The sequence below is a fragment of the Bacillus sp. AY3-1 genome (assembly GCF_008368785.1).
Classification (GTDB): domain Bacteria; phylum Bacillota; class Bacilli; order Bacillales; family Bacillaceae_G; genus Bacillus_A; species Bacillus_A wiedmannii.
Genome location: NZ_QORZ01000030.1, coordinates 115,343 through 157,301, shown reverse-complemented (window position 1 = coordinate 157,301; position 41,959 = coordinate 115,343). Strand labels below are relative to the sequence as shown.

The window sequence follows — 41,959 nt, the reverse complement described above, 5'->3', positions numbered from 1 at the left end:
GAGAGTACATCACAAGCCTATGGTGATGGAAAAATCCTCTATCTCTAAAGAGATAAACATATAGTCTGCGCTCATGTGAAAACATGAGAAGTTCATAAGAGAACTGGCTAAGGAATTGCGCCCTTAGTTGAACGAGATACATTTAATTAAATCTATCAAACTTCATTGAAAACATCGAACATACGTGCTATGTTAGATTCAATGAGGTGAGAATAATAATGAAATTTTCACGAGTTAGTTAAGTATCAGAATTAACAGGTTTGCATCCGAGTAGTCTAAGGAGAATGCTGGTGGAACACGCTACGATTCAGAAGAACAAATCTTTCATTAAAGGAGTTACATTCTGATGATATTGGCGAAGAAAGTCAGACTGATTCCAACCCCTGAACAAGAAAAAGTGCTTAGAAACCATGCCGGTGCTGCAAGATTTGCTTATAACTATTGTAAAAGAATGAGTGATAGATACTATAAGCTATTTGGAAAATCTGTTTCACAGTTAGCTTTACAGAAACGATTTACAAAGATCAAGAAGCGAAAGAAATATGAGTGGTTAAAAGACATCAATGCACAAGTTCCTAAACAGGCTTCAAAAGATTTTGATACGGCGAGAAAACATTCGTTCAAAAAGTACAAAAATGGTTATCACACTTCTTATAAATCCAAAAAAGATTTAATCCAAGGATTTTATGCCAATTATGAAAGACTGACTATAGGAAAGAAAGTAGTTCATATTCAGTCCATTGGAGAAGTGAAAACAAGCCAACAACTACCAAGAAACAAAAAACCATCCAATCCAAGAGTTACCTTTGATGGGCGTCACTGGTGGATGAGTGTAGGGTTTCAAGAAGATTTTGCATCCCAAGAACTAACCAATGAGTCGATTGGTGTGGATGTTGGTTTAAAAGAGCTTTTTGTAGCTTCTAATGGTATGAAAGAACGAAATATAAACAAAGATGCTAAGGTTAAAAAACTTTTGAACAGGAAAAAGTCAGCGCAAAGAGATATGTCTAGGAGATTTAAAAAAGGTGTAAAAATTCAATCTGCCGGATATGAAAAAGCTAAAACTGAGCACCTGCGGTTATCTAGGAAAATTACGAATATCCGAAATAACCATATCCATCAAGCAACAGCTAAATTGGTGAAAACCAAACCAATGAGAATTGTTGTGGAAGACTTATCTATCTCAAACCTGTTAAAAAACAAAAAACTATCGAAAGCGTTTTTATTTCAAAAATTAAACTTCTTCTTTCAATGTTTGTCATACAAGTGCGAGAAATATGGCATTGCGTATGTAAAAGCTGATAAATGGTTCGCCTCAAGCAAGATTTGCTCATGTTGCGGAGTGAAATACGACCATTCAGTTCAACCAGAAGGACAGTGGAGTTTAAAAATACGTGAGTGGTGTTGTGTTCCATGCAATAGCCATCACGATAGGGATGTAAATGCTTCGATAAATTTATCAAGATGGGTAAAATAAATGCTTGATAATAGGAGGTAACGATACTGCCTCGTGTGGAGTGTTATACCCCTCGTCCCTTCGGGGTGGCGAGAACACAATGAAGCACTAACTTGTGTAAATTTGATTGAATTGTATAGATTTAGTTAAGTTTATCGTATCGGTATACGTTTAATTGAAGCTGACCTATATGAATGTAATTTAGAAAAAGCAGATTTACGTGAAGCGGATTTAACCGGTGCACAATTAGGTAAGGCGAAACTTAGCGGTGCAAATTTAAAGGGAGCGATAGTTGATAGAATTGACTTTACAAGCTTTAATTTGAAAAATGTAAAATTAGATATAGCACAGGCAGTTGCGGTAGCTAGATGCTATGGGGCTAAGGTGAACTAAATTGTTTGTAAAACCGTTCAAATTGTTGAACGGTTTTACAAATCATAATAGATTTAAAAATTATTTTCTATATAAGAAGCTATTTCATTAGCAAGAGTCGATGTTAATAGTGTAGATACATTGCTTAAAATGATGATTGTAGCCTCTTTGTCAATTAATCGTAAATAGGAGGACGTAAAGCCGTTAATTCCTCCGTGATGAAATATAAGTTTATTATTTTTCTCAGTCATAGCAATATTCCAACCGTAACCATATCCGTAAGATTCTGCAGTAAGCATACGAGACGTCAACCTACTTGATAATAAGCGATTTTCTTTTAGCGCCTTATCAAATCTATATAAATCTTCGGCTGTAGAAACTAATCCACCAGCTGAATATGAATTAGACATATGAATAAATGATGCGTTCTGTAGGCCATGGTTTGGATGTAACTCATACCCAGTTGCTTTATGTTTTTGAATCATATGATTCAAATCAACGCTTGTGTTTATTATAGAGAGTGGATAGAAAATTCTCTTTTTAAGAAATTCCTCATAAGACATTCCGCTTATAACTTCAATAATTTTCCTAATATAATATAACCTGAATTCGAATAATTGAATTTTTCACCAGGGCTAGATTCAAAGGGACATGCGATAACCCATTGTATTAGTTCATCTGGTGTTCGAGGTTGACAAGCTTGCAATAAAAAGTCATGTTGAGCCGTAATATTACCGACTCCAGCAGTATGATTTAGTAAATGCTTGATCATAATTTGATTTCCTTTTGGGAAATCGGGAATGAATTGATCTAAAGTATCATGTAGCTGTAATTTTTCCTCTTCCACAAGCATTAAAATTGAAACTGCTGTGAAGATTTTAGTTATTGATCCAATACGAAACTTCGTAGTAGATGTATTAGGTACGTCCCAATTATAATTAGCTTTTCCAAATGACTGTTTATAAAGAGTCTCTTCTTTATGAGCTATTAAAATTGTCCCATTAAAGTTTTCTGTATTTTTATATAAAAATGAATTGATATATGAGTTTAACAAATTTCAGGCACTCCTTTAAATGTTGGAATATTCGTTACCTGAAATGGAATCCAACGGCATAGGCAATTCCCCCTAGATGAAATGTTTTTTAGAATACTTTTTTATTTTATAATGCAAGTAATGTAAGAAGCAAGTTGATTTAAAGTTTATAAAAATAAAGATTTTTTTAATGCTTGTGGCAATGCTTTAGTAGTTCATATTTTGATGGTGCAGAGAAACAATTATGCAAGTAAGAAAATTGATAGTAATTGAAGCTAGTGAATGAAGTGAACTTGCACTACATGTAAAAGCAACAGCTGCTCGTTCATAATAGTAGTATAATAGTAAATGAGGTGTTCATACTATGGAAGATAAAACGTTAGGTATACTACTAGATGTAGTTGGGGAATTATTTTCAGATGAAATATCAATTGCCGTTTCGAATACGAAAGAATATATTTACTATCGGCCAAGTAAACGAATTGATTTAAAGATTAGCGCCGGGGATCCTATTAAGGAAGGGACCATTGCTCATAAAGCAATGGTAACGAAGCAAAAAGCCTCTGAGTTTATTAACCGGGATGTTTTCGGTATTCCTTATCATGGAATGGCCGTACCGTTTTCAAATAATGAGAAGATTGAAGGGTGCGTGACGGCGATTTATCCCGCTTTAACGGATGGAAAGTCAGTCGTTACTTTAAAAACAACAGACGGATGGGTTCCGGTTCCTTTTTCAAAGGTCATGTATTTAGAAGCTAAAGATAAAAAGACGTATGTGAATTCAGAAGAGTTAACAGGAACACATAAGTACTCGCTACAAGAATTCGAATACTTGTTGCCGAAAGATTCCTTTATTAGATGCCACCGTTCCTTTATTGTAAATATTAATCATATTAAAGCGATTTACCCTGATACGCATTCTACTTTTGTACTTTCTATGGATAACGGAGAGAGGGTACCAGTGAGTCAGTCATACGCTAGCTATTTTCGTAAGCTTCTAGGATTCTAAATTTTTCTGCTTTAGAACTTAGATTTGCTGTTTTATCTGAATTTTCGGCATTGTGTACAAAAATCCCTATTTTGATAGTGTTAATGTGTAAAATAATTATGAATATTCATTGAGAGAGGGATTACATATGGAGAATAATTTAGATAGAATTAGGGATCAACGTTTCAAAGATCGAGTAGTTACACCTGAAGAGGCAGCTTCATGGATTGAAAGTGGAATGACTTTAGGTTTAAGTGGATTTACACGTGCTGGGGATGTAAAAGCAGTCCCATTTGCGCTGGTGAACCGAGTGAAGAATGATAAATCTTTTAAAGTAAATGTTTATACAGGGGCTTCTTTAGGTTCGGATGTAGATAAATTATTTGCTGAGGCAGGAATTTTAGGGAAAAGATTGCCTTTCCAAGCCGATGCGACTATGCGAAAAGGAATTAATAACGGAGACTTTTTATTTGTGGATCAGCACTTATCTCATACAGCAGAGCTACTCCGTGCTGACGTTATGGATATAGATGTCGCTATTTTGGAAGCGGTTGCGATTACTGAAGATGGTATGATTATTCCAACCACTTCAATTGGAAATTCCTTAGCATTTTCCTTAAATGCTAAGTCCATTATTATTGAAATGAATATGGCTCAATCTACGCAACTAGAGGGACTGCATGATTTATATGAACCAGGTAAACAAGGGGAAAGACTTCCAATTCCGCTCGTAAAAACGGATGATCGAATTGGAACAATTGGTATCCCAATTGTTGCTGAAAAAGTGAAGGGGATTGTGTTTACGAATCAACTGGATTCACCATCGACAATTGTTCCTCCAGATGAAGAAACTGTCATTATGGCACAACATTTAATAGAGTTCCTTCGAGAAGAAGTTAAAGTAGGCCGATTAACAAAGAGTTTAGCACCGTTACAATCGGGAATTGGTTCAGTCGCTAATGCAGTATTGCACGGCATGCTAGATTCGGAGTTTGAAGATTTAGAAGTGTATTCTGAAGTTTTACAAGATGCGGTCTTTGATCTTATGGATGCTGGGAAAGTCAATTTTGCTTCCTGCTGCTCCATCACGCTTTCTGAAGAGAAAATGCAACAAGTATTTTCTAACTTTGAAAAATATCGTGACAAATTAATGATGCGCCCGCAAGAGATTTCCAATCATCCTGAAATCATTCGCCGCCTCGGATTAATCTCGATTAATACTGCTTTAGAATTAGATATATATGGAAATGTGAACTCTACTCACGTTTTAGGTACAAAAATGATGAACGGTATTGGTGGTTCTGGTGACTTTGCAAGAAATGCACGTTTAGCTATCTTTGTTACTAAATCGATAGCAAAAGGTGGTAACATTTCAAGTATCGTTCCTTTCGTTTCTCATGTAGACCATACGGAACACGATGTAGATGTTATCGTCACTGAACAAGGGTATGCGGACTTAAGAGGACTAGCACCAAGAGAAAGAGTGGAACTAATTATTGAGAATTGCGCACATCCAATGTATCGTGACCAGCTACGAGCTTATTACGAGGAAGCAAAAACAAGAGGTGGACAAACTCCTCATATTTTAGAAAAAGCTTTTTCTTGGCATACGAACTATGCTAAAAATGGAACAATGCTTGAAGCGGTAGTAGAAACTGTTTAGAAGTGCAAAAATGATTCTTAATATAATATGCCATAAAGGTTAAAAGAAAAAGAACGCCAATTTTCAGGAATGGCGTTTTTTTCTTTTAAAAAATTGTTACCTATTATGAGGAATTATAAAAGTAATCTCTTATTTACGGAAATAAGAGGTTTTTTTAATTACTTTTCGAATCATTTTAATAGTTTATATATCAAAGGTGAGGAGAAAGAATCATGAAGATAAGAAATGCGTTATTAAGTGAAGCAAATGAATTAAGTGAACTTGCACTACATTCAAAAGCAACGTGGAACTATAGCGAAGCATTCATACTTGCTTGTAAGGAAGATTTAACAATTACCGAAGGGTACATAAGTAATAATTTTGTATATGTTTTAGAAAATGAAAATACGAAGATTGGATTTTTCTCATTTTTACGTAACGATAAAGCTCTCGATTTCTTATACATTCATCCTCGTTACAAAGGAAAGGGGTATGGGAAAATAATGTGGAAGTTTGTAATAGAGCAAGCAAATGAGCTAGGAATAAAAAGTTTTACAATTGATAGTGATCCGAATGCAAAAGGGTTTTACTTGAAGATGGGAGCAAAGTTAATAGGAGAGACACCATCAACGGTTTTTGAGGATCGTTTACTGCCTCTTTTGCAATATGATGTGTAAAACAATTAATAGTAGGAGAAGATTAGAGTGGATGATGTAAAGATAAAAAGGATATATGAAGCACTAGTAAAATCATGGTCGATTGAAACAAGTTCAAAGTGGACTATTGAGAATCCGGCAAAGGGACAGTGTGGTGTAACGGCTTTAGTCGTTCAAGATATATACGGAGGAAAAAGCAAAAAGACAAAAGTAGGGGAGGTGTGGCATTTTTATAACTGTATAGTTGGACAGAGGTTTGATTTTACAGAGACTCAGTTCAATGGAAGATTGAATTATTTGGATGTGGAATCAAATCGAGAAGAAGCATTTGCAGATACAAATGAAAAACAATATAGCATTTTGAAGGAAAAGATAATGAAAGAATTCAAATTATCTTTTGACTCTTAATCTTTAATAAGTTACTATAATGGTGGTAACTTATTAAAGGGAACTTCATAGAGTTGAAAGGGGAAATACTTTTGAAAACAACTTATGTAAACGCTACAATCGTAACGATGAATGAACAAAATGAAGTGATAGAAAAAGGATATATCATTGTAGAAAATGATCAAATTATAGATGTAAAGAGCGGAGAATTCGCTAATGATTTTGAAGTAGATGAAGTAATTGACATGAAAGGAAAATGGGTATTACCAGGGCTTGTAAATACACATACACACGTTGTAATGAGTCTCTTAAGAGGTATTGGCGATGATATGTTATTACAGCCGTGGCTTGAGACGAGAATTTGGCCACTTGAAAGTCAGTTTACTCCAGAGCTTGCGGTCGCTAGTACGGAATTAGGATTACTTGAAATGGTGAAAAGTGGTACAACATCATTCTCTGATATGTTTAATCCAATTGGAGTAGATCAAGATGCAATTATGGAAACGGTATCAAGAAGTGGGATGCGAGCTGCTGTTTCAAGAACTTTATTTAGCTTCGGAACGAAAGACGATGAAAAGAAAGCAATCGAAGAAGCTGAGAAATATGTAAAGCGTTATTATAACGAAAGTGGCATGTTAACTACGATGGTTGCACCGCATAGTCCATATACATGTTCTACAGAACTGTTAGAAGAATGCGCACGAATTGCAGTAGAAAATCAAACGATGGTTCATATTCATCTTTCGGAAACAGAGCGTGAAGTACGTGATATTGAAGCACAGTACGGAAAACGTCCAGTAGAATATGCAGCAAGTTGTGGGTTGTTTAAACGTCCAACAGTTATTGCACACGGTGTAGTATTAAATGAAAATGAGCGTGCATTTTTAGCAGAACATGATGTTCGAGTAGCTCATAACCCGAATAGTAATTTAAAACTAGGCTCAGGTATAGCAAATGTAAAAGCGATGCTAGAAGCAGGAATGAAAGTAGGAATTGCAACAGATAGTGTAGCATCTAACAACAATTTAGATATGTTTGAAGAAATGCGTATAGCGACATTATTACAAAAAGGTATTCATCAAGATGCAACAGCATTACCAGTTGAAACGGCTCTTACACTTGCGACTAAAGGAGCTGCTGAAGTAATCGGGATGAAACAAACAGGATCACTTGAGATTGGAAAGTGTGCCGATTTTATTACGATTGGTCCGTCTAATAAGCCGCATTTACAACCAGCAGATGAAGTGTTATCGCACCTGGTATATGCTGCTAGTGGAAAAGATGTAAGTGATGTAATCATTAACGGAAAACGTGTCGTTTGGAATGGCGAATGTAAAACGTTAGATGAAGAGCGTATTATATTTGAAGCAAGTCGTTATAAACGAGGTTTGCAAAGATAGGTAATTATATGTAGTTGAAAAAGCTATCCTTTTTTAAAAGGATAGCTTTTTTCTTGGACGAATAAATATTCAAAAAAATGTCGCATCTTTCTGTTAGTATTTCTGCTATAATATATTACGCTTTATAATATATTATACTTAAGGAGAACAACTCATGAAGCGAAAAAAGAGCCATTTAATGGTAATGGCACTTGTTACATCTTTATTATTAACAGCTTGTAATAATAAAGCGAATAAAAGTGACACAGAGGCAAAAGAACAAGTATTAAATGTAACAGTATCTGAAGAAATTCCTTCTCTTGATACTGCGAAAACGATGGATGGTACATCAGCACACGTTATGCAAAACATATTTGAGGGGTTGTATGTATTAGATGATCAAGATCAGCCTATTCCAGCAGTAGCAAAATCGTTTAAAAGAAGTGAAGATGGTAAAAAATATACATTTGATTTGCGTAAAGATGCAAAATGGTCAAATGGAGACAGTGTGACAGCAAATGATTTTATGTTTGCATGGAAACGTGCAATTAAACCTGAAACAGCGTCTCAATATGCGTACATGCTCTTTCATGTGAAAAATGCGAAAGAGATAAATAAGGGAATAATGCCTCTTGATGAACTTGGGGTTAAAGTTATAAATGATTATAAGTTAGAAGTGGAACTCGAACAGCCAATTCCGTATTTTTTACAGTTGTTAGCACTGCCGATTTACTTGCCACAGCATGAGTCATTTTTGAAAGAACAAGGAAAGAATTATGCATTGGAACCTAGTAATCTCATATATAACGGCCCATTTGTATTAGAGAAATGGAAGCATGAACAAGAGTTTCAATTAAAGAAGAATGCTACATATTGGGATGAAAAGAAAGTGAAATTAGACGAAATAAACTTTCAAATTGTAAAGGATACAATGACCGCTGTTAATTTATACGAAGCTGGTAATTTGGATCGAGTGCCTATTAATTCTCAATTTGTAGACAAGTATAAAGGGAATAAGGAATTACATATGTCGAGCGATCCTGGAATTGCTATGCTACGTTTTAATGAAAAAAACAATGCGTTAGCAAATAAGAAAGTGCGTCAGGCTATTTCATTCGCGTTAAATAAAGAAGATTTCGTTGCTCACTTTATAAATAACGGGTCAAAACCTGCAAGCGGACTTGTACCAGTTGGTCATATAAATGAAGAGACTGGCAAAGATTTTAGAAAAGAAAACGGAGATCTTTCTTCATATGATTTGCAAAATGCGAAAAAGATTTGGGAAGAAGCGAAAAAAGAACTAGGAGTAGAAGAAGTAAACCTCGAGTTTTTAACGTATGAACAAGATAATGCAAAACGTATGGCAGAATATATAAAAGGTGACTTAGAAAAGCATTTGCAAGGACTCACGATACAAATTAAACAACAGCCATTTAAGCAAAAATTACAGTTAGAACAAACAGGAGATTACGATATATCTATGGCAAATTGGGGACCGGATTATAAAGACCCAATTAGTTATTTAGAACTCTTTACGACGGATAATCAAAATAACAAAATGAATTATTCTAACCTTCACTACGATGAATTAATAAAGAAAGCGAAAAGCGATTTTGTACTAGATCAAAAGAAAAGATGGGAAGCATTGCAAGAGGCCGAGCGTATTCTGATAGAGGATGCTGCAGTTGCACCGCTTTATCAAATGGGATCAGCTTACGTACAAAAGGATTATGTAAAAGGAATTGAGAAGCATCAATTTGGTGGTGTTTATACGTATAAGAATGCTTATATCGCTAATGAATAAATACAAAAAACCTTACTCTTTAAAAACCTTACTTTTTAAAAAGTAAGGTTTTTTAAAGAGTACATGGAATAAGGGAATACAGTACAAATCAGCATACAAACAATCTTTTGTTGTAACTATGTTTGTTTTTAATTATATAAAAAATATTAGATTATATATTTTGTCATTGATATACTTAAAAGGTAATTGAGGTATTAAGATGAATCGATAGCGATGTTTGTGTATAATTATTTGAGTATTATAAAAATAAGGGAGCTTAAGTGTTTGATTTGAACGGGGCTTTTTCTATATGAATGAATTGGTATGTATAATACTTGGGGATATTAACTTGGGAATCTCAGGGGATCCTTTGAAGCTAGAAAAAGCAGAGTCAAATTCCATGTACCATTAGGTCCTGGTGTAGGTTTATGGGGATTTGGTTTAGAAATTAATGTTAAGGAATAAAGGGGATAATTAGTATGAATAAGAAAGTAAAAAGATTTAAATATTTTATGGTTGTATTAGCCTGTATTGCAATTTTTGGTACAATTTTACCTAATGCATTAGATCCAAATGAAACATTAGCAGGTAACATCTCAGTTGCAGTTTTTGGTACAATGGGTACTTGTTTATTATTTTCTATTACTTATTTTATTATAAAAACAGCTATTTTAAGAGGTGGGAAATAAGATGGTACAAAATTTAGAGTTAGAATTTTAATTCATATACATAAAAAAGGAGAATTTCTATGAAATTACTACGTTTATTTATGATTCTCACTCTTGTTGTATTGTTAAGCGCATGCAATACAGCAACACAAGTCACAAAGGTTCAAAAAAATGGCGAAACGACTTTAAAAATTGGTTCGTTGCAAGGGTATTACGATGTGCAAACGATTAAAGCTGAAAAAGGAAATGTGGAAATTCCTTATGAAGCAGCCGTTGAAGAAGGTACGATTTTATTGCAAGTTACAAAAGGTGATAAGGTTATTTATGAAGAAGAAGTCACTTCTCAAAAAGAAGGTCTGCTTTCGTTTGAAGCGCCAAAATCCGGATCATATGATTTAATTGTACGAGTGCAGGGTGAAAAAGAGAAAGCAAAAGAAATTCAAATACATACTAAGCTATGAAAAAATGGCAAGTGGAGTGCACCCGCTTGCCGTTTCTATTTTCGGTTGATTCTATCACAACATATGTTTATTAATGTAAGAAATGCTTCGCTGAGTCCTGCTGTTTATTCGGCCGAAATTCCTGATGAAGTTAAAATAAGAGATGAACAAAAGAATGTGTTACAAACTTGGCATGTTAGAAACGAAATTGATCACTCTCTTTTACATGATAAAAAGACTCGGTTTGATGCATTTGTATTTGAAAGAGATATAGATGGTAAAGGGGACATAAGGTGATAATCTTTTTAGAGAAGATGTCCCAGAACATACTACTGATATTGATTATATATGGGGGTAAATAAGTTGAAAAATATTGAGGTTCTAAATAAATACATTGAAGGGTTTTCTAATACTCTCCCTACGTGGTTAAAGTATCTGATCGAGGCAGAGGAAATACATCAAAACTATGAGAATGTACAAGTACTTGGTGAATTAAAAACAGATGCGGTGTTGTACTATGTACACCGTACGTTGCAAGTGTTAGATGGATTGTCTTTAGATGAAGAAGCGTATCGCATTATTGAAAAAGTACTAACGTATAGTGAGCTTGCAAAGGTAGGCTCTTTAAAACAGCGAGAGAAATGGAAGAAGAACGGAATCAATCTATTGGTACATAACGAGGGTTCTGCTGATATCTTTAGTGATATTCAGTTTATCGAACATATAGAGACAAACTTAAACTCTACTGAGTATTTGTTTGTTCGAGATATAATTAGAACACATGGATTAATCGGGCAGTATATCCGCGGAGAGGCTCGTTTGAACTCTCATATTGATTTAATTGACACATATAAAGAAGAATACGGAGACGTTAGGTTAAAGGAGATTCTATACTATCTTAATCAATGTATTATTGAAGGTGTATCAAAATCTTTGTGGAGCGAAGTAAAGAACGATGTGAAGATTACAATTGATGGGCTATTTGATGGTTATGTGGAGCCATTTACTTCTCGTGTACATAGACTCACGCCAAAACATAAGGAGTCAGTATTTGAAAAAGATATAATTATGGGGAGCGAGAAGAGAGACGTTCAAACATTTTTATCTGATAAGGATTTGTGGTATGTAGAACCGTCTATGCATGCCCTTAGCTTCGAGGATATTTGGACAGTTTTTGTTATGTTAAAGAACGAGATAGGCACTAGAAAGGTTCAGCATATCCATTTCGAGAAATTGATGCAACAGTTGCACTATGATTTCAAAGGCGAGAAGAAGGACAACGTGTATCGTAAGCGGGTTATTGAGAAGTATCTACGGGAGTACCGTGAGAACGAGAAGCCGAATACAACACATGTTTCTTTTGAGGTTAAAGTCGATGAAGATATGAAGACTGCGTATGTATCGTTTCAGTTTTCTGCTGTAGGTGAAGCGTTAATCATCTTCTGTGTAGAGGCAGAAAAGATAGATATGATGCATGCTCGGGCAAATGTACTGCTCTTTGATTTCTTCGGGTTACGAAAGGATGCATATGATAGATTCCATAACGAAGAAGTGTATTTGGAGCATATGAATAGTTCGGCTGATGATAAACGAATTATTCTTGATTATATAAAGGGAGATACGATTGTAGATGTCGGATCCGGTGGTGGTGTTATGCTAGACATGATTGAAGAAGAGACCGAGGATAAACGAATCTACGGTATCGATATTTCCGAAAATGTGATTGATACGTTAAAAAAGAAGAAACAGGACGAAAGTCGTTCTTGGGACGTCATTAAAGGGGATGCTATCAACTTAGGTAGCTCGTTTGATAAAGAATCGGTTGATACGATTGTGTATTCTTCTATCCTTCATGAGCTGTTCTCTTATATTGAGTATGAAGGTAAGAAATTCAATCATGAAGTAATTAAAAAGGGGTTACAGAGTGCTTACGAGGTGATAAAGCCAGGAGGTCGTATTATCATTCGTGATGGCATCATGACTGAAGATAAAATGTTAATGCGTGTGATTCATTTTAAAGATGCAGGTGGAATGAAGTTCTTAGAGCAGTATGTCCGTGAATTTAAGGGGCGTATAATCCAGTATGAGGTACTTGCAGACAACACAGTCAAAATGCTTGTTAACGATGCGATGGAGTTCTTATATACGTATACATGGGGGGAGGATTCCTTCGTTCACGAGGTGCAAGAGCAGTTTGGAATCTTTACGCCAAACGACTATAAGGATTTCGTAAAGGGTATCTTTGGAGATAAAGTAAACATCGTTCAAGCTATGAACTATTTACAGGATGGATATACACAACATCTTAGCGAGAAAATCGATTTTAAAGATGAGTCTGGGAATGCGGTTGTGCTACCGGATAGTACGTTCTTTATGGTTTTAGAAAAGAAGTAATGATATTGAAAACTTTTAAAAAGTTTAGTTTGTGAGTTTCGATATGTTTGTGGAGGATCTCGTTCTAAAGCATATGCAATGACGGGAGAGTACATGGACAGCTATACATTCCAAAAGCATTGCGAAAACAGAAAAAGAACGTAAAAAAAGGGACATGAGTAAGAATATGCTCATGCCCCTTTTTAGATTATATAATTTATTGTACTTCGCATCAGTCGTATGATGATCTAAGAAATGAAAAACGCTCGGTTTCCTATCTTTCGTTAAAAATCCACTATCTTGATTCATTATGCTGAAACGAGTTTTTACGTATAATTTCTATTAAACTCATTTTAATAAAGAATAATAATTCGTATCATAGGGGATATCATCTTGATACATATAATTTTTTAGAACGCCTTCTTTTTCAAATCCTAATTTTAATAACACTTTATTGGAAGCTTCATTTTCAAGAAATACAATTGCTCCGATCCGTTTTAAATGAAGTGTGTGGAAACCGTATGATATAACTTCAGAAACAGCTTCCGTCGCATATCCATTTCCCCAGTGTTCAGGGAGAAAGGCATAACTTATATTGGCTCGTTTATGCTCAGAAGACCAATCATGAAACCCGATTGTTCCAATGAGTTCTTTTTTGTCCTTTAATTCAATTCCCCATTTTATACCACTTCTTGCATTGTAACTGAGCTTAAAGTTATGAATGACTTGTTTCACTTGATCGACATCTTGTAATGGTTTTTGGCCATAATAGCGCAGTACATCAGTATTAGAAAAGCATTGTAGTATACTCGGTGCATCTTCTTCGGTAAGTTCTCTTAAAATGAGTCGGTCGGTTTTCAATATAGGAAACATGCTTTCACTCCATTTCTTCTGGAACTAGAATATGTTGTTATTATATAATTTAATCTGAAAATAAAGATTATTCAAGGGGGAAGTACGGTTTTAATTTATGATAAAATTGATTGTGGAATATATTTCAAAAAGAGGTTTGTATATGGAGAAAAACTCAATTTTAATTGTAGATGATGATCAAGATATTGTTCGATTTGTTAACGCAAATTTAATGCAAGAAGGTTTTAAAGTTTTTAGTGCTCATAACGGAGAAGAGGCTTTAGAAATAATAAATAATAACAGTATTCAACTTGCAATTCTGGATATTATGATGCCACAAATGGATGGGATAGAATTATGCAGAAGGATTAGGGAGAAACATAGTTTACCAATTATGTTCTTAAGCGCGAAATCATCGGATGTAGATAAAGTAATTGGATTTAGTACTGGGGCAGATGATTATATTGTGAAGCCGTTTAGTACAATTGAATTTATAGCAAGAGTGAAAGCTCAATTAAGAAGGTATACATATTTCAATCAAAATGCTGTCCAAGTAATAGAAAAGAAAATAAATATTAGAGGTTTAGAAATAGATGAAGTGTCGAGGACAGTAATGTTATATGGGGAAACGATTAATCTTACGAAAACTGAATATGATATTTTGTACTTAATGGCCGCTGCAAAGAATCGTGTGTTTACTATTGAAGAAATATATGAGAGCGTTTGGAAAGAAAGAGCCTATGAAAGTAATAATACAGTAATGGTTCATATTGCGAGATTGAGAAATAAAATTGAAGAGAATCCAAAAGAACCGAAGTTTATTCAAAATGTTTGGGGAGTCGGATATAAAATTGAAGATTAAATCATTACAAGGCATTAGAGCTAAGTTTTTTATCGCATTCATAAGTAGTATTTTGCTAGCAACTGTAAGTATAATAGCGTTTCAAATTGTAATTGGAAATATATATAGTCATGTTACTGCGTTAGAGGAAAAATATTCATTTTTATATTTTATAGTTTTTTTAATTTTTACTACAACATACTTTGCATTCATGACAAAAACAATGATGAAAAGGTTATCTGAAATTAACAAGAGTGTGAAGGAAATAAGTAATGGTAATTTTGAAATACATATACCTATTTCAAAAAATGACGAGATTGGTGAATTAGCGAAGAATGTTAATAGAATGGCGAAAAGTCTAAAAGAGTCTATCGAGAATGAAAAAAAATGGCAGGAAATGAAAACTGAAATGATTAGTAATATTTCTCATGACTTACGAACACCTGTAACATCTCTAATCGGTTACGCGGACCTGTTAGGAAATCAGCTTCATTCAAATAGAGAAGAATGTGAACAGTATGTAAGTATATTAAAGCGAAAAAGTTATGAATTAAAAAATCAAGTAGATGATTTATTGGAATATTGTCAAATAAATTATAGAGAGATCGAATTACATAAAAGTGTAGTAAATATGAAAGCGTTCATTGAACAAATCATGATTGATTTTGTACCACTACTAGATGATGCCGATATGAGCTTTTGTATTAACGGTGATAAGGAGTTACATGTGGAAATAGATGTAGCGGTTATGGTGAGGCTATTCGAAAATGTAATTAGTAATAGTATTATGTACGGGAAAGACGGAAAGGATATTTTAATTCAAGTTTCTAAAAGAGACATGAATGCTGAAATAGAAATTAAAAATTTTGGACAATGTATTCCGGATGAGAACCTTCCTTACGTTTTTGAGAAGTTTTATCGCGGTGAAAAATCACGTAGCTCTCATACGGGTGGAAAAGGAATGGGACTTGCAATTGCAAGAAGTATAGCAGAGCTTCATAAAGGGGATATCACTGTGCGCAGTAACGAGAAAGAAACTGTTTTCACCATCGTTTTACCGCATTATAAAGAATTATAAGGAAGTCGTAAGTATTTCTTTTATATGTCGTAATTTTCACTTCGTATTATGTAGAACAAAGATATGAGAGTGGGGATACAACATGTGGAAGAAATATGTATTAATAATTTTAGTTGCGTTTTTAATTATAAGTTGGAGTGTAGTTTATTTAGCTAAAGGTGTTATATCAGTCACTGCTTGGTGGAGTATACAAGCCTTTAGCATAGTATCACTCTTTATTTTGATAGGATCAGTATTACTATTTGTGTGGAAAGGTATTTTCAGAAAGCAAATAGATAAAGCGCTACTCTTCATCGTTCTTTTCTCTATAATTGGAGCTTGGCCTTTAGGATGGTTTGCTAACATAGGGGGACTTGCTTACCCAGCAGATGTACATTCTATGAATCCTAAAGCAGTAGTTCGCTTTCCTTTGAATGAACGAGCATTAGTGGGCTGGGGTGGTGATCGATTAGAAACGAACTATCATGTTATAAAACCAAATGAACGATGGGCATATGATATTCTTATTCCGCCTGCTGAAGTGAAAAATAGTAAGTTGGAGGATTATGGAATATATGGAGCGAAAGTAATGGCACCAGCTTCTGGAACAGTTATATCCATCAATAATGATGAAAAAGATGTAGTTCCGGGAGAGGATGATTTTCAATCAATGGCGGGTAATCATATTTATTTGCAACTAGATGAATCAGGGACATTTTTGATTCTTGCCCATTTAAAAAAAGGATCAATTAAAGTGAGGGAAGGCCAACATGTAAATGAAGGAGAGGTACTTGCTCAAGTTGGTAACTCAGGAAGTTCAAGTGAGCCGCATTTACATATTCATCATCAAAGGCAGGATCCATCCAAGGTGAGCATATTTCTTTCGGAAGGATTACCACTTTACTTTCGAACTGAAAAAGGTACGATAATGCCAGAAAGAGGTACATACATAAGTGGTAATGAAAAAAGGTATTCCAGTTTTATTGGAATACCTTTTCTCATTAACCTACAAATGTTTGATAAAGTAAGAAAATATTTAAAATGATAACAAGTGCAGCGATGATCCAAGCGATAAAGGTTGTTATGCGGTGATTAACGAGCGCACCCATAATTTTTTTATTGCTTGTAAACATAATAAGTGGCACTAATGCAAAAGCAATACCGAATGATAATACGACTTGGCTCATGACTAGAGCGTAAGTTGGATTTACACCTAAAGCGATAATAACTAATGGTGGAATCATTGTAATAAAACGGCGTAAGTATAACGGAATATGCATTCGAATGAAACCTTGCATAATTATATCACCTGACATTGTACCGACAGAAGAGCTAGATAGTCCTGCTGATAAGAGCCCGATTCCAAATAAAGCAGCTGATACAGGACCGACTAAAGTGCTGAAATGGTTAAATGCAACATCAAGATCTTCTACATGCAAGCCGTTTTTAAAGAATAGTGCAGCTGCTACAATTAACATACTCGCATTGATTGCTCCAGCGATAACCATTGCAATAATAATATCGATAAATTCGAAACGGAAAATCTTTTTCTTTTGTTCGTCAGTTGTTCCGACCACGCGGCGTTGTGTCAATGCAGAATGTAAATAGATTGCGTGTGGCATAACTGTCGCACCTAATATCCCTGCTGCAAGTAATATACTGTCTACACCTTGGAATTTTGGAATAAATAGTCCTGAAAGAAGGGGACTTAATTCTGGTTTTGCATAAAAAACTTGAATCCCAAATGCTATTACTACGATAAAAATCATCCCTGTAATAATAGCTTCTAGTGGGCGAAATCCTCTGCGTTGAAACTCAAGAATAATAAATGATCCGACTGCTGTAATTAAAGCAGCTGGTAACATCGGAATTCCAAATAGTAAGTAAAGTCCCAATGCAGCTCCAATAAATTCCGCTAAATCTGTAGCCATAATAACGAGTTCACCTTGTATCCATAAGCCGATAGACACAGGTTTTGGAAAGTGTTCGCGAGCAATTTCAGGTAAATTATTTCCCGTAGCAATTCCTAATTTAGCTGATAAAGTTTGAATTAATACTGCCATTAAGTTAGACGCGAATATAACCCATAATAGTAAATATCCATATTGTGAACCAGCTGCGATATTTGTAGCAAAGTTACCAGGGTCAATATAAGCTACGGATGCGATAAAAGCGGGTCCTAAAAACGGTAACAGTCTTTTCCACCCTTTCGTTTCTCCACTTAAAGCTAAGTGTGCTGATTGAACAGTTGTACTTTGAGAAGGGACTTGTTCATCTTTTGATATATCTTTATTCATAGTAGTTTTCCCCTTTGAAATGTTAACTTGATGAAATTATTGTAAGTATTCTTATTGTTTATTTCAATACATTTAAATGTATGAGATGATATTTTTATTTGAACACAAATGTTTCCTTAGTGCAAATTATATGCCTTGCTGCAATGGATGGTGTTGTGTTATAAAAAAATGGGAGTTTATGGTGTGATTACATGGGGAAACATAATGAATTAAAGGACTAATTTTGAAATTTATGTGAACATAGAGCCTATATTACAGCATATTAATTGATGGAAATGAAATTGTATGATATATAATATATTGGGATTACAACATAACCATAGTGTTTTGTGATGTAATCTTGTTTTTATTTTCGTTAACTTATAGAAAAAATTGTAAATAGAAGAAAATAGGCTAAGTACAATTTAGTATGTATTTTCTTATTATATATGTTTTGATATGAACGTTAACTTATACATGATTTTAAAATTTAGATAGGTGGTAGAAATAAATTGGCAACTACAAAACCATATAGAGTATTACTATATTACATGTACACAACAATTGAAAATCCAGAAGAATTTGCTGAACAGCATTTAGAATTTTGTAAATCACTTGAGTTAAAAGGAAGAATTCTTGTAGCGACAGAAGGAATTAATGGAACTTGTTCTGGAACTGTTGAGCAAACAGAGAAATACATGGAAGCAATGAACAATGATCCACGTTTTGCTGGAATCGTTTTTAAAATTGATGAGGCAGATGAACATGCATTTAAGAAAATGCACGTACGCCCTCGTCCAGAGTTAGTTACACTTCGTCTAGAAGACGACATTAATCCGAAAGAAATAACTGGTAAATATTTAGAGCCAACAGAATTCTATGAGGCAATGAAACAAGAAGATACAGTTATCATTGATGCACGAAATGATTATGAGTTTGATCTAGGTCACTTTAAAGGTGCGATTAAACCGGATATTGAATCATTCCGTGAGTTGCCAGATTGGATTAGAGAAAACAAAGAAACACTTGAAGGTAAAAAGATTTTAACATACTGTACAGGCGGAATTCGTTGTGAGAAGTTTTCTGGTTGGTTAGTTCGTGAAGGTTACGAAGATGTAGGTCAGCTTCACGGTGGTATTGTAACGTACGGAAAAGACCCAGAAGTACAAGGTGAGCTTTGGGATGGACAATGTTACGTGTTCGATGAGCGTATCTCTGTACCAGTAAACCAAAAAGAGCATGTTATCGTTGGTAAAGACCACTTTACAGGTGAACCTTGTGAGCGCTATGTAAACTGTGCAAATCCAGAATGTAATAAGAAAATTTTATGTTCTGAAGAAAACGAAGCGAAACATTTACGTGCATGTTCTCATGAATGTCGTGTACACCCACGTAATCGTTATATCGTTCAACACGAATTAACTGAAGAGCAAGTAGCTGCTGCATTAGAGAAAATCGAAGCAGGGAAGTAAGCTAAATTATTGTAATAAAAAAGTACTCCAAATTTTATTTTGGAGTACTTTTTTTACTATGTGTTTTTTATTAGTTTTTGTCGGTAAGTCGATATATCTTAAAAATCGCTGATATAATTTGAGTTGCGCCGATATATTCGAAAAATCGCTGATAAAAATTTCATTTACTGAAGCGTACCACATATTTGTAATTTGAAAATAACTTTCTTTACTTCCTATCATCTTTCTCTTTAACAGCAGAAAGTACAGTTTGTTTTACCCATGATTTTCTTCGTTTATGTTGTAGACTCCATTGGTATAAACTTTGCGCACCTAAAATAAGTGAAATGACTATGCCGCTAATTGCTATTAAAAGCGCGAAAAATTCAAGTGGCGACGAGATTTTGTTTGAATCGGTGTTTCTTAAAAGATCAATCATAGTAAACCCTAACATTTGGCCTACTACAGAGTAGAGTGTTAAAATTAATAGTAAAAGGCTATCTTTTTTGGAAGCGACATTTTCTTGATATTTAAACAAACTATCAAGATTTTGTTTTGCATTCGAGTATAGTACTTCAATGTTAAATAGATTTCTTAAGCGGAAGAAAATATCTTCACTCTGTGATTGGGATACTAACTCTAAAGAGAAGTAATTTGCTGTAAATGAATTGATTGAATAAATTAATTTCTCTATTTCATTTGTATCTTGTTCAATGTTAAGTTCAGCATAAGCGTTTGCCATTTTTAATAAAACAACTTTATGAAATAGATTTAATAACAAAGCGTAATAAAACTCCCCGTACATTTGACTAGCAAGTTTAGCGATTGCTTGCTCACCTTCATTTGTTATACATGTAAAAATATGTTCTTCCATAACAAAGTAGCGATTAGGAGCCCATCTTTGATAAGAATGTTTTGTTAAATAATCTTGAATATAAGGGATGTTATTTGCGCTAATATACGGATTGCCATCGTCTGTTAATCCGGAAAGACTGGAAGTTCGGTATACATCGATTATATGAAGGTCTGACTCTTTATTCACGGATAATAAAGTTTGTACATACATTCTTTGGTCTTCAAAGAAAGGAAAGGTTTGAAAGTAAGAGCTCCGCAATCTCTTTTTCTCAAAGAAGTTTGTTACACCATGAAATAAATCACCGAATATAAGTTTTTCCACTTGTGAGTATTGTTTTCCGTTACATTCAATACAAATAGTCTCGTTTGTATCATTTTTAGTTTCAAGTACACGGAAGCGGGCGGCGAATTCGATTGCTTCTGATAATGTCATATTTGGAGCGGTTTCTACTTCTGTCCGAATTGTTAAGAAGCCAAGCTCATAAGGGCAAAGTGTTACATCAATAGAATGAATTTTGAATGGAACAGAAATCAAATTTGTTGTTAAATGTCCAGTTAAGTTAAGGTCTTTAGAATAGCGTTGTAATCCTTTTTGATGCTCTGAGTGAGGAAATAGAATTTTATTTGTAAATGAAAGATAGTATGCTTCCATATTTTGATGTGAAACTTGAAACTTTCCGTAGTATGTATTTTCATTTTCAAGATGATCGAGTCGAAAAGGACGGAAATCATTTTTCTGTAAGAAAGGGAACATATTTTGTTCATATCCAGTTTTAAAAGAAAACGGGAATATAAATTGAAATATAGCTGTTGTCACATCTTTTTCCTCGATTGTTTGTATTGCCTCCATTTACATTGTTTCCTTTCCATATATGCTATAAAAACAACATACCCAAATTTATTTGAAAATAACCACTGTTTTATACTCGATTAAGAATGAAAATTCAGCTTATTTAGTAGGGGACATGTATAATGTTATGTATATTAAATGTTATAAAATTGTATTTTGAAAAGGGGGATGTTGTATGCGTATTTTAGTATTAGGAGCTGGTGGCGTCGGAGGCTTTTTTGGAGGTCGATTAGTCGAAAAAGGAGAAGATGTTACGTTTCTTGTCCGCAGTAAAAGAAAACAGCAATTAGAGGAAAAGGGACTTGTTATTCGTAGTGTTAACGGGGATTTTTCCTTCCAACCGAAATTAATAACGAAAGAAGATCGAACTTCTCCGTTTGACGTTATTTTATTTTCAACAAAAGCGTATCACTTAAACGAGGCGATTCAAGATTTGAAGCCGTTTGTAGGTGAAAATACTGTCATCATTCCATTGTTAAATGGCATTGCTCATTTATCACTATTACAAAAGGAATTCGGCGTGGAAAAAGTAATTGGCGGTTTATGCTTTATCGAGACGACGTTAAACGATCAAGGAGAGATTGTACAAACGAGTGTTGCCAACAGACTTGTATTTGGAGAAATGAAGTCTCAAGATTCAGAGAGAATAAAGCATATTTCTAAAGCATTTGCAGGTACGAAATCTAGCTTTGTTTTAAGTGAAAATATTATGCAAGATATGTGGCATAAATATTTATTTATTACTGTAATGTCGGGTGTGACGACATTAATGCGTGCACCGATAGGACCGATTCGCGAAAGCGAAGGTGGACGCGATTTTATCCAAAACTTATTTGAAGAATGTGTGCAAATCATGAGATCTATGAAAGCTCCAGTTAAGGATGGGATTGCCCAAGAACATATGAAAACAATCGATAAAATTTCGTATGATATGAAATCATCGATGCAGCGTGATATGGAAAAAGGTTCGTTCATTGAAGGCCAGCACTTACAAGGATACTTACTAGATGTAGCGGAACAATTTTCTATAGAAGCACCATTATTAGGGGCAGTATATCAAAATTTGAAAGTGTATGAAGAAATGACCTTTCACAGATCAGCAATACAATTGGATGTATGAAAAAATAAAAAAGAAAGCAATATATAAGTGTATTGCTTTCTTTTTTACGACAAATTATTTATTTCTTTTCGTTCTATCTGTCAAATTTATTTCCTGTTCACGTTTACCGTATAATTGATTAATTTCATTTGCTAATGCATCTAAATAGGAATCGGAAAAAATAGGCTTCTTTTCTTTAGACATATGAGTCTCCTTTATCGATTTTTTAGTATTCATTATGTATATTTACCGGCGGATTATGCGCAATCATTTTAAATTTTTTCTTTTTCAAAATTTTTGTTTACATTTTGAAAATAAAGGAGTATTATAATCCACAGTTTCAATTTTCTAAATCGCTGAAACCGCATGGTACGGGGGACCCGTTCTTACGGATTAGTTCTTAATCCGATGGGGTGAATCCTTGAAAAAGGTAGGGCTACTCATAGGCCCGAATCCGACAGCTAACCTCGTAAGCGTTATATTGAGAAGGAAGGTGGAGCTTGTGCGACAAAAAAAATAATGTCTACAAGTCTATTTCGCTATGGCTTGTAGACATTTTTTGTTTTCTGAAGAAATAGTTTGCTGGCTGTAACAAGCAGCATCGTTCGTACAAAATTATTGGAGAGTGGACAGCAGTGGTTTCATCAATCAAAAGGTTTTTAATTGGAAGGCCGTTAAAATCAACTGAGTTAGGAGAGCAAAAGCTTAATAAAACGAAGGCGCTAGCCATTTTATCTTCTGACGCATTGTCATCGGTCGCATACGGACCAGAGCAAATATTAATCGCACTAGCAGGCCTAGGAGCAGTAGCTTATTGGTATTCTATTCCTATCGCTGTTGGGGTATTAGTATTATTGACAGCCCTTATTTTATCTTATCGACAAATTATTTTTGCTTATCCGCACGGCGGGGGCGCATACGTAGTATCAAAAGAAAATTTAGGGATGAATCCAGGGTTAATAGCTGGAGGATCTTTATTAGTTGATTATATTTTAACTGTTGCAGTAAGTGTATCAGCAGGTACAGATGCGCTTACATCAGCTTTCCCTAGTTTACATGCACATAATGTAATCATTGCGATTATATTTGTTATATTGATTACTATTTTAAATTTAAGAGGGGTAACGGAATCAGCTTCCGTTTTAGCATATCCTGTTTATTTATTCGTTTTAGCACTATTTATATTAATTGGTGTAGGTATTTATAATATTATAACTGGTCAAGTTTCACCGACATTACATTCACCGATTGGAACACCAGTTGCAGGAATTAGTTTGTTTTTACTGTTACGAGCATTTGCTTCAGGAAGCTCTGCTTTAACGGGTGTTGAGGCAATATCTAACGCAATTCCAAACTTTAAGGATCCTGCACCTAACAATGCAGCGAAAACATTGCTCGCAATGGGTGCATTACTTGCAGTTTTATTTTCAGGAATTGTTTTCTTAGCTTATTATTACGGAATTACTCCAAGTAAAGAAGTAACAGTTGTTTCACAAATTGCTGAACAAACTTTTGGGCGTAATTTCATGTACTATTTTATACAGGGTACAACTGCTTTAATATTAATTCTTGCTGCTAACACAGGGTATTCTGCATTCCCGCTTTTAGCAGTTAACCTTGCAAAAGACAAATTCATACCGAGAATGTTTACGATTAGAGGAGACCGCCTAGGTTACTCAAACGGTATTATTATACTTGGAATTGCTTCGATTATTTTAATTGTAGCTTTCCAAGGGCAAACAGAACATTTAATTCCGTTATATGCAGTAGGTGTATTTATTCCGTTTACACTCTCTCAAACGGGGATGGTATTAAAATGGCTTCGTGAAAAACCTGAAGGATGGGCTTTGAGATTAACGGTCAATTTAATTGGTGCAGTCATTAGTTTTATTGTAATGAGTATGTTCTTTTTAACTAAGTTCGCACAAGTTTGGTCAATCCTTATTTTCTTACCTGCCATCATCTTCTTGTTCCATAGAATTAAGAAGCATTACGATGCAGTGGGTGATCAATTAAGTTTAAAAACTTGTGAGCCACTTGTTCCAATTGAGGGAAATGTAATTGTTGTTCCTGTAGCTGGTATGACGCATGTAGTAGAAAATTCATTGAACTATGCGAAGGCTCTTTCGGCAGATCAAGTTATTGCTGTATATGTTGCTTTTGACAGAGAAGAGGAAAAGAAATTTGAAGAGAAATGGAAGAAGTGGCAACCTGAAGTAAGGCTTGTTACGTTACATTCTCATTATAGAAGTATTATTCAGCCACTAACAAAGTTTATTGATACCGTACAATATAAAGCGAGTGAGTCAAATTACCGAGTTACTGTAGTTATACCACAGTTCATTCCGAAAAAAGGTTGGCATAACATTCTTCATAATCAGTCTAGTTTACTCATTCGTGCGTATTTACTCTATAAAAGAAATGTTGTTATTACGACAGTTCCATATCATTTGAAAAAGTAAGAAGATTTTTTAAGGGTAGCTTTACGAAAGTGAAGCTATCCTTTTTGTGTATACACTATGCATAATTGCATATGGGTCTAAAAGATATATCGATATAATTTTTGTATCTATGAATAAGTAGAGGTTTTTGTTGTGATATATGGATATTTCAATTGAAAAAGTGAAGCGGATTATATTTTGAAATAAGGACAGGAAAGCTTGAAAATAAAGGGAATGAAAATACTTCTTTACGTTATATAAATAGCTGTGTTTAAATGACCTTACAGTACAAAACTTACATGAAAACAAAACGAAATTTCATAATTCTGTACGAAAATTATTTTAAAATGAATAGTATTTCCGTGTAATATATTCACTGTACAAATGTGGGAATGGTGTTGAGATAGAAAAATTATACAACCTTATTCATACTAACCACATATGAAAAGTTATGAAATGTTTTATAACAATAAGTAAGTACTGTAGCAATAAAAGTTGGGAGAGATGGTTCATACGTGAGTCATGATGAGAACGTTCTCTATTTTAACCATCTCAAACTATATGCAAGAAAACAGAATAATAAAATGCGATAGTAATAGTTGCTAATACATAGGAGGAGTTAAAGTGAAAAAGACTTTAATTACAGGGTTATTGGTTACAGCAGTATCTACGAGTTGTTTTGTTCCTGTAAGCGCTTACGCTAAAGAGGGGAAAACAGAAGTGAAAACAGTATATGCACAAAATGTAATTGCTCCAAATACATTATCCAATTCAATTAGAATGTTAGGGTCACAGTCACCACTTATACAAGCATACGGATTAGTTATTTTACAGCAGCCAGACATTAAGGTGAATGCGATGAGTAGTTTGACGAATCATCAAAAGTTTGCAAAGGCAAATGTAAGAGAGTGGATCGATGAATATAATCCGAAGCTAATCGACTTAAATCAAGAGATGATGAGATATAGTACTAGATTTAATAGTTATTATAGTAAGCTCTATGAACTAGCAGGAAACGTAAATGAAGATGAACAAGCAAAAGCAGATTTTACAAATGCATATGGAAAATTACAATTGCAAGTACAAAGTATCCAAGAGAGTATGGAGCGAGATTTATTAGAGTTAAATCGATTTAAAACGGTATTAGACAAAGATAGTAGCAACTTATCAATTAAAGCTGATGAAGCAATAAAAACACTGCAAGGATCAAGTGGAGATATTGTGAAATTAAGAGAAGATATTAAAAGAATTCAAGGGGAAATTCAAGCGGAATTAACGACTATTTTGAATAGACCTCAAGAAATTATTAAAGGTTCTATTAATATCGGTAAACAAGTATTTACAATTACAAATCAAACTGCGCAAACGAAAACAATTGATTTTGTTTCTATCGGTACTTTAAGTAATGAAATTGTAAATGCTGCTGATAGTCAAACGAGGGAAGCAGCTCTTCGCATTCAGCAAAAGCAAAAAGAGTTATTACCACTTATTCAAAAGTTATCACAAACTGAAGCAGAGGCGACACAAATTACATTCGTTGAAGATCAAGTAAGTAGCTTTACAGAACTAATCGATCGTCAAATTACAACTTTAGAAACGTTATTAACGGATTGGAAAGTTCTAAACAATAATATGATCCAAATTCAAAAGAATGTTGAAGAAGGCACATATACAGATAGTAGTTTACTGCAAAAACATTTCAATCAAATTAAAAAAGTAAGTGATGAAATGAATAAACAAACGAATCAATTTGAAGATTACGTTACAAACGTTGAAGTACATTAAGCAGAAAAATAATTAGCGATATAGGGAGAGAAGAAAAATGACAAAAAAACCTTATAAAGTAATGGCTCTATCAGCACTTATGGCAGTATTTGCAGCAGGAAACATTATGCCAGCTCATACGTATGCAGCTGAAAGTACAGTGAAACAAGCTCCAATTCATGCGGTAGCAAAAGCTTATAATGACTATGAAGAATACTCATTAGGACCAGAAGGCCTAAAAGATGCAATGGAAAGAACAGGTTCAAACGCTTTAGTAATGGATCTGTACGCTTTAACAATTATTAAACAAGGTAATGTTAACTTTGGTAATGTATCGTCTGTTGATGCGGCTTTAAAAGGGAAAGTAATTCAGCACCAGGATACAGCTAGAGGAAATGCGAAGCAATGGTTAGATGTATTAAAACCACAGCTTATTTCAACGAATCAAAATATTATTAATTACAATACGAAATTCCAAAACTATTATGATACGTTAGTTGCTGCGGTAGATGCAAAAGATAAAGCGACTCTTACGAAAGGTTTAACTAGATTATCAAGTAGTATTAATGAAAATAAAGCGCAAGTAGATCAGTTAGTAGAAGACTTGAAGAAATTCCGAAACAAAATGACGTCCGATACGCAAAACTTCAAGGGTGATGCAAATCAAATTACATCTATATTAGCTAGTCAAGATGCTGGAATTCCGCTTCTGCAAAATCAAATTACAACGTACAATGAAGCAATTAGTAAATATAATGCAATAATTATCGGCTCATCTGTTGCGACAGCACTAGGCCCAATTGCAATTATCGGTGGTGCAGTAGTTATCGCTACAGGTGCAGGAACGCCGTTAGGAGTCGCATTAATTGCAGGTGGTGCAGCAGCTGTAGGCGGTGGTACAGCTGGAATCGTATTAGCGAAGAAAGAACTTGATAATGCACAAGCTGAAATTCAAAAAATAACAGGACAAGTTACAACTGCTCAATTAGAAGTAGCTGGGTTAACGAACATTAAAACACAAACGGAGTATTTAACAAATACAATTGATACTGCAATTACAGCGTTGCAAAACATTTCAAACCAATGGTACACAATGGGATCAAAATACAATTCTTTACTTCAAAATGTAGATTCAATTAGTCCAAACGACCTTGTTTTCATTAAAGAAGATTTAAACATTGCGAAAGATAGCTGGAAAAATATTAAAGACTATGCAGAAAAGATTTATGCTGAAGATATTAAAGTAGTAGATACGAAAAAAGCATAATCGGATACGAATCGTTAGAGCGTTAAGTATTGATGAATGATTTGAAGCTCCTGTTCAGTTGTGAGCAGGAGCTTTTTATACCCTTATAAAGAAAATAGGTGAAAAGTATGCAGAAACGATTTTATAAAAAATGTCTTTTAACGTTAATGATTGCTGGAGTGGCAACGAGTAACGCATTTCCTTTACATCCTTTTGCAGCAGAACAAAACGTAAAAACATTGCAAGAAAGTGCGGAAAATTATTCGTTAGGGCCAGCTGGATTCCAAGATGTTATGGCGCAAACGACATCGAGCATATTTGCAATGGATTCATATGCAAAATTAATTCAAAATCAGCAAGAGACTGATTTGAGTAAAATAAGTTCCATTAATAGTGAGTTTAAAGGAAATATGATTCAGCACCAAAGAGATGCAAAAATTAACGCAGCGTATTGGTTAAATTATATGAAGCCTCAAATTATGAAAACAGATCAAAATATTATTAATTACAATAATACTTTTCAAGCGTATTATAATAGCATGCTAGTAGCGATTGAACAAAAGGATAGTGGAAAATTAAAAGCGGATTTAGAAAAGTTGTATGCGGATATTGTAAAAAATCAAAATGAGGTAGATGTATTATTAGGGGATTTGAAAGCTTTTCGCGATAGAATGGGGAAAGACACAAATAGTTTTAAAGAGGATACAAATCAATTAACAGCAATTTTAGCAAGTACGAATGCTGGCATTCCAGCTCTAGAGCAACAAATAAATACATATAACGATTCAATCAAAAAGAGTAATGATATGGTCATTGCTGGTGGCGTACTTTGCGTAGCACTAATAACATGTCTTGCTGGCGGACCGATGATTGCGATTGCGAAAAAAGATATCGCAAATGCAGAAAGAGAAATCTCCAATTTAAAAGATAGAATTTCTGGCGCACAAGCAGAAGTGGCAATATTGACAGATGTAAAAAATAAAACAACAAATATGACTGAAACAATTGATGCAGCAATTACAGCACTGCAAAATATATCAAATCAATGGTATACAGTAGGGGCAAAATATAATAATTTACTGCAAAACGTAAAAGGAATCAGCCCTGAAGAATTTACGTTTATAAAAGAAGATTTACATACAGCGAAAGATAGCTGGAAAGATGTAAAAGATTATACAGAAAAATTACATGAAGGCGTGGCGAAGTAAACAGTGGACTAGTTCCGCTGTTTATTTTTTATCCTGTTTTTTGTGAGAGGTGGACTTGTTATTTAATATATAAATTGGCTGTGTTTTTTTATTAATGTAGCTTTGGGGTAATGTTTAATCAAATCGATACTAACAACCTAGATGTACTTCTGATCAAGCTTTTTATATTTAATGTTTTAATGAAAACAGTTATACTGTAAGCAAAACTAAAAATTGGAAAGGAAATACTAGAACATGGAAAATTATCTATTATTTATCCTTACAGCAATGCTAATCATAATAATGCCTGGTCCTGGTTTTGCACTAGTTACAAAAAACACTATCTCGCATGGTAAAAATGGTGGGATAAAGACTGTTTTAGGAACGATATCTGGAATGATGATTCATACAATAATGGCTACGCTAGGACTCTCTGCCATCCTAATGAAATTTGCTATGTTATTTACATTTATAAAATATGCTGGGGCTTTTTATTTAATTTACTTAGCTGTAAAGTCAATTAAAAGTGCCTTACATAAAAAAGAAGATATGTCAGGTTCAGTAGAAATGGACTCTAAAGATATTGGAGCAATTAAAAGCTTTAGACAAGGATTTACTACGGCAATTTTAAACCCAAAAACTGCTGTATTTTTCCTAAGTTTTTTACCCCAATTTATTGTGAGCAATCAAAGTCATTTCTTCCAATTTCTTTTGTTAGGACTCACATTTACGACTTTGACAGCAATATGGTATTTGCTTTATATCACGCTAATACGTCAATTAAGAACTTTTTTAAGAAAAGAAAGAGTGAACCGTACAATAGAGGGTATTACAGGCGCGGTATTATTAGTATTTGGAGTTAGGTTGTTTTTTCAAAAATAAATATGTATATGAAAAAAGAAATAATCACTATTGATTATTTCTTTTATTTACTTATTCCAAAACTACTATTTTACAATTGATTTCACACCCTCATACTGATTTTATACACATATCTAATTGGAACTTTAAAAATGACTTCCTCAATAACCTGACCGGTTTGCTTTATAAGAAAAAATCTTACATTATGGGGGCGGGCTGATAACCAGTAGGGGATGGATAAAAAACCATTGATTAAAGTTTCATTTTAAATACTAAGTGTAGTAGAAGTTCAGTTAGATAAAATTCGGTAGTCGAATTTTTTTGCATAAAGCTGTATAATGCTTGTAACGAAAAGGAAATACAGGAAAGGATATGTAACGAGTTACTATGGATAAAGATAAACAACAATTAAGCGTTGAAGTTGCAAGATTATATTATCAGTCAGATTATAGTCAGCAGGAAATTGCTAATAAATTAAATATTTCAAGGCCGACTATCTCTAGATTATTAAAGTACGCGAAAGAAAAAGGATTTGTTCAAATTAGCATAGCCGATCCATTTGCTGATTTAGATAACGTTGGGAATTTACTGAAAGAAAAATACAATTTGCTAGAGGCACATGTCGTATTTTCACCAGTGCCAGAATATGCATCGATTACAGAGTATATTAGTAAATATGCAGCAGAGTATATGGAAAAGACGGTTAAAAACGGTGATATCGTTGGTGTAAGCTGGGGAATGACGATGTATGAAATCGCTAGAAAAATTGTACCACAACATGTAAAAGGTGTAGAAGTTGTTCAGTTAAAAGGTGGTATTAGTCATTCGAGTGTAAATACATATGCGAATGAAACGATTGCTTTATTTGCAGATGCTTTTCAAACGACGCCAAGAAATCTACCGCTTCCAGTTATATTTGATAATGCAGTGACAAAAGAATTAGTAGAGCAGGATCGACATATCCATCACATTATCGAAATGGGGAAACAAGCGAATGTTGCAATTTTTACTGTAGGAACAGTGCGAGACGAAGCACTATTATTCCGATTAGGTTATTTTGATAAGGATGAAACGAATTTACTCAAAAAACAATCGGTCGGTGACATTTGTTCACGTTTCTTTGATGGAGACGGAAATATTAGTAGTGAAGAAATTAATCAGCGTACAATTGGGATTGAGTTAGAAGAACTGAAATTAAAGAAACGCTCTATTTTAGTTGCTGGTGGTAATAGAAAAATAAAAGCAATTGATGGTGCGTTACGTGGTGGGTATGCAAATGTATTAATTATCGATCAGCATACAGCAAAAGAACTGTTACATTATCAAAAAGGTTAGAAATAAAAGGCTTTCTCAAGATGTTAATTTTGAGAAAGCCTTTTATTTTGTTATGTATGAATTATGGGATTGTTTTTTGAATACAAATTGCCTTTTTAAAAATAATTATGGATATTGAGATACATACTACCATTGTTAATATAAAAGTTTTGATTTTAAATATGAATTGTTTCTTAGTTAGAATGCGCTTTATTTACTACAAGAAAATTCCTTTTGAAAAAATGAACAAAATTTCAAAAGTATATTTACATTTGTTCAACTAAGAGTTAGAATGAAGTTGTTAAAAGATATGAGGAGTGAAGATAATGAATATTGCAAAGTTAATTGACCATACAATTTTAAAAGCTAATACTACAAAAGAAGATGTTATGAAAGTAATCGAAGAAGCAAAGGAATATAAATTCGCTTCTGTTTGTATTAATCCTACATGGGTGAAGCTAGCTGCTGAAGAATTAGCTGGACATGATGTAGATGTTTGTACTGTAATCGGTTTCCCATTAGGAGCAAGCACTACTGAAACAAAAGCTTTCGAAACAAAAGATGCTATCGCAAAAGGTGCAACTGAAGTTGACATGGTAATCAACGTAGGCGCTTTAAAAGATGGCGATAACGAGTTCGTTGAAAAAGATATTTATGAAGTAGTACAAGCAGCAAAAGGAAAAGCGCTTGTAAAAGTAATCATTGAAACTTGCCTATTAACAGATGAAGAGAAAGTACGCGCTTGTGAATTATCAGTAAAAGCTGGTGCTGACTTCGTAAAAACTTCAACTGGATTCTCAACTGGCGGAGCAACTGCTGAAGACATCGCATTAATGCGCAAAACAGTTGGACCAAACGTTGGTGTAAAAGCATCTGGTGGCGTTCGTACACGTGAAGATGCAGACAAAATGGTAGCTGCTGGAGCTTCTCGCGTTGGAGCAAGTGCTAGTGTTGCAATCGTATTAAATGATACAAAAGGTGCTACAGATAACTACTAATCATTAATGAAGTCAAAAGCAATAGATACACAACGTAAAGTGTATCTATTGCTTTAACAATTGAAAAGAATGTAAGCGGATACGAATGGGAGGGGACGGCTTATGAAATATTTAATCGGTATTTTTGGCCTCGTATTGATTTTAGGTATCGCTTGGCTTGCTAGTAATGATAGAAAGAAAGTCAAATATCGCCCAATCATAACGATGGTTATATTACAATTCATTTTGGGGTTTTTATTATTAAATACAAGTGTAGGGAATATATTAATTAGCGGAATAGCAGATGGTTTTGGAGAGCTATTAAAATATGCAGCTGACGGTGTGAATTTCGTATTTGGTGGATTAGTAAATCAAAAAGAGTTTTCGTTCTTTTTAAGTGTATTAATGCCAATCGTATTTATCTCAGCTTTAATAGGTATTTTGCAACACATTAAAGTATTACCTATTATTGTGAAATCCATCGGTCTAGCATTAAGTAAAGTAAATGGAATGGGGAAACTAGAATCATATAACGCTGTTGCTTCTGCGATTTTAGGACAATCTGAAGTGTTTATTTCAGTTAAGAAACAACTAGGATTATTGCCAGAGAAAAGAATGTATACATTATGTGCATCTGCAATGTCTACCGTTTCAATGTCTATCGTTGGATCGTATATGGTGTTATTAAAACCACAATATGTTGTAACCGCTTTAGTGCTTAACTTATTCGGTGGTTTTATTATCGCTTCTATCATTAACCCTTATGAAGTTACTGAAGAAGAAGATATGTTAGAAGTACAAGAAGAAGAGAAAAAGACTTTCTTTGAAGTATTAGGGGAATACATTATAGATGGATTTAAAGTTGCAATTACAGTAGCAGCTATGTTAGTCGGTTTCGTTGCTTTAATCGCATTCATTAATGCAGTATTTAAAGGTGTAATCGGTATTTCATTCCAAGAAATTCTTGGTTATGTATTTGCACCATTTGCATTTATTATGGGTGTACCTTGGCATGAAGCAGTTAATGCCGGAAATATTATGGCAACAAAATTAGTATCAAATGAATTTGTCGCTATGACAGATTTAGCACAAGGAAACTTTAATTTCTCAGATAGAACGACAGCGATTATATCTGTATTCTTAGTTTCATTTGCAAACTTCTCTTCAATTGGAATTATTGCAGGGGCAGTTAAGAGCTTAAATGAAAAGCAAGGGAATGTAGTCGCAAGATTTGGTTTGAAATTACTTTTCGGTGCAACATTAGTAAGTTTCTTATCAGCAACGATCGTTGGCTTATTATTTTAATAGATTCATATCATATAAAAAGGAATGGTGATTGTAATGAGAATGGTAGATATTATTGCAAAAAAACGTGACGGCAAAGAATTAACGACTGAAGAAATCAAGTTCTTTATTAATGGATATACAGACGGAAGTATTCCTGATTATCAAGTGAGTGCACTTGCAATGGCAATCTTCTTTAAAGATATGACAGATCGCGAACGTGCAGATTTAACGATGGCGATGGTTGAGTCTGGAGAAACGATTGACTTATCAGCAATTGAAGGAATTAAAGTAGACAAACATTCAACTGGCGGTGTTGGTGATACGACAACATTAGTATTAGGACCATTAGTAGCTGCTTTAGATGTACCAGTAGCAAAAATGTCTGGTCGTGGATTAGGACATACAGGCGGAACAATTGATAAATTAGAAGCGGTAGAAGGATTCCACGTTGAAATTACGAAAGAGCAGTTCATTGATATTGTAAACCGTGACAAAGTAGCTGTTATTGGACAAACAGGAAACTTAACACCTGCAGATAAAAAGATTTATGCATTACGCGATGTAACAGGAACAGTAAACTCAATTCCTTTAATCGCAAGTTCAATTATGAGTAAAAAAATTGCAGCTGGTGCTGACGCAATCGTACTTGATGTAAAAACAGGTGCTGGCGCATTTATGAAAACAGAAGAAGATGCAAAAGAATTAGCACATGCAATGGTACGTATCGGAAATAATGTAGGACGTCAAACGATGGCTGTTATTTCAGACATGTCACAACCTCTTGGATTTGCGATAGGTAACGCTCTAGAAGTGAAGGAAGCGATTGATACTTTAAAAGGCGAAGGTCCAGAAGATTTAACAGAATTAGTACTTGTATTAGGAAGTCAAATGGTCGTACTTGCGAAAAAAGCAAATACGTTAGAAGAAGCTCGTGAAATGCTAATTGAAGTTATGAAAAATGGAAAAGCAACTGAGAAGTTTAAAGAGTTCTTAAGCAATCAAGGCGGAGATAGCTCAATTGTGGACAATCCAGAAAAAATGCCACAAGCTAAGTATGTAATTGATGTACCTGCAAAAACTTCAGGTGTTATTTCTAACATTGTTGCAGATGAAATCGGTATCGCAGCTATGTTACTTGGTGCTGGCCGTGCAACAAAAGAAGATGAAATCGATTTAGCGGTAGGATTAATGTTACGTAAAAAAGTTGGCGATGCAGTAAAAGAAGGCGAGCCATTCGTAACAATCTATGCAAACCGTGAAAATGTAGAAGATGTAAAAGCAAAAATCTATGAGAACATTTCTATCGCTGAAACAGCAGTGGCTCCTAAATTAGTTCATACAGTTATTACTGACTAATCATAATTACACATACTTTAAGGGGGAAATAATATGGATAAGAAAAAATATATCGAAGAAGCAAATAAGATGTTAGCAAAAGCATATATTCCGTATTCGAAATTTCCTGTTGGCGCAGCGTTAGTTACGAAAGAAGGTAAAATCTATACTGGTTGTAATATAGAAAATGCTTCTTACGGTTTATGTAACTGTGCAGAAAGAACAGCGATCTTTAAAGCAGTATCAGAAGGAGAGCGCGACTTTAGTTACTTAGTTATTACAGGCGAAACGGACGGACCGATTTCACCATGTGGTGCTTGTAGACAAGTAATTGCTGAATTCTGTGAACCGAAAATGCCAGTTTTACTAACGAATGTAAAAGGTGATGAAAAAGAAGTGACTGTTGAGCAATTACTTCCAGGTGCTTTCTCAATAGAAGATTTAAAATAAGTTGAAAAGTCATTCCGCAAATATTAATTGTGGAATGGCTTTTTTATTTTCAAAAGTTGAATGTAATATTTTGTTCATATTCCGTTCATAAACTTTCCGTAAAATGATTGCAGCGAATATGGAAAGTTTACAGCAGGAGGAATAAAATGAAGAAATTATATAATGCAGCATTTATTTACTTAATTATCGGTTTATTATCAGGAGTATTTGCAAGAGAGTATTCGAAAGCACAAGGAATTAAAGGATCCACAATGTTGCAATTAGTGCATACACACGTATTAGTGCTCGGCTTCGTCTTCTTTTTAATCGCTTTGGCTCTATTTAAAGTATTTCATGTCCATGAAACAAAGAGTTTTCATGCGTGGTTTGTTGTTTATAATGTAGGAGTAATTTTTACTGTCGCTACAATGCTATGGAGAGGGCTTCTACAAGTAAATGGAACTGACTTTAATGGTTTAAGCCATATGGCTGGATTAGGTCATGTTATTATAAGTATCGGGCTCGTTTGGTTTATGATTTTGCTCAAAAAGTCTTTTAAATAGATAGGAGTGGGGGAGAGTATGATAGCACTTTTATCAAGTATTGTAGCGGTTTGTATGGCTGTTGGTGTCATGTTTCTTCGCTTTAAAGCAGCGAAAAAACCGGTAACGAAAAAGAAAATTATATTACCGCCAATTTTTATGAGTACTGGTGCAATGATGTACTTCCTACCGGAGCTTCGATTAACATCGTTAGAAATAGTAGAGGCGATTAGTATAGGACTTATTTTCTCTATATTTCTTATTAAAACAACTAAGTTTGAAATAAGAAACGAACATATATATATGAAACCGTCAAAAGCATTCATATTTATTTTAGTAGGCTTATTGGTTGTACGAGTAGCGTTAAAATCGTATTTAAGTCAATCAATTGATTTAGCAGAGTTAAGCGGAATGTTTTTCTTACTTGCATTTGCAATGATTGTATCGTGGAGAATTGCGATGTATCGCTCGTTTACTAAATTAGAAAAGACAATAAAAAGAGCTGGAATTTCTAAATAGGAATTCCGGCTCTTTTTATGTTTTATACGATGGTTTATTTAGCTTTGATTTCATTTGCTTAATTTTAAACGTATTTGAGCATCTTGTAATGCGGCTGGTGTAACGTTAAGACCATGTTGATCAACAATTTTTGTGTTTAATAAAATGGAATCTAAGCTGCCACGAAATGTTTTAGTATAGTTTTGACGTAGCATTTGTTGTTCTTGTTGTTCATCAACTGTTAATCCAGATGCTTTTTCTTTTTTTGATAATTCGTTAATACGGAATAAAATGTTTTTCATTTGTTTCACCTCTAGTTAAATTTAATTATATTAGTTACTTACTAATATATAGTTATTGTAACGTTTAATTTTAATTATGTCAACACCATCTAAAAAGGTTAAAAATTGACGAAAAATTATAACAATAATAAAATGAATAACAGGGAACCATTTGCTTTACAAGCATACATAGAACGCTAGGGGGATTATTATGAAATCAACATTTTTTGCTCAAAATAGAGAACGATTAGTAAACACATTACCAGATGAATCTATTACTATTTTATTTGCTGGACAAGCACCTCATATGTCAGCAGATGCACATTATAAATTTGTGCCGAATCGAAACTTTTACTATGTAACAGGAATCGATGAACCAAATGTTATTTTCATGATGAAGAAGTTTGGAAATAGTGTAGAAGAAACGCTTTTCATTGAAAAGTCGGATCCAGTAATGGAAAAATGGGTCGGTAAAACAGTTTCTAACGAAGAAGCAGAGAAAATTTCTGGCATAAAGAAGGTTGTATATTTAGATAGCTTTGAAAAGACAATGTCAAATATACTCTTCACAGAAAATGTGAAGCATTTATATTTAGATTTAGAGCGTCGTGAGTGGAATGGTACGGAGACAAAAACGCAAGCATTTGCTAAACATGTAAGAGAACAGTATCCACACGTTTTAATTGGTAATGTATATCCGAATATTTGTGAATTACGAGTGTTTAAAACAGAAGAAGAAATTGAAATCATTAAAGAAGCGATTGCTGTAACGAAAGAGGGCATTTACAACGTATTGAAGCATGCAAAAGCTGACATGATGGAGTATGAATTAGAAGCTCAGTTTGATTTCACATTGAAGTCATCTGGCATTAAGCATCATGCGTTCAATACAATTTTGGCAAGTGGAAAAAATGCTACAGTTCTTCATTATGAAGATAATGATGCACAAATTCAAAATGGTGATTTAGTACTACTAGATTTAGGCGCTCAAAAAGATTACTATAATGCTGATATTAGCTATACATTCCCGGCAAATGGAACATTCTCTAGTCGCCAAAAACAAATGTATAATATTGTATTAAAAGCATTGAAAGAAACAACAGAACTCATTAAGCCAGGAGTAAAGTTTGCTGCATTAAATGAGCATACAAAAAAGGTACTAGCAGAAGAGTGTAAAGCTATTGGTTTAATTCAAGAAGACGAAGAGTTATCAAAATACTATTATCACGGTGTCAGCCATTTCCTTGGTTTAGATACGCATGATGTAGGAACATATAAAGATAGAGTGTTAGAAGAGGGTATGGTTATAACAATTGAACCTGGTCTTTATATTGCAGAAGAATCAATTGGTATTCGTATTGAAGATGATATTCTTGTAACGAAAGACGGACATGAAAACTTGTCAAAAGATATCATTAGAGAAGTTGATGAGATTGAAGAGTTTATGAGTGTATATAATGAAAATGTAAAAGAAATCCATAGTGTTTCAAAATAACAGTGGATAAGGAAAGGCACTCAATTTTGAGTGTCTTTCTTTTTTTAAAAGATCTAAAACAGTGGAGGTTTTGATTGTGATGCTAAAAAATACAATAGGTTTCACGATTATGAGAAGTTCAATATTTTATCCCGAAAAATCCTGATTGGTGAGGGCTGATTAAAGATTTACTTTATATGATCAAATACTATAGAAAAACATTAATGTGAAAAATAACTAATTTTATATATAATGCAAAGGAGTTTCAACATATATAGGAATCTCGTAGTATCATTTTACTATTATTAAATTTTATAAATACATAAGACAATTATTGAGAAAAAAGATAGACATAGAATACTCGGAAAATAGGAAGTATAATAAAAAACAGGCGGATTAAACTGAAATTTCAGAATAAATCGTCTAATAAAAAATAAAGGGGGAACTATAATTATGAAAAAAGAGTGGATTGCTTTAAAAACTGAATGGATTGCACTTTAATGGATAAATCATAGGGGAGTTACTGTTAACTCCCCTATGATTTATAAAAAATGAACTGAAAGGTAGGAAAAAATGATATGAATATAATGCAAAAAATTTATCCAGAACATCCTATGTTATGGAATTTTTTATACCCTTTTTTTGGGGAGGATAGTGTTGAAAATGCTCAAAGTAGAGTTGAAAATATGTTGTGGAAAACAGAGGTAAGTCAGAAAAAAGGAAAAACAGCATTATACCTTCATATACCTTTTTGTGATACTATTTGCTCATTTTGTCCATTTATTAAATCTACAAAGTATGAACCTATAATTGGAGAGTATGTAGAATGTCTTATTAAAGAGATGGAATTATTATCCTCATCTCCTGTCATTCAAGCTTTAACATTCGATGTTATTTTTGTTGGTGGAGGAACGCCCTCTGTACTTACTCCTACTCTAATAGAAAAGTTAACAACAGCAATTAATAAAAATTTCAGGTTGTCACCTGACTATGAGTGGACGTTTGAATGTGAGGCAAAAACAGCAGATGAAGAAAGAATTGCAGCAATGGCAGCTGGGGGAGCAAATCGTGGAAGTTTTGGAGTACAAACTTTGAACCCGAAATATAGAAAGTTATTTAATTTAACTTCAAGTTATGAACAGATACAACATACTGTTGAGACAATGAAGCGATATTTTAAAAGCTATAATTTAGATTTGTTATATCAGTTACCCGGACAGAGTGAAAAAGAACTTATAGATGACTTAAATGCAGTAATGGAATTGGGAACAACTAGTATAGATGCCTATCCTTTAGAATACATTGCATGTTCAAAAGGGTGGTTAAACAAAATAACAAAAGGTAGTATTCCAAGGCCTCCTACTCCTGCAGAAAAAATTAAATATAACCGTATAACATATAATCATTTTAGAAACAGTGGTTGGAATCAAAAGTATGTATATACATTTATGGCACCTGGACATGAAGAAAAGAGGTTTAAATATGGAGAGATTATTTATGGTGGATATGAGGACCAGTGTATAGGGTTAGGAACTGGAGCCGTGACATATATGCAAGGTATTACATGGGCAAATGAGGGGAACACACAAAAATATATAGAACAAATTAAGGAGCAAGGATTAGCCGTTGCAAAATCACGTTTATATCATGCATATGATAGAAGATTTATATTTTTCCCGAAAACAATGAGATTAGAGAAACATTATATAGAGGAAATGCCAGAAAAAGATAAAATAATTGCTAAATTAAATTCTCTCGTACACTTAGAGGTAGTCATTGAAGAGAAAGATTGTTATATTTTGAAAGAGGAAGCAAAACCTTGGTATCCTGCTATATTAGTAGATTTAATTCCTGCAAACGAAAAAGTATATTTTGATAAAAGTGTAAATGGACTACAGAAACAATTGAATTGGTACGAACCAGTTGGAGTGGAAGTTTAGTGAATACAAATAAAGTTGATAAATATGTATTGTGGAGGGACAAGAATTTCCTACTATTACTATTTGGACAAAATTTATCAGCCTTTGGAGACTGGTTCCGCACAGTTGCGACAATTGGTTTAATTTATAAATTAACAGGAGACGCTACACATATAAGTTTATTATTTATTTGTTCAATTCTGCCTACAATAGTTATTTCAATGGTTTTCAGTCCGATTATTGACAGGTTTTCCCGACGTTTACTTATGATTATTGCAGATATTGCTCGTTTATGTATTGGAATTGGGTTTGTAATAGTTGTTTCGACTAATGTGTCTCCATATTTTTTATATTTACTTCTTATTATTAATGGATCATTTTCAGGCTTGTATTTACCAGCACGTTCATCGTTTATTCCTGAAGTGATACCTCAACAAAGTTTAACGCGTGCTAATAGTATCCTTACTACAAGTTTTAGCGCAGTTATGCTTATTTCTACGGGAGTCGGTGGACTCGTTACAGAGATATTATCTATTAAAATGATTTATTTTATTGATGCATTTACATTTTTAATCTCTGCAGTTTGTCTTATGTTTATAAAGATTAGTGAAAAAATTGAGTCAAGTAAGGTAAAAGATTCTTACTTTAAACAAGTCTCTGAAGGACTATTAGAAATTAAAAACATGCCTGTATTAAAAAGTGCAATATGGGTACTCGTTGCAAGAGAATTTGCATTAGGGATCGTATACGTTATTTTTAGTTTATATATCTTAGAATTTTTTAAGGCAGGTAATTTTGGATTAGGTCTTGGACACATGGCTAGCGGTTTAGGACAAATCATTGGTGGTGCGACGCTAGTAGCATTTTTTAAGAAAAAAGAATTTACTTTAGTATATTACCGTAAATGGATTACTTTAGCTTTATTAATTTTGGGTGGATTACATTGTCTTTCTTATCAACAAGATAACTTTATATTATTTTTGATTGTAGTTGTATTAGCTAATTTATGGTATGGGCCTATCGAAGTTTTAAGTTCAACTAGTATTATGACTTACGTAAACCCTGAAGTTCGGGGGCGAGTTTTTGCATCATCGATTGCTTTATCAAGAATTTCGTATATTTTAGCGTTTATTTTAATGATGTTTATAGGAGATTTAGTTTCTATTCCTACGATTGCTTTTGGAATAGGAGGCTTTATAATTATTGCAAGTCTTATAAATAATAAAATTTTATCTAGGACCCGATTTGAAAATGAACAACAAAGATCAGAGGTAACATCTACATCATAGTTAGCTTGGAGGTTGAATATGAAATTACAGAATCTTACGCGAAGAGAAATAATTACATCATTGCAAACAACTTTGAAGAATTTAGACGAATTGGTTCAAGGAATGCCTGAACAAGTTTTATTCAAAACACGTTTAGTAGGAGGGTGGAATACCTCTGAAATTATCGGTCACTTATATGATACTGAAGAGGTGTGGGGAAAGAGAATTAAAGATACCTTTTCTCAAAATGTTCCTATTTTAGAATCTTATAATCCAGAAGAATACGTATTAGTCAGAAATTACAAAGAATATAAAAGAGAAGAAATATTGTGTTTAATTTCTAGATTTAAAGTATTAAGAGAAAAAACAATTTCTTTGTTAGATGAACTAGATAATTGGGATAAAGTGGCGATGCATAAAGAAGAGGGTAAGATATCTATTAAATACATGGCAGAAGTTCTAGCGTTACATGAACAGCATCATTTGAATCAAATTGAAGAGTTAGCTATTATAACAAAGGAGGGAAATGTTAAATGAAGCATGTAGATTTAATGATTCCTGAATTATATTTGTATACAAAATATCTAGTTTATGTACAAAAGGATGCCAAAAGTTCTGAAAAAAATTTAGAAAAAGCCAATTGTATATTAGCAAAGTAAGATGTTTGGTTTTGTTGTA

At 33.8% G+C, this 41,959-nt stretch carries 37 protein-coding genes, 5 pseudogenes and 1 riboswitch; of the genes and pseudogenes, 36 read left to right on the top strand and 6 right to left on the bottom strand.

All coding sequences use genetic code 11. The features are described from left to right. Nucleotides 1-218: 218 nt before the first annotated feature. From DN389_RS29365 to DN389_RS26125, 3 genes and pseudogenes are all read left to right on the top strand, one after another. Nucleotides 219-328: pseudogene (locus DN389_RS29365) on the top strand (IS607 family transposase); the annotation flags it as partial. A gap of 18 nt (nt 329-346) precedes the next feature. After that, nucleotides 347-1,477 (top strand): RNA-guided endonuclease InsQ/TnpB family protein, encoded by a 1,131-nt coding sequence (locus DN389_RS26130; RefSeq protein WP_060489969.1) that lies wholly within the window; start codon nt 347-349, stop codon nt 1,475-1,477. Nucleotides 1,478-1,618: 141 nt separating this feature from the next. After that, nucleotides 1,619-1,849 (top strand): annotated as a pseudogene (locus tag DN389_RS26125) (pentapeptide repeat-containing protein); the annotation flags it as partial. A gap of 53 nt (nt 1,850-1,902) precedes the next feature. On the opposite strand, the pseudogene DN389_RS26120 reads toward DN389_RS26125, so the two are convergent. Continuing rightward, nucleotides 1,903-2,882, bottom strand: a pseudogene (locus DN389_RS26120) (serine hydrolase domain-containing protein). A gap of 343 nt (nt 2,883-3,225) precedes the next feature. Here DN389_RS26120 and DN389_RS26115 point away from each other — a divergent pair. The 11 genes and pseudogenes from DN389_RS26115 to DN389_RS26060 form a co-directional block, all read left to right on the top strand. Further along, the gene (locus DN389_RS26115; protein ID WP_098190274.1) at nt 3,226-3,870 is read left to right on the top strand and encodes a LytTR family DNA-binding domain-containing protein; all 645 of its coding nucleotides are present in this window, start codon (nt 3,226-3,228) and stop codon (nt 3,868-3,870) included. Between the two features lie 127 nt (nt 3,871-3,997). Next, entirely contained in the window at nt 3,998-5,512 is a 1,515-nt protein-coding gene (locus DN389_RS26110; RefSeq protein WP_149237751.1) for an acetyl-CoA hydrolase/transferase family protein, read from the top strand. A gap of 212 nt (nt 5,513-5,724) precedes the next feature. Next, nucleotides 5,725-6,168: a GNAT family N-acetyltransferase gene (locus DN389_RS26105; RefSeq protein ID WP_149213165.1), complete on the top strand. Its 444-nt coding sequence runs from the start codon at nt 5,725-5,727 to the stop codon at nt 6,166-6,168. A gap of 27 nt (nt 6,169-6,195) precedes the next feature. Continuing rightward, nucleotides 6,196-6,555: a YunG family protein gene (locus DN389_RS26100; RefSeq protein WP_098190271.1), complete on the top strand. Its 360-nt coding sequence runs from the start codon at nt 6,196-6,198 to the stop codon at nt 6,553-6,555. A gap of 53 nt (nt 6,556-6,608) precedes the next feature. Then, nucleotides 6,609-7,934 carry a bifunctional S-methyl-5'-thioadenosine deaminase/S-adenosylhomocysteine deaminase gene (locus DN389_RS26095; protein ID WP_149237750.1) on the top strand — a complete coding sequence of 442 codons (1,326 nt, stop codon included), beginning with the start codon at nt 6,609-6,611 and terminating at the stop codon, nt 7,932-7,934. Nucleotides 7,935-8,088: 154 nt separating this feature from the next. Beyond that, a complete protein-coding gene (locus DN389_RS26090; protein WP_098190269.1) occupies nt 8,089-9,717 on the top strand; it encodes a peptide ABC transporter substrate-binding protein in 1,629 nt (542 codons plus the stop codon). A 327-nt stretch (nt 9,718-10,044) separates the two neighbouring features. Continuing rightward, a pseudogene (locus tag DN389_RS29270) lies at nt 10,045-10,161 on the top strand (WXG100 family type VII secretion target); the annotation flags it as partial. A gap of 14 nt (nt 10,162-10,175) precedes the next feature. Further along, the gene (locus DN389_RS26080) at nt 10,176-10,385 is read left to right on the top strand and encodes a hypothetical protein (RefSeq protein WP_001036928.1); all 210 of its coding nucleotides are present in this window, start codon (nt 10,176-10,178) and stop codon (nt 10,383-10,385) included. Nucleotides 10,386-10,444: 59 nt separating this feature from the next. Beyond that, on the top strand, nt 10,445-10,825 hold the full coding sequence (locus DN389_RS26075; RefSeq protein ID WP_098190268.1) for a BA_1872 family lipoprotein: 381 nt from the start codon (nt 10,445-10,447) through the stop codon (nt 10,823-10,825). A gap of 327 nt (nt 10,826-11,152) precedes the next feature. After that, nucleotides 11,153-13,198, top strand: a complete 2,046-nt coding sequence (locus DN389_RS26065) for a class I SAM-dependent methyltransferase (protein ID WP_149237749.1) — start codon at nt 11,153-11,155, stop codon at nt 13,196-13,198. Between the two features lie 27 nt (nt 13,199-13,225). After that, nucleotides 13,226-13,356: pseudogene (locus DN389_RS26060) on the top strand (radical SAM/SPASM domain-containing protein); the annotation flags it as partial. A 169-nt stretch (nt 13,357-13,525) separates the two neighbouring features. Here the strand turns inward: DN389_RS26060 and DN389_RS26055 are convergent. Then, the gene (locus DN389_RS26055; RefSeq protein ID WP_098190266.1) at nt 13,526-14,050 is read right to left on the bottom strand and encodes a GNAT family N-acetyltransferase; all 525 of its coding nucleotides are present in this window, start codon (nt 14,048-14,050) and stop codon (nt 13,526-13,528) included. A 142-nt stretch (nt 14,051-14,192) separates the two neighbouring features. Here DN389_RS26055 and DN389_RS26050 point away from each other — a divergent pair, with 142 nt between their 5' ends. The 3 genes from DN389_RS26050 to DN389_RS26040 all read left to right on the top strand — a co-directional run bounded on the left by DN389_RS26050 (nt 14,193) and on the right by DN389_RS26040 (nt 16,972). Continuing rightward, entirely contained in the window at nt 14,193-14,891 is a 699-nt protein-coding gene (locus tag DN389_RS26050; protein WP_098090960.1) for a response regulator transcription factor, read from the top strand. Continuing rightward, on the top strand, nt 14,881-15,948 hold the full coding sequence (locus tag DN389_RS26045) for a sensor histidine kinase (protein WP_149237748.1): 1,068 nt from the start codon (nt 14,881-14,883) through the stop codon (nt 15,946-15,948). The genes DN389_RS26050 and DN389_RS26045 overlap by 11 nt, the downstream gene beginning before the upstream one ends. Before the next feature lie 82 nt (nt 15,949-16,030). Continuing rightward, complete coding sequence (locus DN389_RS26040) at nt 16,031-16,972, top strand: M23 family metallopeptidase (RefSeq protein WP_149237747.1); 942 nt, start codon at nt 16,031-16,033, stop codon at nt 16,970-16,972. Here DN389_RS26040 and DN389_RS26035 read toward each other — a convergent pair. Then, complete coding sequence (locus tag DN389_RS26035; RefSeq protein WP_060489982.1) at nt 16,929-18,224, bottom strand: Nramp family divalent metal transporter; 1,296 nt, start codon at nt 18,222-18,224, stop codon at nt 16,929-16,931. The genes DN389_RS26040 and DN389_RS26035 overlap by 44 nt on opposite strands. 491 nt (nt 18,225-18,715) lie before the next feature. Between DN389_RS26035 and trhO the strand changes: the two genes are divergently transcribed. Then, a complete protein-coding gene (trhO, locus tag DN389_RS26030; RefSeq protein ID WP_000246241.1) occupies nt 18,716-19,675 on the top strand; it encodes an oxygen-dependent tRNA uridine(34) hydroxylase TrhO in 960 nt (319 codons plus the stop codon). A 208-nt stretch (nt 19,676-19,883) separates the two neighbouring features. Here trhO and DN389_RS26020 read toward each other — a convergent pair whose 3' ends face one another. Continuing rightward, nucleotides 19,884-21,359: a hypothetical protein gene (locus tag DN389_RS26020; RefSeq protein ID WP_098190260.1), complete on the bottom strand. Its 1,476-nt coding sequence runs from the start codon at nt 21,357-21,359 to the stop codon at nt 19,884-19,886. 175 nt (nt 21,360-21,534) lie between these two features. Here DN389_RS26020 and panE point away from each other — a divergent pair, with 175 nt between their 5' ends. Then, nucleotides 21,535-22,479: a 2-dehydropantoate 2-reductase gene (gene panE, locus DN389_RS26015; protein WP_088092009.1), complete on the top strand. Its 945-nt coding sequence runs from the start codon at nt 21,535-21,537 to the stop codon at nt 22,477-22,479. Between the two features lie 54 nt (nt 22,480-22,533). On the opposite strand, the gene DN389_RS29000 is transcribed toward panE, so the two are convergent. Then, nucleotides 22,534-22,662, bottom strand: a complete 129-nt coding sequence (locus DN389_RS29000) for a hypothetical protein (protein WP_000031869.1) — start codon at nt 22,660-22,662, stop codon at nt 22,534-22,536. 140 nt (nt 22,663-22,802) lie between these two features. Further along, a riboswitch (cyclic di-AMP (ydaO/yuaA leader) is annotated at nt 22,803-22,949 on the top strand. A 144-nt stretch (nt 22,950-23,093) separates the two neighbouring features. Between DN389_RS29000 and DN389_RS26010 the strand changes: the two genes are divergently transcribed. The 12 genes from DN389_RS26010 to DN389_RS25955 all read left to right on the top strand — a co-directional run bounded on the left by DN389_RS26010 (nt 23,094) and on the right by DN389_RS25955 (nt 36,360). Then, a complete protein-coding gene (locus tag DN389_RS26010; RefSeq protein ID WP_087980186.1) occupies nt 23,094-24,920 on the top strand; it encodes an APC family permease in 1,827 nt (608 codons plus the stop codon). Nucleotides 24,921-25,523: 603 nt separating this feature from the next. Beyond that, on the top strand, nt 25,524-26,684 hold the full coding sequence (gene nheA, locus DN389_RS26005; RefSeq protein WP_149237746.1) for a non-hemolytic enterotoxin NHE subunit A: 1,161 nt from the start codon (nt 25,524-25,526) through the stop codon (nt 26,682-26,684). A 37-nt stretch (nt 26,685-26,721) separates the two neighbouring features. Further along, a complete protein-coding gene (nheB, locus tag DN389_RS26000; protein ID WP_000162961.1) occupies nt 26,722-27,930 on the top strand; it encodes a non-hemolytic enterotoxin NHE subunit B in 1,209 nt (402 codons plus the stop codon). A gap of 107 nt (nt 27,931-28,037) precedes the next feature. Then, on the top strand, nt 28,038-29,117 hold the full coding sequence (gene nheC, locus DN389_RS25995; protein ID WP_098190259.1) for a non-hemolytic enterotoxin NHE subunit C: 1,080 nt from the start codon (nt 28,038-28,040) through the stop codon (nt 29,115-29,117). A 234-nt stretch (nt 29,118-29,351) separates the two neighbouring features. Then, nucleotides 29,352-29,978, top strand: a complete 627-nt coding sequence (locus DN389_RS25990; protein WP_000432983.1) for a LysE family translocator — start codon at nt 29,352-29,354, stop codon at nt 29,976-29,978. 366 nt (nt 29,979-30,344) lie between these two features. After that, the gene (locus DN389_RS25985) at nt 30,345-31,292 is read left to right on the top strand and encodes a sugar-binding transcriptional regulator (protein ID WP_060489989.1); all 948 of its coding nucleotides are present in this window, start codon (nt 30,345-30,347) and stop codon (nt 31,290-31,292) included. A 305-nt stretch (nt 31,293-31,597) separates the two neighbouring features. After that, nucleotides 31,598-32,269: a deoxyribose-phosphate aldolase gene (deoC, locus tag DN389_RS25980; protein WP_060489990.1), complete on the top strand. Its 672-nt coding sequence runs from the start codon at nt 31,598-31,600 to the stop codon at nt 32,267-32,269. A gap of 102 nt (nt 32,270-32,371) precedes the next feature. After that, complete coding sequence (locus tag DN389_RS25975; RefSeq protein WP_000876170.1) at nt 32,372-33,553, top strand: NupC/NupG family nucleoside CNT transporter; 1,182 nt, start codon at nt 32,372-32,374, stop codon at nt 33,551-33,553. 36 nt (nt 33,554-33,589) lie between these two features. After that, entirely contained in the window at nt 33,590-34,891 is a 1,302-nt protein-coding gene (locus DN389_RS25970) for a pyrimidine-nucleoside phosphorylase (protein ID WP_001983022.1), read from the top strand. 33 nt (nt 34,892-34,924) lie between these two features. Beyond that, on the top strand, nt 34,925-35,320 hold the full coding sequence (locus DN389_RS25965; protein WP_000358522.1) for a cytidine deaminase: 396 nt from the start codon (nt 34,925-34,927) through the stop codon (nt 35,318-35,320). Between the two features lie 146 nt (nt 35,321-35,466). Continuing rightward, nucleotides 35,467-35,862: a DUF2871 domain-containing protein gene (locus DN389_RS25960; RefSeq protein WP_000737865.1), complete on the top strand. Its 396-nt coding sequence runs from the start codon at nt 35,467-35,469 to the stop codon at nt 35,860-35,862. A gap of 18 nt (nt 35,863-35,880) precedes the next feature. Continuing rightward, nucleotides 35,881-36,360, top strand: a complete 480-nt coding sequence (locus DN389_RS25955; protein WP_098802539.1) for a CcdC family protein — start codon at nt 35,881-35,883, stop codon at nt 36,358-36,360. A 50-nt stretch (nt 36,361-36,410) separates the two neighbouring features. On the opposite strand, the gene DN389_RS25950 is transcribed toward DN389_RS25955, so the two are convergent. After that, nucleotides 36,411-36,641, bottom strand: a complete 231-nt coding sequence (locus DN389_RS25950) for a DUF896 domain-containing protein (RefSeq protein ID WP_098802538.1) — start codon at nt 36,639-36,641, stop codon at nt 36,411-36,413. A gap of 190 nt (nt 36,642-36,831) precedes the next feature. Here DN389_RS25950 and DN389_RS25945 point away from each other — a divergent pair, with 190 nt between their 5' ends. The 5 genes from DN389_RS25945 to DN389_RS28995 all read left to right on the top strand — a co-directional run bounded on the left by DN389_RS25945 (nt 36,832) and on the right by DN389_RS28995 (nt 41,940). After that, a complete protein-coding gene (locus DN389_RS25945) occupies nt 36,832-38,115 on the top strand; it encodes an aminopeptidase P family protein (protein WP_060489992.1) in 1,284 nt (427 codons plus the stop codon). 665 nt (nt 38,116-38,780) lie between these two features. Continuing rightward, nucleotides 38,781-40,034: a coproporphyrinogen-III oxidase family protein gene (locus DN389_RS25940; protein ID WP_254981064.1), complete on the top strand. Its 1,254-nt coding sequence runs from the start codon at nt 38,781-38,783 to the stop codon at nt 40,032-40,034. Beyond that, nucleotides 40,004-41,302: an MFS transporter gene (locus tag DN389_RS25935; protein ID WP_223261337.1), complete on the top strand. Its 1,299-nt coding sequence runs from the start codon at nt 40,004-40,006 to the stop codon at nt 41,300-41,302. The genes DN389_RS25940 and DN389_RS25935 overlap by 31 nt, the downstream gene beginning before the upstream one ends. Before the next feature lie 18 nt (nt 41,303-41,320). After that, a complete protein-coding gene (locus DN389_RS25930; protein ID WP_060489994.1) occupies nt 41,321-41,818 on the top strand; it encodes a DinB family protein in 498 nt (165 codons plus the stop codon). Next, entirely contained in the window at nt 41,815-41,940 is a 126-nt protein-coding gene (locus DN389_RS28995; protein WP_254981065.1) for a hypothetical protein, read from the top strand. Before DN389_RS25930 ends, DN389_RS28995 begins: the two co-directional genes overlap by 4 nt. The last annotated feature ends 19 nt before the right edge of the window (nt 41,941-41,959 follow it).

What these genes read in the sequence shown, in the direction of transcription:
- DN389_RS26130 (WP_060489969.1), top strand. Translation starts at nt 347, where the DNA reads ATGATATTGGCGAAGAAAGTCAGACTGATTCCAACCCCTGAACAAGAA.
- DN389_RS26115 (WP_098190274.1), top strand. Translation starts at nt 3,226, where the DNA reads ATGGAAGATAAAACGTTAGGTATACTACTAGATGTAGTTGGGGAATTA.
- DN389_RS26110 (WP_149237751.1), top strand. Translation starts at nt 3,998, where the DNA reads ATGGAGAATAATTTAGATAGAATTAGGGATCAACGTTTCAAAGATCGA.
- DN389_RS26105 (WP_149213165.1), top strand. Translation starts at nt 5,725, where the DNA reads ATGAAGATAAGAAATGCGTTATTAAGTGAAGCAAATGAATTAAGTGAA.
- DN389_RS26090 (WP_098190269.1), top strand. Translation starts at nt 8,089, where the DNA reads ATGAAGCGAAAAAAGAGCCATTTAATGGTAATGGCACTTGTTACATCT.
- DN389_RS26080 (WP_001036928.1), top strand. Translation starts at nt 10,176, where the DNA reads ATGAATAAGAAAGTAAAAAGATTTAAATATTTTATGGTTGTATTAGCC.
- DN389_RS26075 (WP_098190268.1), top strand. Translation starts at nt 10,445, where the DNA reads ATGAAATTACTACGTTTATTTATGATTCTCACTCTTGTTGTATTGTTA.
- DN389_RS26065 (WP_149237749.1), top strand. Translation starts at nt 11,153, where the DNA reads ATGGGGGTAAATAAGTTGAAAAATATTGAGGTTCTAAATAAATACATT.
- DN389_RS26055 (WP_098190266.1), bottom strand. Translation starts at nt 14,050, where the DNA reads ATGTTTCCTATATTGAAAACCGACCGACTCATTTTAAGAGAACTTACC.
- DN389_RS26050 (WP_098090960.1), top strand. Translation starts at nt 14,193, where the DNA reads ATGGAGAAAAACTCAATTTTAATTGTAGATGATGATCAAGATATTGTT.
- DN389_RS26040 (WP_149237747.1), top strand. Translation starts at nt 16,031, where the DNA reads ATGTGGAAGAAATATGTATTAATAATTTTAGTTGCGTTTTTAATTATA.
- DN389_RS26035 (WP_060489982.1), bottom strand. Translation starts at nt 18,224, where the DNA reads ATGAATAAAGATATATCAAAAGATGAACAAGTCCCTTCTCAAAGTACA.
- DN389_RS26020 (WP_098190260.1), bottom strand. Translation starts at nt 21,359, where the DNA reads ATGGAGGCAATACAAACAATCGAGGAAAAAGATGTGACAACAGCTATA.
- panE (WP_088092009.1), top strand. Translation starts at nt 21,535, where the DNA reads ATGCGTATTTTAGTATTAGGAGCTGGTGGCGTCGGAGGCTTTTTTGGA.
- DN389_RS29000 (WP_000031869.1), bottom strand. Translation starts at nt 22,662, where the DNA reads ATGTCTAAAGAAAAGAAGCCTATTTTTTCCGATTCCTATTTAGATGCA.
- nheB (WP_000162961.1), top strand. Translation starts at nt 26,722, where the DNA reads ATGACAAAAAAACCTTATAAAGTAATGGCTCTATCAGCACTTATGGCA.
- nheC (WP_098190259.1), top strand. Translation starts at nt 28,038, where the DNA reads ATGCAGAAACGATTTTATAAAAAATGTCTTTTAACGTTAATGATTGCT.
- DN389_RS25990 (WP_000432983.1), top strand. Translation starts at nt 29,352, where the DNA reads ATGGAAAATTATCTATTATTTATCCTTACAGCAATGCTAATCATAATA.
- DN389_RS25985 (WP_060489989.1), top strand. Translation starts at nt 30,345, where the DNA reads ATGGATAAAGATAAACAACAATTAAGCGTTGAAGTTGCAAGATTATAT.
- deoC (WP_060489990.1), top strand. Translation starts at nt 31,598, where the DNA reads ATGAATATTGCAAAGTTAATTGACCATACAATTTTAAAAGCTAATACT.
- DN389_RS25975 (WP_000876170.1), top strand. Translation starts at nt 32,372, where the DNA reads ATGAAATATTTAATCGGTATTTTTGGCCTCGTATTGATTTTAGGTATC.
- DN389_RS25970 (WP_001983022.1), top strand. Translation starts at nt 33,590, where the DNA reads ATGAGAATGGTAGATATTATTGCAAAAAAACGTGACGGCAAAGAATTA.
- DN389_RS25965 (WP_000358522.1), top strand. Translation starts at nt 34,925, where the DNA reads ATGGATAAGAAAAAATATATCGAAGAAGCAAATAAGATGTTAGCAAAA.
- DN389_RS25960 (WP_000737865.1), top strand. Translation starts at nt 35,467, where the DNA reads ATGAAGAAATTATATAATGCAGCATTTATTTACTTAATTATCGGTTTA.
- DN389_RS25955 (WP_098802539.1), top strand. Translation starts at nt 35,881, where the DNA reads ATGATAGCACTTTTATCAAGTATTGTAGCGGTTTGTATGGCTGTTGGT.
- DN389_RS25950 (WP_098802538.1), bottom strand. Translation starts at nt 36,641, where the DNA reads ATGAAAAACATTTTATTCCGTATTAACGAATTATCAAAAAAAGAAAAA.
- DN389_RS25945 (WP_060489992.1), top strand. Translation starts at nt 36,832, where the DNA reads ATGAAATCAACATTTTTTGCTCAAAATAGAGAACGATTAGTAAACACA.
- DN389_RS25940 (WP_254981064.1), top strand. Translation starts at nt 38,781, where the DNA reads ATGTTGTGGAAAACAGAGGTAAGTCAGAAAAAAGGAAAAACAGCATTA.
- DN389_RS25930 (WP_060489994.1), top strand. Translation starts at nt 41,321, where the DNA reads ATGAAATTACAGAATCTTACGCGAAGAGAAATAATTACATCATTGCAA.
- DN389_RS28995 (WP_254981065.1), top strand. Translation starts at nt 41,815, where the DNA reads ATGAAGCATGTAGATTTAATGATTCCTGAATTATATTTGTATACAAAA.